At 49.2% G+C, this 57,671-nt stretch carries 46 protein-coding genes and 1 tRNA gene (1 of these 47 running past the window's edge); 17 read left to right on the top strand and 30 right to left on the bottom strand.

Going from position 1 to position 57,671, the window contains the following annotated elements:
* Nucleotides 1–234: the 3' portion of a hypothetical protein gene (locus EKK48_16535; GenBank protein RTL40354.1), read on the top strand. Its footprint begins 555 nt before the window's first position; only the last 234 of its 789 coding nucleotides appear in the window; its start codon lies beyond the left edge, outside the window; the stop codon is at nucleotides 232–234.
* A gap of 11 nt (nucleotides 235–245) precedes the next feature.
* On the opposite strand, the gene EKK48_16530 is transcribed toward EKK48_16535, so the two are convergent.
* From EKK48_16530 to EKK48_16520, 3 genes are all read right to left on the bottom strand, one after another.
* Nucleotides 246–1,703, bottom strand: coding sequence for an RNB domain-containing ribonuclease (locus tag EKK48_16530; protein RTL40353.1), 1,458 nt, complete (start codon nucleotides 1,701–1,703; stop codon nucleotides 246–248).
* A gap of 63 nt (nucleotides 1,704–1,766) precedes the next feature.
* Nucleotides 1,767–2,963, bottom strand: coding sequence for a hypothetical protein (locus EKK48_16525; protein RTL40352.1), 1,197 nt, complete (start codon nucleotides 2,961–2,963; stop codon nucleotides 1,767–1,769).
* A gap of 41 nt (nucleotides 2,964–3,004) precedes the next feature.
* Nucleotides 3,005–3,781, bottom strand: a complete 777-nt coding sequence (locus EKK48_16520; GenBank protein RTL40351.1) for an SDR family oxidoreductase — start codon at nucleotides 3,779–3,781, stop codon at nucleotides 3,005–3,007.
* Nucleotides 3,782–3,859: 78 nt separating this feature from the next.
* On the opposite strand from EKK48_16520, the gene EKK48_16515 reads away from it, so the two are divergent.
* A complete protein-coding gene (locus EKK48_16515) occupies nucleotides 3,860–4,366 on the top strand; it encodes a cupin domain-containing protein (GenBank protein ID RTL40350.1) in 507 nt (168 codons plus the stop codon).
* On the opposite strand, the gene EKK48_16510 is transcribed toward EKK48_16515, so the two are convergent.
* Nucleotides 4,338–5,177 carry a class I SAM-dependent methyltransferase gene (locus EKK48_16510; GenBank protein ID RTL40349.1) on the bottom strand — a complete coding sequence of 280 codons (840 nt, stop codon included), beginning with the start codon at nucleotides 5,175–5,177 and terminating at the stop codon, nucleotides 4,338–4,340. The genes EKK48_16515 and EKK48_16510 overlap by 29 nt on opposite strands.
* Before the next feature lie 158 nt (nucleotides 5,178–5,335).
* Here EKK48_16510 and EKK48_16505 point away from each other — a divergent pair, with 158 nt between their 5' ends.
* From EKK48_16505 to EKK48_16495, 3 genes are all read left to right on the top strand, one after another.
* Nucleotides 5,336–6,460, top strand: coding sequence for a tetratricopeptide repeat protein (locus tag EKK48_16505; protein ID RTL40348.1), 1,125 nt, complete (start codon nucleotides 5,336–5,338; stop codon nucleotides 6,458–6,460).
* 118 nt (nucleotides 6,461–6,578) lie between these two features.
* Entirely contained in the window at nucleotides 6,579–7,148 is a 570-nt protein-coding gene (locus EKK48_16500) for a septal ring lytic transglycosylase RlpA family protein (protein ID RTL40347.1), read from the top strand.
* Between the two features lie 35 nt (nucleotides 7,149–7,183).
* A complete protein-coding gene (locus tag EKK48_16495) occupies nucleotides 7,184–8,188 on the top strand; it encodes a hypothetical protein (protein RTL40346.1) in 1,005 nt (334 codons plus the stop codon).
* A 57-nt stretch (nucleotides 8,189–8,245) separates the two neighbouring features.
* Here EKK48_16495 and EKK48_16490 read toward each other — a convergent pair whose 3' ends face one another.
* The 10 genes from EKK48_16490 to EKK48_16445 all read right to left on the bottom strand — a co-directional run bounded on the left by EKK48_16490 (nucleotide 8,246) and on the right by EKK48_16445 (nucleotide 26,194).
* Nucleotides 8,246–8,773, bottom strand: a complete 528-nt coding sequence (locus EKK48_16490) for a prolyl-tRNA synthetase associated domain-containing protein (GenBank protein ID RTL40345.1) — start codon at nucleotides 8,771–8,773, stop codon at nucleotides 8,246–8,248.
* A gap of 37 nt (nucleotides 8,774–8,810) precedes the next feature.
* A complete protein-coding gene (gene glk / locus EKK48_16485; protein RTL40400.1) occupies nucleotides 8,811–9,815 on the bottom strand; it encodes a glucokinase in 1,005 nt (334 codons plus the stop codon).
* Nucleotides 9,816–9,831: 16 nt separating this feature from the next.
* Nucleotides 9,832–10,824: a decarboxylating 6-phosphogluconate dehydrogenase gene (gene gnd, locus EKK48_16480; GenBank protein RTL40344.1), complete on the bottom strand. Its 993-nt coding sequence runs from the start codon at nucleotides 10,822–10,824 to the stop codon at nucleotides 9,832–9,834.
* A gap of 39 nt (nucleotides 10,825–10,863) precedes the next feature.
* Nucleotides 10,864–13,737: a bifunctional transaldolase/phosoglucose isomerase gene (locus tag EKK48_16475; GenBank protein ID RTL40343.1), complete on the bottom strand. Its 2,874-nt coding sequence runs from the start codon at nucleotides 13,735–13,737 to the stop codon at nucleotides 10,864–10,866.
* Between the two features lie 241 nt (nucleotides 13,738–13,978).
* Complete coding sequence (locus EKK48_16470; protein ID RTL40342.1) at nucleotides 13,979–14,827, bottom strand: DUF4239 domain-containing protein; 849 nt, start codon at nucleotides 14,825–14,827, stop codon at nucleotides 13,979–13,981.
* 37 nt (nucleotides 14,828–14,864) lie between these two features.
* Nucleotides 14,865–17,021: an RNA-binding transcriptional accessory protein gene (locus EKK48_16465; GenBank protein ID RTL40399.1), complete on the bottom strand. Its 2,157-nt coding sequence runs from the start codon at nucleotides 17,019–17,021 to the stop codon at nucleotides 14,865–14,867.
* A 54-nt stretch (nucleotides 17,022–17,075) separates the two neighbouring features.
* Nucleotides 17,076–17,789, bottom strand: a complete 714-nt coding sequence (locus EKK48_16460) for a hypothetical protein (protein RTL40341.1) — start codon at nucleotides 17,787–17,789, stop codon at nucleotides 17,076–17,078.
* Nucleotides 17,790–17,907: 118 nt separating this feature from the next.
* A complete protein-coding gene (locus EKK48_16455; GenBank protein ID RTL40340.1) occupies nucleotides 17,908–18,693 on the bottom strand; it encodes a hypothetical protein in 786 nt (261 codons plus the stop codon).
* A gap of 233 nt (nucleotides 18,694–18,926) precedes the next feature.
* Nucleotides 18,927–22,172 (bottom strand): hypothetical protein, encoded by a 3,246-nt coding sequence (locus EKK48_16450; GenBank protein ID RTL40339.1) that lies wholly within the window; start codon nucleotides 22,170–22,172, stop codon nucleotides 18,927–18,929.
* A gap of 83 nt (nucleotides 22,173–22,255) precedes the next feature.
* On the bottom strand, nucleotides 22,256–26,194 hold the full coding sequence (locus EKK48_16445; GenBank protein RTL40338.1) for a hypothetical protein: 3,939 nt from the start codon (nucleotides 26,192–26,194) through the stop codon (nucleotides 22,256–22,258).
* 208 nt (nucleotides 26,195–26,402) lie between these two features.
* On the opposite strand from EKK48_16445, the gene EKK48_16440 reads away from it, so the two are divergent.
* Both EKK48_16440 and EKK48_16435 read left to right on the top strand, forming a co-directional pair.
* Nucleotides 26,403–26,804: a hypothetical protein gene (locus tag EKK48_16440; protein RTL40337.1), complete on the top strand. Its 402-nt coding sequence runs from the start codon at nucleotides 26,403–26,405 to the stop codon at nucleotides 26,802–26,804.
* 94 nt (nucleotides 26,805–26,898) lie between these two features.
* Nucleotides 26,899–27,342: a PaaI family thioesterase gene (locus tag EKK48_16435; GenBank protein ID RTL40336.1), complete on the top strand. Its 444-nt coding sequence runs from the start codon at nucleotides 26,899–26,901 to the stop codon at nucleotides 27,340–27,342.
* A gap of 9 nt (nucleotides 27,343–27,351) precedes the next feature.
* Here the strand turns inward: EKK48_16435 and EKK48_16430 are convergent, their stop codons facing one another.
* Both EKK48_16430 and EKK48_16425 read right to left on the bottom strand, forming a co-directional pair.
* Nucleotides 27,352–28,533, bottom strand: coding sequence for a phosphodiester glycosidase family protein (locus EKK48_16430; GenBank protein RTL40335.1), 1,182 nt, complete (start codon nucleotides 28,531–28,533; stop codon nucleotides 27,352–27,354).
* A gap of 93 nt (nucleotides 28,534–28,626) precedes the next feature.
* Nucleotides 28,627–30,723, bottom strand: a complete 2,097-nt coding sequence (locus EKK48_16425; protein ID RTL40334.1) for a PBP1A family penicillin-binding protein — start codon at nucleotides 30,721–30,723, stop codon at nucleotides 28,627–28,629.
* Between the two features lie 207 nt (nucleotides 30,724–30,930).
* Between EKK48_16425 and EKK48_16420 the strand changes: the two genes are divergently transcribed.
* Nucleotides 30,931–33,735, top strand: a complete 2,805-nt coding sequence (locus tag EKK48_16420; protein ID RTL40333.1) for a phosphoenolpyruvate carboxylase — start codon at nucleotides 30,931–30,933, stop codon at nucleotides 33,733–33,735.
* A gap of 60 nt (nucleotides 33,736–33,795) precedes the next feature.
* Nucleotides 33,796–34,407, top strand: a complete 612-nt coding sequence (locus EKK48_16415) for a hypothetical protein (GenBank protein RTL40332.1) — start codon at nucleotides 33,796–33,798, stop codon at nucleotides 34,405–34,407.
* 95 nt (nucleotides 34,408–34,502) lie between these two features.
* Here EKK48_16415 and EKK48_16410 read toward each other — a convergent pair whose 3' ends face one another.
* The 9 genes from EKK48_16410 to EKK48_16370 form a co-directional block, all read right to left on the bottom strand.
* Nucleotides 34,503–35,291: a tetratricopeptide repeat protein gene (locus EKK48_16410; protein ID RTL40331.1), complete on the bottom strand. Its 789-nt coding sequence runs from the start codon at nucleotides 35,289–35,291 to the stop codon at nucleotides 34,503–34,505.
* 61 nt (nucleotides 35,292–35,352) lie between these two features.
* Nucleotides 35,353–37,011: an alpha/beta fold hydrolase gene (locus tag EKK48_16405; GenBank protein ID RTL40330.1), complete on the bottom strand. Its 1,659-nt coding sequence runs from the start codon at nucleotides 37,009–37,011 to the stop codon at nucleotides 35,353–35,355.
* Entirely contained in the window at nucleotides 36,981–39,284 is a 2,304-nt protein-coding gene (locus EKK48_16400; GenBank protein ID RTL40329.1) for a hypothetical protein, read from the bottom strand. The genes EKK48_16405 and EKK48_16400 overlap by 31 nt, the downstream gene beginning before the upstream one ends.
* The gene (locus EKK48_16395) at nucleotides 39,281–40,102 is read right to left on the bottom strand and encodes a hypothetical protein (GenBank protein RTL40328.1); all 822 of its coding nucleotides are present in this window, start codon (nucleotides 40,100–40,102) and stop codon (nucleotides 39,281–39,283) included. Before EKK48_16395 ends, EKK48_16400 begins: the two co-directional genes overlap by 4 nt.
* Complete coding sequence (locus EKK48_16390; protein RTL40327.1) at nucleotides 40,102–42,777, bottom strand: M1 family peptidase; 2,676 nt, start codon at nucleotides 42,775–42,777, stop codon at nucleotides 40,102–40,104. Before EKK48_16390 ends, EKK48_16395 begins: the two co-directional genes overlap by 1 nt.
* A gap of 9 nt (nucleotides 42,778–42,786) precedes the next feature.
* The gene (locus EKK48_16385) at nucleotides 42,787–43,557 is read right to left on the bottom strand and encodes a hypothetical protein (protein RTL40326.1); all 771 of its coding nucleotides are present in this window, start codon (nucleotides 43,555–43,557) and stop codon (nucleotides 42,787–42,789) included.
* Between the two features lie 87 nt (nucleotides 43,558–43,644).
* Nucleotides 43,645–44,040 (bottom strand): hypothetical protein, encoded by a 396-nt coding sequence (locus EKK48_16380; protein ID RTL40325.1) that lies wholly within the window; start codon nucleotides 44,038–44,040, stop codon nucleotides 43,645–43,647.
* A 177-nt stretch (nucleotides 44,041–44,217) separates the two neighbouring features.
* The gene (locus EKK48_16375; GenBank protein RTL40324.1) at nucleotides 44,218–44,433 is read right to left on the bottom strand and encodes a hypothetical protein; all 216 of its coding nucleotides are present in this window, start codon (nucleotides 44,431–44,433) and stop codon (nucleotides 44,218–44,220) included.
* A 1-nt stretch (nucleotide 44,434) separates the two neighbouring features.
* The gene (locus EKK48_16370) at nucleotides 44,435–44,803 is read right to left on the bottom strand and encodes a sulfurtransferase (GenBank protein RTL40323.1); all 369 of its coding nucleotides are present in this window, start codon (nucleotides 44,801–44,803) and stop codon (nucleotides 44,435–44,437) included.
* Between the two features lie 153 nt (nucleotides 44,804–44,956).
* On the opposite strand from EKK48_16370, the gene EKK48_16365 reads away from it, so the two are divergent.
* The gene (locus EKK48_16365) at nucleotides 44,957–45,802 is read left to right on the top strand and encodes a fumarylacetoacetate hydrolase family protein (protein ID RTL40322.1); all 846 of its coding nucleotides are present in this window, start codon (nucleotides 44,957–44,959) and stop codon (nucleotides 45,800–45,802) included.
* A 37-nt stretch (nucleotides 45,803–45,839) separates the two neighbouring features.
* On the opposite strand, the gene EKK48_16360 is transcribed toward EKK48_16365, so the two are convergent.
* The 3 genes from EKK48_16360 to EKK48_16350 form a co-directional block, all read right to left on the bottom strand.
* A tRNA-Leu gene (locus tag EKK48_16360) sits at nucleotides 45,840–45,923 on the bottom strand.
* 54 nt (nucleotides 45,924–45,977) lie between these two features.
* The gene (locus EKK48_16355; protein ID RTL40321.1) at nucleotides 45,978–47,390 is read right to left on the bottom strand and encodes a sensor histidine kinase; all 1,413 of its coding nucleotides are present in this window, start codon (nucleotides 47,388–47,390) and stop codon (nucleotides 45,978–45,980) included.
* The gene (locus EKK48_16350) at nucleotides 47,374–48,051 is read right to left on the bottom strand and encodes a response regulator transcription factor (protein RTL40320.1); all 678 of its coding nucleotides are present in this window, start codon (nucleotides 48,049–48,051) and stop codon (nucleotides 47,374–47,376) included. Before EKK48_16350 ends, EKK48_16355 begins: the two co-directional genes overlap by 17 nt.
* Nucleotides 48,052–48,418: 367 nt before the next feature.
* On the opposite strand from EKK48_16350, the gene EKK48_16345 reads away from it, so the two are divergent.
* Complete coding sequence (locus EKK48_16345) at nucleotides 48,419–50,062, top strand: SulP family inorganic anion transporter (GenBank protein ID RTL40398.1); 1,644 nt, start codon at nucleotides 48,419–48,421, stop codon at nucleotides 50,060–50,062.
* A 114-nt stretch (nucleotides 50,063–50,176) separates the two neighbouring features.
* Nucleotides 50,177–50,596 (top strand): GNAT family N-acetyltransferase, encoded by a 420-nt coding sequence (locus EKK48_16340; GenBank protein ID RTL40397.1) that lies wholly within the window; start codon nucleotides 50,177–50,179, stop codon nucleotides 50,594–50,596.
* Here the strand turns inward: EKK48_16340 and EKK48_16335 are convergent, their stop codons facing one another.
* Nucleotides 50,597–51,742 (bottom strand): hypothetical protein, encoded by a 1,146-nt coding sequence (locus tag EKK48_16335; protein RTL40319.1) that lies wholly within the window; start codon nucleotides 51,740–51,742, stop codon nucleotides 50,597–50,599.
* Nucleotides 51,743–51,967: 225 nt separating this feature from the next.
* On the opposite strand from EKK48_16335, the gene EKK48_16330 reads away from it, so the two are divergent.
* The 4 genes from EKK48_16330 (at nucleotide 51,968) to EKK48_16315 (ending at nucleotide 55,567) form a co-directional block, all read left to right on the top strand.
* A complete protein-coding gene (locus EKK48_16330) occupies nucleotides 51,968–52,957 on the top strand; it encodes an ABC transporter substrate-binding protein (GenBank protein ID RTL40318.1) in 990 nt (329 codons plus the stop codon).
* A gap of 9 nt (nucleotides 52,958–52,966) precedes the next feature.
* Nucleotides 52,967–53,761 carry an ABC transporter ATP-binding protein gene (locus tag EKK48_16325; protein RTL40317.1) on the top strand — a complete coding sequence of 265 codons (795 nt, stop codon included), beginning with the start codon at nucleotides 52,967–52,969 and terminating at the stop codon, nucleotides 53,759–53,761.
* Nucleotides 53,761–54,546 carry an ABC transporter permease gene (locus EKK48_16320; GenBank protein RTL40316.1) on the top strand — a complete coding sequence of 262 codons (786 nt, stop codon included), beginning with the start codon at nucleotides 53,761–53,763 and terminating at the stop codon, nucleotides 54,544–54,546. The genes EKK48_16325 and EKK48_16320 overlap by 1 nt, the downstream gene beginning before the upstream one ends.
* Nucleotides 54,547–54,964: 418 nt before the next feature.
* Complete coding sequence (locus EKK48_16315) at nucleotides 54,965–55,567, top strand: hypothetical protein (protein RTL40315.1); 603 nt, start codon at nucleotides 54,965–54,967, stop codon at nucleotides 55,565–55,567.
* A 61-nt stretch (nucleotides 55,568–55,628) separates the two neighbouring features.
* Here EKK48_16315 and EKK48_16310 read toward each other — a convergent pair whose 3' ends face one another.
* Complete coding sequence (locus tag EKK48_16310) at nucleotides 55,629–56,012, bottom strand: hypothetical protein (protein RTL40314.1); 384 nt, start codon at nucleotides 56,010–56,012, stop codon at nucleotides 55,629–55,631.
* 896 nt (nucleotides 56,013–56,908) lie between these two features.
* On the opposite strand from EKK48_16310, the gene EKK48_16305 reads away from it, so the two are divergent.
* Nucleotides 56,909–57,508: a diguanylate cyclase gene (locus EKK48_16305; GenBank protein ID RTL40313.1), complete on the top strand. Its 600-nt coding sequence runs from the start codon at nucleotides 56,909–56,911 to the stop codon at nucleotides 57,506–57,508.
* Nucleotides 57,509–57,671: the final 163 nt, after the last annotated feature.

The following is a 57,671-nucleotide window of genomic DNA, read 5'->3' as shown; positions in this document are numbered from 1 at the left end:
TTGAAGACGCAAAGACCTGCAGGCGGTGGCGCCCGCACTTCTTATAGCGGCGGTGGTGGAGCTTCGGCTGCTGGTGCCCCCGGCCATCGCAATACTGATGCAATCATAAATGAGTTGCGGCAGAAGTACGGCGACAAAATTCCAGCCGGTTTAGATAATAATGAGCTCAAGGAAAAGCTGATGAAAAGCGACCTGGCGAGAGAATACTTGAAGAAATTTACCTCTGGTCAGTAGTGGCTCCTCAATCAAATCTTCTGAAAATCTATAAATCCCTTGAGCGGATCTGTAGACAGCAGACGCACTTTAACTTTGTCGCCCACGTCAACGCCGCGTTGTCCTTTGATGATTCGACCTTCTGCTGAGGGTTTCGATATTCGAACATAGGTTGCATCTTCTTTGACACCGGTGACGATGCCTTTGAAGGTTTGTCCAATTTTGTCGCTCAACAGTACTGCAGCGGCGGCTTTACGCATGAAACGTTCGACTCTGTTGGCCGCGCTCGCCATTTGCGTGCAGTGGGCGGCGATATCTTCCAGTTCACTCTGGCTATAAATCTCAGGCTTCTTATCAATCACACTCTTCAAAAGACGCTGGGTGACGATGTCTGGGTAGCGGCGATTTGGTGCCGTTGAATGCGTGTAGTCTTGCACCGCCAGACCGAAGTGTCCTTCGTGTGCTTCGCCTGACTTGACTACGACGTATTCTCCTGGTCCCAGCAGTTTCACGATAGTCAGTGACAAGTCAGGAAAGTGATCGGGGTCGACGGACTTTCTCTGGTCCAGAAATTCTGAGAGTGCTTTGGAGTCAGGAGTTTCTGGCAATGTGTAGCCTAGTGCTCGGGCTGTTTCGACAATTTTCGGCCAGCGTTTGGGCTCTCGGACAATTCTGCGAATCGAAAAAGTTCCTTTCTTGTCCAATTCTTGAGCCATGGCTGTGTTGGCTGCGACCATGAGGTTCTCTATCAGATCGCGTCCGGCATTGTGCTCTGTTGTCGTAATGTCTACGACTTTTCCATTTTGTGCGACTGGTGTTGCTTCGACTGTGGCAAGATTGAGCGCACCATTTCTGATGCGCACTTCTTTTAAGCGATCTGCTGCCAGATCTTGCATGTGGAGTTGATCTGCCAGTCCTGGTTGGTCTAGTCTGTCAGGCAAATCATCTTTGCTGTCGAGCCAGGGTCCGATGTCGGCATACGCGAGTTTAGCGTGGTTTCTGACCAGCGCACGATAAAAATCAGTAAAGATGACCGCACCGTTTTTATCTACAATCAATTCAGTAACGATTGCCAGTCGGTCGACATGAGGAAGTAACGAACTGATGTCGAAGGATAGCTTTTCAGGCAGCATTGGATAAGTCATGATGCCCATATAGACGGACGTGGTATTGACTCTTGCATATAGGTCGATCGGTGAGTCTTTAGGTACATATGCATCCACATCAGCAATTCCGATTAAAAGGCGCATATTGCCATCGGGTAATGATTCTGACCATTCAATTTGATCTAGATCTTGTGATTCTCTATTGTCGATGGAAGACCAGAGCAGCTCTCTGAGATCCCTCGTTTTCTCGTTTCCTTTTGGTGGCGTGGACTTCAGGTTCTTCAGCTGCTCTTTTATTTCAGGGGTAAGATCTGGCTGAAAACCTGCTTCGAGCATGTTGTCGTGAGCCATTGAAGCAAGGTTCACATGGTTTGATTTTGACATGGTGCCTTATTAGTACGATTAGAATATTTGTGACTGAATCACCAAATGATATCGCACTTCAAATTATTCTTCCTCTGGATTCAATAGTTTCATCAGCGAACTGTTGAGCAATTCTGAATCAATCACAGTTTCATCCACAATCGTAATTACGTTTTCGCCGCGCTCGTTGTCTGATCTGGTTCTATAAAATCTTTCGATCTCTTCACGCAACGGAAGTTCTATCTGCTGGCGCGACTTAACTTCTACGATGCGCTTGCCATCCATAAAACTCTCTTTAGTAATTTTCTGGTTCAGATCTGCAATCAGCCAGGCAACGTTCGGGTCATAGAAGAATGCTTCGGCAATGCTGATCAAAGTGTCAGTGGATGCGATTATTGTCTTTGGCCTGGCGGATTGTTTTTTTCCCCGAGGATGCGCAGTCGAATTATTTCGTTCGGTATTTATATCTCCTGATCTCCCTGAGAGGAAATATTGTTCGCCTGCTGTTGCATCACCTGCGGGTAAGTCTCCTGCGTTTCTATCTTGCGCGTCTCTGTCTTGCGAGTTTTCATTACCTGAGTTGAGGTCCTGAGAGTTTCGGTCTCCTGGAATCAGTTGGGTCCGCGGTCCACTCTTTCCCGTTCCGCCTCTGATTCTTGTTGCACCGGCTGCGGCAATGATCAGCGCCAGGGCGATTTCACTGCCCAGAACATAGCGCTTCGCCGGCGTGCCGACGATTCTCTCTGCTGAAATAATTTTTCGAATTCGTTCTATCTCGCAATTCGTTTCGGAGTTGGCTGACCCGGAAGATGCTGTTAAGCGGAGAATATAGTTCAGTCCGACGTTGTGTTCTCGATCGTATGCATCTGAATCTTTATCTTCATTCCGCTCGCGATAGTCTTCGTTTTGCGCTTTATGTTTTTCCCTTCTTCGCCTTATGGAAGTGCACCATCGCAGACTTGCAATTCCATGTTGGTGCAAGAGATCAGTCAATTTTTCGACTGTCAAAATCTTTCGCGAATTTGAGTCACTGATTCCAGCGCTGCCATTCTCTACTACATGTTCCCAGGTAATTGGCGGCTCTGCTGCGCTTGCCATGTCGATGTTCAAGACGTCTGACCTGGCAGTGGCTTTTTCTGCGGGTTGAAGTTCGCGGTTGGCGATGCGCGACGAAGCAACCATGTTGTCGGCAGAAGTAGAGTCTCCACCCTCTTCGGACTGCGGCCTTTCTTTGGGGTTCGACATTTCACCGCCTCGGTTGTGCACTGTAATTGTGCCCATTAGCCCGAGTATCCAGCGTTGTTGTCTTTTGATTTTGCTGTTTAGCGGGCCGCCTGAATGCGCTTCACCATATGCGTGCACACGCTCCTCGGGAGCAATCGTGTTGCCAATCCCATAAACTTATTGGAGGTTCCCGTGATCACTATAACGTCACCGTTCATCATGCCTCGATAACCGATCTCAGACACAGTAGTGGCATCCATTGGTTTGAATTTGGAGAAGAGCTTGGAGCGACCCAGTCCGGCTCGTTCTTGAAACTCAGTTGCGGTAGCTCCGGGGCATACTGCGGTCACCGTAACTCCCGTTCCTTCCAGCTCACAAGCGAGAGCTTCTGAGAATGAAAGAACATAAGCTTTGCTCGCATAATAGACAGCCATTTGTGGTCCCGCCACAAATGCTGCCATAGAGGCCAGGTTCATTATTTTTCCGTCTTTGTTTTTCAGCATTGATGGCAATAGCAGTTTAGTCAGCTTAGTCAAAGCGACGATATTGACTTGCAGCAGTGCCACTTCCTTCTCTAAAGAGTTGCTTGAGAAATAGCCGTAATTGGCGAATCCCGCATTGTTTATCAAAATGTCTATTTGCAGGTTTTTTGCAGTCAGTTCTTCCACTATTTTTTCGCACGCATCGGGCAAAGAAAGATCCTGGACAATGATGTGAGTTTCGATTTTATGCTCTTTTAATTGCTCAACTCGTTTCTCAAGTTGCTGTTGATTGCGAGCCGTAAGTACGATGGAATAGCCATCTTTAGCCAGCAGTTTGCAGAGTTCAAAACCAATTCCTTCGGATGCTCCGGTTACGAGGGCTCGTTTTGCCAATTTTTTGCTCCTGAAACTTGAGAATGGAAGTGTATTCTTTATCTGCGGTATTTGCAGACAAACAACTCGAGGTTCAGTATGACAGCTGACGAACTAAAGGCAATGCTTGACCTAAAACCATTACCTGGAGAAGGGGGCTTCTTCAAGGAGATTTTTCGCGCTCCTGAGATGTTGGCGAAATCTTCTTTGCCGCTGCGATACGAAGATGAAAGAGCAACGATGACCTCTATCTTCTACATGTTGGACTCTTCTACTTTCTCAGCTTTCCATCGACTAAAGTCTGACGAAATTTATCACTTCTATCTTGGCGACCCAGTTGTGCTGTCTTTGATTGATCAGTCCGGCAGATTGACCGAAGTCACCCTCGGTAAAGACATCGCCTCTGGTCACCAACTGCAGTATGTCGTCCCCAAACGGGTCTGGCAGGGCTCGAGGTTGGCTCCCGGCGGTAATTTTGCTTTGATGGGATGCACCGTTGCACCAGGATTCGAATTTGCCGACTATGAACATGGCGAGCGAAGAGTACTTCTTGGCGATCATCCACTGCACGAAGAAATTATTGTTGCTTTGACGCGTTCTGACTGAGCAAACCGTCTTTTTTCTTCAGAACATAGACGAGCCGCCCGGCCTCAGCTGGATTGAATGGCTGATCTGGGTCGAGTGAACTGAGTTTAGCTGCAATCTCAAAGAACCCGCTCTCTGCAACTGTTTCTTCGAAGCAATCTGCCGACCATGAGCGAATCATCAGATGGTCGGCTAGGTCTACTGAGTTGCCCATCACCGAACCGTAAATGTGCAATTTGAGACTGCGAACCCTGGTGTCGACATCGAATTCATCGTCAGTGGCACCGAAGTCGACGTGTAGTTGAATGCCCTCTAACTCGACTGGCCAAGACGACTGTTTGATTGACTCGCGACCACTCCAGTGAGGGTAATGAGCCTCGACCACGTATAACCCGTCTCGACTCAGATGTCTTGAGACTGCAGCCAGGTGTCTGGTGAGATCTGTTGCCGTGTGTACGTGCCCGATTGAATTAAGCAGGATAAAAGCCAGATCAAAATTCTCTGAGATATTGAAATCGAGCATGTCCTCGTTGTTAACATTCAAGGGGACAGATAGGTCGCCGGCAAGTTTCGTGGCATAGAAACACATCGACGGCGAGTTGTCGATTGCAGTTGCGAGGTAGCCTCTGCTCGCGAATTCCAGGGCATGGCGGCTTGGTCCCGCCGCCAACTCAAGGACATTTTTCAGTTCGTGCTCGCTGCCGAAGCGCTCGTGACAAGCCAGAAGCCCGTCCACGTTGTTAGTAATAGCCATGCGCCTGAAGGCAAGGTCGTAAAGCAATGGTATTTCATAGAGTCTTGTCATTTTCTTTGGCGAATCGTCACTGCCCATCTAACATAACACCGCGTCGAACCGCGAGCTTCCATCTGAACTCCTTCCCCGTCACAGAGGATAAGCGTTACTCCGCTTAATGGGTTGCCAAAGTCAAGCAGTTTTGTTTTACAGTATGTGGGAGGATAATAATTCCGGGCTTGCTGGGCGGATACAAGATGCAGGATGTCAAATTGGACTGGGAAGAACTGCGGCAGGCAGGTCAGTTGGCCTTCGTCGAGCAACGATACGAAGACTGCGAGAAAGCCTGGTTTGAGGCTCTGGAGTTCGCCAGGCAAAATTACCGCGATTTGCAGATCGCCACTAGCTGCTTAGATTTGGCAACCCTCTACAATTCAGTCGGTCAATATCAGCAGGCCGAGCCGCGCATAACCGAGGCACTTGAGCTTAGAGCACGTAATCTTGGCGACCAGAGCATAGAAGTGGCTGAATGCTTGACAGCGCTGGCCAAGAATCAGGGTTTTCAGGGCAAATTGCACGAGTGCGAACAGCTTTATCGTCAGGCGCTGCAGATTAAAGAGAGCATGCTTGGTGCTGAACATCTTGATGTAGCTGATAGTTTACAAGAGCTTGCTAATTTCTACGCTTCGGTTGGCAATTTCAACGAATGCGAACCTCTGATGCTGCGCGCCCTGGCTGTTAAAGAAGCAAATGCAGGTCTGGTCAGCAAGGAAGTAGCGAACGGATTGAAGACTCTGGCTCGAATTTATCGAAAACAGGGACGATTTGCGGATGCTGATGCCTACTACCTGAAGACACTGTCGGTGAAAGAAGAGTTGCTGGGAATGGACCACGCCGAAGTGGCTGAAACACTTCGCAGCCTGGCCAACAACTATTCGTATCAGGGTAAGTACGCCGAGGCGGAGCCTCTGTACAAGCGCTCTCTTGAGATATACGAAAAAAATCCGGAGCCTGATCACTCTGAGATTGCCACCAACTTGCATAATCTTGCGGTCTTGTACTACAAAATGAGCAGAGATGGTGAGGCCGCGATGTTGTATCGCCGCGCTCTGGAACTTTTTTCGACGGTGCTGGGCACCGAACATCCCGAAGTGGCAACGACCTTGTTGTCGATGGCCAAATTCTACGAGGAGCGCAAGAAGTACGATAAAGCTGCTGCTCTAACAAATCTCGCTGTGCAAATATACGAAAAGAACTATGGACCAGATCACAAAGCGGTCGGTAATGCGCTGAAGGACCTGGCGGAGTTGTACAGCGCTCAGGGGCGTACTTTCGAAGCCGAAGACCTGCGTAAGCGATCCAGAGCAATCCTCGCTGGTTAGAGCCATTGTCGGCGTATGGCGCAGCGCGGGAACTTAAAAGTGAAGAGCTTCGTCGAGACCAGCACGAAAGCTAAACAGCTGCTTTCTGCACAGCGATAGACTTTAAGAGACTTTGATCATGATTAACATCGTGCGCTATTTTTGCGCTGTTGTCTTTGTGTTGCTCATTTTCACGACACCGGCACTATCTTCGCCGATTCGCAAAATAGAGTCAAAAATTGGGAAGGTTTTTCATGGTGTGGCTTCGTTCTATGCCGACAAATTCAACGGGCGTAAAACCGCATCCGGAGAGATTTTCGATAATTCGAAGTTGACTTGTGCGCACCGATCATTGCCATTTGGCACCAAAATTCTAGTGAAGAATCCGGATACAGGCTCTTGTTGCGAGGTGATCGTCAACGATCGTGGTCCCTACGCTCACAACAGAGTAGTGGACCTCTCAAAAGCAGCGGCGCGCAAACTAGGTATCACCGGGCTGGGTAGAGTGGTCTGCTATGCCGGAAAGAGCGTGGTCAATGCAATTGACATAGAGGGTCCTACAAAGTCAGGAAAAACTGCGGTAGACGGTGTCAACCAGAGTAAGGTAATTGCCTCTGCTGAGAATGCTTCTGAGCCTCTTAAAGTTAATGCGGCTCAGTCAGGTAACGACGCTTCCGAGTCCCAGGCATCCAAACCAAAAGCCGACTAGTTGACGCTCGGATAAGATGCTAAAATCCTGGCATCATGACTGCTGGCGAAACAAAAGGCTATCGTCCTGGACAGAGCGTCCTGTGCCGTGTTGAGGCACCGGAAACCGGTGGCTATCTGGTAACAGTTGCACCGGCCGGCATTAAGGGTTTTCTGCCTAGTCAAGACCCTCTGGATATTGGTCGTCAGGTGCCTGCTACTTTCGTTTGTATGCACGGTGACAGAGCTCTGCTCACTTTTGCTTACATGATAGGCACCACTGAACGCGTTCAATTGAGCACCAGTAGCGACTCCATTAATGCATTTTCTGTCTGGGCTGACTCTTACCCTACCAACATGAAATTACGACGCGCTATCGACGTCGTAATGCCCTCTCTTGATGGAAATATTCGCACCATGACGAGCAACGAGCATACGCTCGCTGAGTTGATGGAGCACATTGAGAATACTAAGTTTACCGGTTGCTTGAAGGCGCAAAACGAAGAAAAGCTCTCACGTTCTGCAGCCTTGCTCTTCGAAGGACGAGTTGTTGGTTGCATATATGGTACTAAAAGTCCAAAGCCGCAACCATACACGACCGAAACTGCAATGTATCTGATGATTGGAGATCTTCAGTCGAGCGGCACAGACGTGCAGCTCTATTCCTTGCCTGAAGAGATAATCTTGTCTATGTCTTCTTTGTTCCTTGGTTGTCCGATCGAGGGTCTTCCTGTCTCGAATACGCCGACTGTAGCGCTCGGGTTATTGGATGAATTCTCCAAGCGTGGTCAAACTGCTTGTCTGACATTGTCTACTGATGGCAGCGGCACGATTTCGGTCAGTTTTGTTTTCGACGGTAATTACATCGGTTCATTTCTCGTCGAGAAACAGCAGTTCTTGCCATCGGCGGAACTACCTCTGCAACTTCCTGCGGAATATGCCAACGCAAGACTGGACGCTTTATTTCTGCCTCAAGAGATGATTTCCGAGTCAATTCAATATGGCTACATCTTTCACAAAGTCGTCGAAAATTATCCAAACGTGCCGCACTTACGCCAATAGTGCCGGCATAGCTCTAATCAGCCAGCCGCTTTCCGTGCGGCGTCACTAGCTGTTCCCTCAAACAGCAGTTGCTTCATTATCTGCTTCCGCTTGCTGCGCTATATTGATGACTTGAGGTGTGTGTTCAACGTCTTTCAGGAACGCTAAAAAGTCCGGCGTAGAGATGGCAATCGTCATGTCATTGCGTAAGGGATGGAAGTTCAAAGGCGAAGTGCTCATCATGCGCTGATCGAGTACTACTGCAACCTTCTTCTCGGAGTCATTGATTAGAGCCAGGGGTGAAACCGCACCAGGAGTTATTCCCAGGTACTCGTACAGTTCATCCGCTGAAGCAAAGGAGAATTTACCGGCACCAAGTATTGAGGCCAGTTGTTTTAAGTTGATGCTTGTATCTTCCTGGGCAACAACCAGCCAGAAACGTTTGAATTTATCCTTTAGAAACAGGTTCTTCACGTGAGCACCGGGCAACTCCCCACGCAGCTGTTTGGATTCTTCTACGGTTCGCAGTGGCGGATGTTCGACGGTATTTGTTTTGAATCCCAGTTGTTCAAGCCTGTTCAGAAGGTATTGGGTATCGACTGGCATAGTGAAAAATTCCTCTTCAAAAAGACTATGTTGAAAGCTAGACCGCACCGATATGATGGAAAATCCCGGCATGCATCAGAGCACATCTGGCTGCGCCCAGCAGTGCTGTTTTGTCATTCATGATAACTTTGATTTGTATCGTTTCAAGCACATTGCGCAACCGACCCTTCTCCAGAAATGCTTTGAGGAATCTGGGCTCTTTCAACTTCGCAATCATTTTTGGTGCGATGCCACCGCCTATGTATATTCCGCCCGTGGCCATAAGTTTCAGCGCCAGATTTCCTGCTTCAGCACCATAAATATCAGTGAAGATGTTCAGCGCTTCGACGCAGATTTCAGTTTCGCCTTTGAGACCATGCTTGGAAATTATTGATGGTGCATCCCCTGCATTAAGTGACGCTGCTAGCCATTCTGGTTGTGGATACTTATTTTGATCTCGAAGAAAGTCGTAAATGTTTCGCAGTCCCTGTCCCGATAAAACTCGTTCACAACTGACGTGATCGAATTTCTTCTGCAGGTACTGCAGAAGTTCAAACTGGAGCGGACCATTCGGTGCAAAGTCGCAGTGCCCGCCTTCTGATGCAAAAGGGCGCATTTTGCGGTCTTCCCAGATAATTCCAGCTTCTCCAAGCCCGGTGCCGGCAGAAATAACGCCTACATTGCCGTGCTTTTTTATGTCACCTTTGTTGATCGTGACAAAATCGTCGTCTGTCAGTTCATAAATGCCGTGAGCATTGGCTTCGAGGTCGTTCATCAGCTCAACGTTCTTGAGGTTGAGTCGCTTTGCTAGAAGCCCGGCGTCGATGACCCACGGGAGGTTGGTGGCATGGCAACTCCCATCTACAACAGGCCCTGCCACGGCAATGCAAACATGGTCTGCATTCAGCTGAGTCTCCTGGATGAATTCAGCTATCAGCTCGTGCAGATCCGCGTACCCGTTGCTTGGATACTGCTTTTGGACCAGTAAGTGGAGCCTTGTGTTTTTAAGCGAATAAAATGCCAGATTAGCTTTGGTGCCACCAACATCACCAGCTAAAATTATGGTATCGGCCATGACACTATTTCTTCGCTGGAGCCGGCTTCAGTTCGATGTGGCCGCCGAAGCTGTGCCGCATGGCCGAAAGAAGTTTGTCGCTGAACGGACTTACTTCTCTTGAGCGAAAGCGTGTGTATAGAGCTGCAGATAGGACTTCAGCCGGTACAGCCTCCTCGATCGCCGCCTGAACAGTCCATCGACCTTCGCCTGAATCTTCTACGTAGCCGCTGTAGTTGACCAGGTCTGGGTCACCGGCAAGAGCGGAAGCGGTCAGGTCCAGAAGCCAGGAACCCACTACGCTGCCCCTTCTCCATACCTCGGCAATGTCGGCGATGTCGAGATTGTATCGGCGGTTTTCAGGCAAGTGCTCGGAATTTGCTTTCCTGAATATTTCAAATCCTTCCGCATAGGCTTGCATCAAGCCGTATTCTATGCCGTTGTGCACCATTTTTACGAAGTGCCCGGAACCAACCGGTCCGCAGTGTAAGAAGCCTTCTTCGGCTGTACTGTCAATGTGTTCACGTCCGGGAGTACGATCTATCGACCCTACACCTGGTGCCAGCGCTCGCAAAACAGGATACAGTTCCCGCACCACGTCTCTGTCGCCGCCAACCATCAGGCAGTAGCCCCTGTCCAGACCCCACACACCGCCGCTGGTGCCGCAATCAACGAAGTTGATGCGCTTAGGTTTGAGCTCTTCCGCTCTTCTGATGTCGTCTTTGTAATAGGAGTTGCCTCCATCGACGATAACATCGCCTGGATCCATCAAATTAGCCAGATTGGAGATTGCCTCTTCCGTAGGAGCCCCAGCCGGCACCATAACCCATACGTGCCTTGGCTTCGATAGTTTGCTGATGAATGATTCCAGCGAATCAGCCGCATTGGCTCCTTCCTTTTCGAGCTCCTTTCCCGGTCCTGGAAGATGGTCATAGACCACGCAATCATGACCAGCTCTAATCAGTCGCCGCACCATATTGCTGCCCATGCGACCGAGTCCCACCATGCCTAACTGCATATTGTTTCTCTCTCTGTAGTGCTGTTTTATGTGATGGACTTATTTCTGTTGAGACTGCTTAGCAGCAGCTTCCAGAGTTGCCAGACCTTGTTCTACGTCGCTCAAGTGAACGCGCAACATTCTGCGACCCCTCTCTGCAAGCACCTGACCGTCTCCACGGGCTTGTGCTGCTTCTACTACTCCAAAAGTGTATTTCTGATCTGGAACGTCGAGGTCGTTTTTGTGATCACAGGTTACTTGCAAGAAGACACCTGTGTTCGGTCCACCTTTGTAGGCTTGACCGGTCGAATGTTGAAAACGAGGACCGAAGCCAAGGCACGTTGCCGCCTTTTTGAAATCTCTCACTGCAAGGCGAACAGTCTGTAGCTGCTGTTCGTGCTTTTCGTTCATCTCTATATAACCGAGAATGGCGAAGTAGTCACCAGCTTTTACTCTGGACGTGTGAGCTTTCAAATAACCGGCTAACGATTTCGGGTGTGCTCCCAAAGCGGCGTTCAGTTCGTTGACGTTCTTATCGTCTGAAAACAGCTTCACTCCCTCGCCTTCATAGAATGGCTTTTCTTCAGGCAGTGAACCATTCTTTTCGTAAGCTTCAGTAATTTGCTTGGTGGCAATCTTACTTGCTTCGACGTCAGGTTGGTTGAAGGCGTTAATACCAATAATCGAACCGGCGACAGCCGTTGCAATTTCCCAGCGGAAAAATTCTTGGCCGATGCAGTAAATGTCCGGAACGTTGATACGAACCACAGGCTGGTTGGCCTTTTCCAGTGCTTCGACGAGACGATCTTGGTCAGGGTCGGCTGCGTTGTCTAAGCGTAGGTAAGCGAAGAATCTGTCTTTGCCATAAACATTCGGAGCGCCGATAGGTTCTCTGTCGACTGGAACAATGCCTTTTCCAACTTTGCCTGTTGATTCGGCAAGAAGTTGTTCGAGCCAGGCGCCGATGTCGTGAATGCCGGGAGAGGCAATCAGAGTCAACTTGTCTCGACCGGCGTTAGCCATCAAGCCGAGCATCACACCCAGTACCACACCAGGGTTCTCGTCGATTGGTGTCTCTGGTGAACAAGCCCGAACCATCTCTTCGGTTTTGTCCATGAATTTTTGCAAGTCCACGCCCATCACCGCGGACGGTACCAGTCCGAAGTTGGAAAGGGCCGAATAGCGACCACCGATGCCGGGCACTCCGAAGAAGATTTTGCGGAATTTGTCTTGTTCCGCCACCTTCTGCATTTTCGATCCAGGATCAGTGATGGCGATGAATTGCTTTCCTGCTTTGTCCTTACCGACCAGGTCAGCTACCTTTTTGAAGAAATACTGTTTGTAGATATTCGGCTCAAGGGTGCTTCCCGACTTGCTGGAGACGATGAAGAGGGTTTTGGCGAGATCGATTGATTTTTCCAGAGTGGCAATCTGTCCCGGGTCTGTAGAATCGAGAATTTTCAAGTCCGGATAGCCGGCGATGTGTCCAAAAGTGAGACTCATAACTTCGGGACAGAGGCTTGATCCCCCCATACCGAGCAACACTGCATGAGTGAATCCTGCCGCTTTGATCTCAGCTGCGAAATTCTTGATGCTTTCGAGTTCTTTGCGCATGTCGTCTGTGATTGTCAGCCAATCCAGCCAGAGCGCTTCGTCTTCGTTTGTCCACAAGGAGGCGTCTCTCTTCCAAAGTTTTTTAACTTTGCCGCTCTCCTGCCACTCTTTCAAAGTTGCATGCAACACGCGAGTCTGTTCTTCAGGCAGGCGGTAACTGAATTGTTCTTTTCCTATTTTTAACTCTGCTCTCTGTTTCGCCACAGTGTCGGTGAGTTTGTTGAAAGCATCAGCAAATAGCTTTACGCCTTGAACGACAAGATTGTCAGTGACGTCTTTGATGGAGATGTTCAACTTCTCCAGGTTATCCATGACCTGGCGAGCGTCATCCAGATTTTCAGTAAGAGTCAGTTGCGCCTTGCCGTTCTTCTTGAAAGCTTCAAAGGTTGCCGGTGGAATCGTGTTGACAGTGTCTGGTCCAATTAACTCGTCGACATACATTGTTTCCGGGTACTTTGGATTTTTCGTGGAAGTGCTTGCCCAGAGTACTCTCTGAGTTTGTGCTCCCTTAGCTTTCAATTTCTCCCAGCGGCTGCCGGAGAAGATTTGTGTGTAGCGTTCGTAGGTCAATTTAGCGTTAGCTACGGCCACCTTTCCAAGCACGCTGTTTAACAACTGCTTTTGAGTGTCATCTTTGGTCTGCGCAAGACGGGCGCTGACGATGGTGTCGACATCCGTGTCGATGCGGCTGATGAAGAAGCTCGCAACGCTGGCGACACTGTTTATGTCACCACCTTTAGAGGCAAGTGATTCCAGACCGGCGATATAAGCGTCTGCAACCCGCTCGTATGTCTGCTCGGAGAACAAAAGGGTTACATTCACGTTGACGCCGTCTGATATCAGCTCTCTGATGGCAGGTATGCCGGCTTCAGTTGCTGGCACTTTGATCATCACGTTTGGTCTGGCTACTTCTCTCCATAACTTCTTCGCTTCTGCCAGAGTGGCTTTGGTGTCATTGGCGATGAGCGGCGAAACTTCGAGACTTACATAGCCGTCGCGCTTGTTTGTTTCGTTATAAACCGGAAGAAGGATATCAGCGGCTTCTTGAATATCGCGGATGGCCAGCTTCTCAAAAATCCCTGCTGCGTCAAGGTTGGAGTCGCGAATCGAGGCAATGAAATCGTTGTAGTCGGTGCTTCCGCCGATTGCTTTTTCGAAAATCGATGGGTTAGAGGTGATGCCGCGCAGACCATCTTCATCGATGAACCGCTTCAGTTCGCCCGATTTGATCAAACTCCGTTGAATATAGTCGAGCCAGACGGATTGACCGAACTTTTGCAAATCTTTCAAAGGGTTGACCAAGGCTTTGACGGTACTCATCCTGACTCTCCTGCTACATTCGTGAATTGTGGGATGCCTGCTCAGAGAACCTGAGCCACGACTGACTTGCCGGAAGCACTACGAGGAGGCTCAACAACGGCATTTATGGCAGTCTGAGCCTTCAAGATAGCAGATCTAAATATGCAATCTCGAAAAATTAATGACATTGCTATTTTGCTATTGCAAGCTGTTTACCTTACCAGCGCTGCTGACCGGCACAGCCGCTCTTAAATGGTTGATGTCATGGGGAGGACGGGACCGTTTCGCCGGGTTGACTGGTTGGCTTTGGTTCAACAAGTGGAAATTTTCCATCTTTCCGCTCTTTCAGCAAGGTCTGCATCATTCTCTGGTCATGTCTAAAACCTTCCGGTTGAATTCTCATATCTCCGCGATACGGATTACTGAACAGTACAACCAGCATGACATTTAGAGACAAGCAAAGCGAGACGAGTGTGGTCATAGCGATGTGGGCAACAGCATTTTCAACGCCGAAAAAATAGGTGAAGAGAACCGTACATATTCCGCCCGCTATAAGCACGCCCCATAGGATTTCCGACGTTCCTCCGCGTGTGCTGACGACACGGTATCGACGGGCATCAGCCATTTCACCAAGCGTGGTCAACATTGTGCTGTAGCAAGCTTGTTCACGGTTTGTGACCGGTTCATATGATGCCATCGTCTGCCAGACCTTTCTCAGCGGCACCACGCTGCCCTCAGTGAGGATGTCTCTGTGCACCTCTTTGCCCCACTCTTCATCGAGTACGACATTGACATACTCGGCAATGCCATCTTGTATTCTTTGCCTTGTAGGATCGGAGAATGCTTGACTGATTAAAAACATATCTGCCGCTGCATTTGCTTCAGTTTCTGTCATCAACTGTGCTTGCTGATACTTGCTCTGACCATCTACGACAATCAGTCCTAATAGCACCGCATATAGTGTGCCTATGACAGACAGTAAGTACCCAGCGACCTCATGGTGCGATTCCAGCTTGGCAAGATTGAAATATTTCCTCACCCACAACATGCCGGCAACGGAGCCGAGCGTGCCGCCCACTACTACTAGAATTCCTAATGTCCAAGCGCCCATCGCGTTACTCCCGGTCGTCCCTTGCCAAGATCTCTGGTTACTTTGAGTTGAGATTTTTCATGCTCAAAGAAATTCTTTTCCGTTCTGCGTCAACACTGAGTACCTTCACTTTCACCTTCTGTTGAACTTTTACTACATCAGCAGGCACCTTTACAAATTTGTCAGCTAATTCGCTGATGTGTACCAGTCCGTCCTGATGCACGCCGATGTCGACAAATGCACCAAAAGCGGTGACGTTTGTGACAACGCCGTCCATGGTCATGCCAGGCTTCAAGTCGTTGATGGTATTGATGCCCTCGGCAAACTCCACCTGCTCGAACTTATCTCTGGGATCTCTTCCTGGTTTAGCCAGTTCGGACATGATGTCTTTGAGCGTCGGCAGCCCAACCTTGTCGGTAACATACTTGTTTATGTCGATTCTCTTGCGAAGGTCTTCTTTCTGCAGCAATTCTGCTACTTTGCATCCAAGATCTGCCGACATGGCATCGACTACGGTGTAGCTCTCAGGATGAACAGCGCTGGCATCCAGAGGATTCTTGCCTTCATGAATACGAAGAAAACCGGCCGCTTGTTCAAATGCTTTGGCACCCAGTCGTGGCACCTTTTTAAGTTCGCTGCGACTCTTGAAGGCGCCGTTTTCTTCTCGATGCTTGACGATATTTCCCGCTAGTTGTGGTCCGAGCCCGGAGACATAAGTAAGAAGCTGTTTGCTCGCCGTATTCAGTTCTACTCCGACGTTGTTGACGCAACTTGTTACGGCATCATCCAGGCTGTGCTGCAGGGCCGCCTGATCGACGTCGTGCTGATACTGCCCGACACCGATCGACTTTGGCTCAATCTTTACCAGTTCTGCAAGCGGGTCCATTAGTCGACGACCAATCGACACAGCTCCTCTGACAGTAAGATCGAGGTCTGGAAACTCCTGACGGGCTACCTCCGATGCCGAATAAATAGAGGCTCCGCTTTCATTTACCATGACGATGGTGATCTTGCTGCCATCACTTTTCTTGAGAGCAAGCTTCTTGACGAATGTTTCGGTCTCTCGCCCGGCCGTGCCGTTTCCGATTGCTATGGCGCCAATACTAAATTTGGTGCAGATGTCGAAAATCTTTTTTGCTGCTGCTGAATTGACGGGGTCTTTTTCCGCTTCGTGCAAATAGATCACATCGTGTTTCAGGAGCTTGCCCTGAGCATCGAGAACTGCCAGCTTGCACCCGGTGCGGAAACCCGGGTCTATAGCCAGAGTCGCTATCTGCCCGAGCGGTGGTGCCATCAAAAGTTGCTTGATGTTGTCGGAAAATACTTTGATTGCTTCTGCGTCTGCCCTGGTTTTGAAGAGCTGACGTATCTCTGTCTCCATAGATGGTGCCAGTAGTCGTTTATAACAATCGGCAAGGGCCAGTTTGATCTGTTCTGCGCATTGATTACGACGCTTGATCAGCAGGTTCTCCAATTGTTTGATCAAGTCATCTGCATAGGGCCCTACTTCTACTTTCAGAAGTCCTTCGTTCTCGCCTCGGAACAGAGCCAGCACCCGATGGGAAGGCGCTGATTCAAGTGGTTCAGACCAATCGAAATAGTCCTTGAATTTGGCTGCATCAGCCTCCTTGCCGGCTACTACGACCGATTTTATGTCGCTTTTGCGTGTCCAATAGTGGCGCGCTTGATTTCGTACTTGTTGATTCTCGTTGATCCATTCGGCGATGATATCTCTTGCACCGCTGAGCGCCTCGTCGCTGCTGGCGACGCCTTTCTCATCACTAATAAAGCCTTCCGCCGTTTTCTTGGGATTGTCGAGCACGCAATCGAAAATTTGCTGCGCCAGTGGTTCCAGTCCTTTCTCTTTCGCTGCCATTGCTTTTGTGCGCCGTTTGGGGCGGAATGGAAGATAGATGTCTTCCAACTCCACCATGTTCTTCGCCGCGGCTACAGACTTTTTCAGCTCTTCGGTGAGGAGAGAGCGTTCTTCGAGCGACTTCAAAATGGCATCGCGGCGCTTGTCCAGATCAGCTAACTGAGCCAGTCGATCGCGAATCGCAAGGACCTGCACTTCGTCTAGTGAATTTGTCGCTTCCTTGCGGTATCTGGCGATGAAAGGCACGGTGCCGCCTTCGTTGAGCAAATCGGCTGTGGCTTGCACTTGCCTGGCAGTCAGTTTTAATTCATCTGCAACTATTGAAATGTTGTCGGTTATGGTTAGCAAAGTCTGGTTCCTTTTAGAATCGTTCACTGTCTGGGTTTGGTCGCGCTAAAGATTGCCGCCCTCCGGCCAGTTTGACCAGTGCGTATTTGGTGGCAGAGATGGTGCGTACAAAGCACTGTCAAGATTGTGGAGAACTCTTGCAATTTGTTGAAATGTCTCATTGACGCTGGGCAATTCGTCACCGGCAAGATCAGGATGATGCCATTCGCTGAGAGACAACAGACAGGGTAGATCAAAAGGGATGCGTCTTCTCAACTCGCGCTCAGTTGCAAAAAAAAGATTTCGGTAGCGAGGCACGAGACTCCGCAACAGCTGGGTGCCACTTGCCTGGGTGTCTTGCAGCGGAATTGCAAGTTGTTCGAGCTTTTCTCGGGTACAGTCATAACTGACAAGTTCATCGCGAATGGTGATCTGACCAATCGGCTTGCGAAGATACCAGTTTGTCTCGTCTTCAAAAGTTTTTCCGTCTGGTCCGTCACCGGTAACTACCAGAAAGTCTTCATTGGCACTGCCTGGCTTGCGCGTCAGGCAGTTTCCATAGTAACTAATGCAGTCAGTCATTCCATCGTGATCGCCAGTACGAGTGTGATATCCCAGGTCTTCGATAATAATTGCCCAGCGCAGCTCATCAGCAAAAGCATGCAATTTCACGTCAGCAGGCGCTATATAGCCGTTATCCAGCATGGGAAAGTCGAAATTTAAAGCGCAATCGTCGAGCTGCCCCAGTATTTCTGATTCAGTGAAGGTCGTTTGCACCATAAAACAAACCAAGACACAGATGCCGGCTCATATTGTTGCACACCAGCTGTCGAAAAATGTGCAGAAAAAAACGCAGTTCCAGCCATAACTGGAACTGCGTCGAAAAGTGGAAAACAAATCAGTTGTTGTCTTTTCCTGCGTACTTTTCTAATTCAGAGGCTACTTTGTCCATCTCTTTGTAGAATTTGCGGCTGGAAACAGGATCAAGCTCCCCTGTTGCCGAATAGATGGCTTGTGTAGCGCCGATAGCATCTAGTTCGGCGCGCAACTTGGAGGCGCGATCATCGCTCAATCTACCTTCGAGGTAATCTTTGATGATTCTTGCCTCCAGGTCTACGCGACGTACCGACAGATCATCCAGAACGTAGATTTGTCCATTGACAACAGTGAAATGAGAGCCGGCAATAATTGGTTGATAAAGAGGAACTCCCTCGACCACTACACCACCCATCCTCGTTCCGATAAAGTCGAGGTCACGAGCAAATGCCACAGCTCGTTCGTATGAGATTGTGTTACTGCCGGTTTCCCGCTCAATTCGTTTGAGCTCAGACTTCATTGCTTTCGCTTCTTTTTCGGTGATTTTGCCTTTCGAATGAGCTGCGTCGATCATCTTATCGAGATCTCTTCGTCGTGCTGTGATTGTCATCAAAAGCACTTCCGGCTTGGCAGTGCGGAAATAAACAGTGCTGCCGGTGGTGCCGGTAATGGGGATCGGGGCGACGGTAGTTGTCGTTGTCGTCACGCCTGCAGGTGTTGCGACAACAGTTGCAGGGGCTCCGCCCACTGTGATTTCAGTGGTAGTCGTTTGTGTGGTTGTGGTTTGAGCGTTTGCTGGTGCCACCAGACCGAAAGCTGTCAGCATCGCCGCGACCACTGCCGGTGTTTTGTATGTCCTGTAATGCATGGAAAATCTCCTCCGATAAACAAATGATCCGCTGGCGATCGAATCGATCCCACTCGTAAGTACTCGCGGACGAGCGTCCCTTGACGGAGCCGATTTCTCGAAAGTTCCTGGCGAAATTTTCATTTCGACACAATCCGCAATGCAGAGATTCTACAGCCAAAGTGGCAGGCTCCGGGCTGTCAAGAGTGCTTGAACCTCGTAGCCGATTGTTTATCCGGCGCTTCGTCAGCTGGCTACTTTTTCAAATCTAGAACGATCTGGTCGTCTGAGTCATTTGCAAAATCGAAAAGAACAGGTGATTGGTGAGCCTGGGGCTGCGTAGGTTGATCGAAATGGATGTCTCGCGGTTTAACCTGATCTAGTTTCCCTTGCCAACTCAACTGATCCAACTTTGGCACTTCTTGCTGTGCGAAATGCAACAGTTCTTCCATTGAGACTTTTCCATCCTTAATCAGACAATCTGATCGACCATCATTTGCCAACCCTTCCTTAATGAGCGCGTAAGTAAGGAAGCCGTGACCGATGACACTATTTTCTTGAGCACCGGTGGCAGCAGTACTTGCAGCAAGTATGCGCATCTTCTTGTAATAGGCCAGTTGGGCCAATCCTGGATTATCCATTGGCCCGCCTCGCGCGTCTTTGCCGCTAGCCGCTCCCGAGTGGCATGAATCAATGATCATAGTGATGTTGCTTGCATCAATGTTCTTTACGGCATCTTCCAACTCACTTGTACTGATGGCATGTTTGATCAGGTCTGGTGTGAGCCCGGAACTTTGTCTTTTCCCAATATCACACGGAAACAGGTAGAACATACCTGAGCTTTTATCGACAGCACCGTGCGTAGAGAATGCTATCAATACTGTGTCTTCTGGTTGAACGAGTTTAACGCCTAGATTCCTAAGTAGCGTCTCGGTTCTAGTATTGCTTGCCTTTTGTCCAGACAGCACTGAGAGTGTGTCCAAAAATGATTGTTTATTCGCAAGTAGCGTGTTCGAATCACGAGTATGATTGTCGGAAGTCAGCTGAATCGACACGACTTTACTGTACTGACCAGTTTTCCTCAGCGCCGGTACCAGGTCCGAGTCAAACGCTTTTGCGTCGGCTACGGCCCATTCCAAATTCCATTCCGGATCCTCAAACTGGTTCACACCAAATGCGATCACATACGCGTTTCCCTTACGTTCAGCCAGTGGTGTCGATAGGGCATAGTTATAGCTGTCTGTGGCGCTCTTCACTTTGTCGGAGTTGAATGCATAAGCAGTGAACTGATAACTCTTTTTCTGGTTATGAGGTAAACGCACGACAAAGGTTCTTTCAAATTTTTCCTTTGTTGCGCAGAGATCCGTGCTATCACCTGCGGTGAATGTGTTCCGATCTGGCAGAGAACCTACTAGTTGCCCATCTCGAAATAGTCTCAGATCGAAGACACCGCTGCGACTATACTTGGTATTATCGAAATGCTCATTGATGCTTTCGCAGACTACGCTTACATCGACCTGGTCTTTTGTCGAACCGTGCGGTTTCACGCTGATGATTTTTACTCGCGGTTGAACACGATTTAACTCAGACATTTGAGGAACCGGCGGCAAACCTTCGGACGAAAAAATGCGGCTCAACAGCCCGGGCGTATAGTATTGGCGAAAGAAAATTTCTACCGGTAACCCTCTTGTTGGTTGGTCGGGCACTACCCAGGCCACGGCGGCAATGTTGTCGAGATTACTGGCGTCAAAATTGCCATTCGCTGCGACGATTGACCAGTCATCGTCTCCTGAAGTTGCAATTGTTGCAATCAGCTTGTGATCGCCAGCGTTGCGCAAAGTGACGATGTCGTGGTCTGCCAGGGCAATTATCTTGCCGTCCTTACTGAAACTTACGGAATTACCGGGCAGAGAGGACAGATATTTACCGTCGGCAACGCGCCAGAAATCTACTCGATCGTTGTCGACTGTGGCAACCTGGGCGTCATCATTGGAGAAGACAACAGAAGTGATCTCCGGTTTTTCAAGTGACCCACTCTCTTCATAGGCCCGAACAAGGTCAGCGTAGGATTGCAACGATTTCTCATGCTTGTAGACTTTAATACGCAGATCTTGATCGTGGGAACCACTTTTAGAAAGAGTCAAATATGCCCCGGATGCCACGGCAACAGTCTTACCGTCGTGACTTGTAGCTGACGTTGCAGCATTAATGTCTCTTTTAGTGTCCGTCTTGTCAGCGGACTGAGAAGTGTATGGTCGTTCTGTATCGGCTAGATTCCAAAGTCTCAGGCGTGCATTCTCGCCTTCTGTGACGAGATATTTGCCATCGTTTGAGAAAGCAACAGATTTGATTGAACTATCTTGCCCGCTTAATTGTCCGAAGTTTTTGCCTCTCTGGAGGTCAAAGAGATTTATGCAGTCGCTCCAAATTTTGGTCGGATGTTGCTTGTCCGTATCTGTCCGGATTGTGTAGCGCTGTTTCTGATTAGCAAGGTAGCGTCCGTCCGGACTGAATGCAATGAGCGGATTTGCATTTGAAATCTCATGGTCGACGATCGCTATGAGTTTGCCATCAGCAGCTGTCCACAGCCTTACTGTTTTGTCGGCTCCGCTCCCGGCTACTAATTTGCCGTCGGGCGAAAATTTTATCGCTCTCAGGGCTCCACAATGTGCGTCAAACGTTTTGATGGTCTTGCCTGATCGACAATCAAGAATGTTGATCGCTCCCTGCTCTGTTCCGCAAGCCAGTCTTTTCCCCTCTGCATCCAGGGCAATTGCCGATACTTCCGTTCCGGAGGGAATTGCTATTTGTCGCAATTCGCTTCCGGCCTGAATGTCGTAGACTTTTATGCTGTCACTTCGTCCAGTGGCGAACACCTTCAAATTCTGGCTGACCGCAAACGATTCTACTTGTTTAACGGGAACTTCAACGCGTCTGAGCATCTTGCCGCGCTCAACGTCCCACAGTTCATACGCACTGAAGAATTCGCAGTCTAGATTTTTGCCGTTTGCTTTTTGTACTGAGAACGCCATCAGAAGTTGCTTTCCGTCGGCACTGAAGCCAGCCCAGTCTACAAAATTGCCTTGATGTCCGCTCAAGCTGAGAAGGGTCTTTCCTGTAGCGACGTCCCAAAAGCGGAGTGAATTGTCCATACTGGCACCGAACAGTGTTGTGCCATCGGGACTGAATGCCAGTGCCAGAACTTCGCGTCTGATACCGCTGAGAGTGCGTATTAGTTTGCCGGAATTGTGATCCCACAAACTAATTTCAGATTCGCCGCCCGTAGCGATAACCCGGTTGTCCGGCGAATATGCGATAGAAAAGTATATGCATCTGTTCGATAAAGGCTGCCTGACAAGTTCCGGGCGATAGTCAGTTTTGATGCTTGAGAGACAATTCCCATTTTGTCCAGGCAAAAAAAGAGATAAAACCGCCCCAAGTGCTACAAGCTGCTCTCTGCGTTTAAAGATCGAAACCACTTTCCAATATCTGAGTCCCATTTTGGGGATTTTAGCTTTTTTGCAGTACGTCAGCTCATTGTCAGCCGGTGCCCGACTCTGAAACGAACCTGGGCTGAGCGCTTTCAGGACTTTTTAGGTTTGTTTTTTAAGATGTTAAACGCCAGCCACCCCAGCCCGCCAACGAAAACTACAGCGGCAAGTCCAACACAGATCATTGAATAGGGAGCCGGCACAAATTTCGCCAGACCTGTCAGAAGCACCATAACCGGTGACCACATCACCCCAAAGGTCGGCACTGAGAACCTTCCGATGCGCCCGCTTCCCTTGTTCAACATAGCCAGAAAGACGAGTGCAAGAATCAAGAAGAAGGCAACAGGCAAGTAGCTCAAGATAATGGTAATAGCTGTAATCGAGCCATCTTTCTTTGATAAACGCATTGGCGCTGGTCCAGGACCTGGTTTCTCATTTTTGAAGTCGGCTGCACCGGGTGTGACGTCGATGCCGTTCTTGTAAATGAGAACGTAAACTTTGCCATCAGCTCGCGTGATCAATTTTCCATCACGGTCACGACCATGAATGTAGAAGACGCTGGCGTCTGGTTGTTTCTGACTGGCTGATGCCGCAGATATGAGACCTGGTTTTGGCGCGGCTTCGCCTTCCCAGAGGTCACCATTTTCCATGCCTGTATCGAAACTGGACTTCATGAGGAGCTGGGTCGCATCGAGGCTGGGAGGCCAGGCGATGCCCGCAGCTGAAATTGAATCAGCGGTCTGCGTAAATGGATTTTTGTAGTCGACCGATTTCGCCAGTGCTGCCAGATCTTTCCCATCTGGATACTTGCCTTTTGATTTAAAGTAAGCTTGAGCTTTATTGCCGAGCTCGTGCATTTTCGCTGTAACTGTCAGTTCTGAGGCATGTGGCTCAAAGAATATCGCTCCGCTGCCGTCCTTTATTCCTTGTGGGATTTCATAAATGAAGTTGTCACCGTTCACCTGCCCGGATATTACTTCGATATCGTCGCTAGGCGTGCCGTTCCAATCACGATATTCGTATACAAAGTGCTTGCCGAAATTGTCTTTTGCAGCTTCGTCTTCGCTGGATATCGTGAATGTGGCGCCTCCGTCAGCGCTCTTATAAACGCGCTTGACGAAGTCTTTTGAATGATCGACGTGATGCGATGTGTAGTCTGTCTTGATATTCAAGGTGACCAGTACAAGCCCGACAATGACGCTGAGGAAAATTCCCAGTCGCACCCACACACCACCAGCGGTGCTGCCGCCGACGGGACCGGTGGTAGCCCTTACCTTATCTGCCCGTTCATCAGATTGTTTGAGTGGGCTTCTAGATTTGCCTGAAGACTGTTCAGAAGCGCCTGTCGGTCCGCCTGAGAGAATGATCGGGGAGGGCTCGGTGCTGCTACGTTCAGAACTCGCACCAAGCGAGTTAAGCATGGCGATTTCTTCCGCCGATAGCGCTGATTGAACTTCGGTGCTGCGTGGCGTTTTTGTCGGTGCTTCTTCGCTCTTTTCACTCGAGCCGGCAGGAGGTTCAGCGCCCTCGCTGCGCATAAGCATTGTGCCGTAACCTTCCAGCACTTTAGCTAACAATGGATCGCCGGGGACGAGCGATTGCTGACCTAATCTAAAAGCGCGTTTGTACATGGAGTCGGCTTCGCTTGTAAGGCTCAGCGCTTCGCAGCATTGCGCAATTTTGTACAGCGTCGAGATCATATCGCGATCTTCTGAGCTGATTTTCGTGTGCAGAACCAATAAGCGACGCAGATATTGAAGTGCTTCGTTGTATTTCTTAAGTTGATACAGATTGTCCGACATCTTGTCCAGGCAATACGGAAGCAGCGGATCTGAATCGTCGCCAGTCTTGTCAAGCTTATCCAGCACATTCGCAAAAATCGGCTCTGCAGCCCGGAACTGCCTCAAGCGGTAGGCGTTATCTGCATCAGTGATCAGGCGCCCGACTTCGTCGGCGCCGATGACAGGAGTGTGCTCGTAAGCACTTTCGTCGACCGGCGCTTCTTCGGAAACGGCGGAAGAGGCGGATAAGTCCATTTCGGGAGGGAGCGCGGAGGCTGCTGATGAAAAATCTTGAGCTGGTTCCGGAGTTAGGCTCTGGCTGGCGCCCAGAGCATCAAGTTCCGATTGATTGACCATAAACCGGCCGGTTTCTTTCTGGTCGAAATTTGGATCTACCGATGGCGGATTAATACCGCCCACTTTGAGCTTGTCACCGCCAGAGGCTTTCGCTTTTTGACCGAACTTGCCACCAAGCAATCCGCCACCCTTCGGGGCTTTGTCTTTCCCTTCTGGCGTTGCCGGGGCAGCTTCGCCGATAGAATCAAGAGCACCTTTATCAAAACCTTTGGTGCCGATGGCATCAAGAGCACCCTTATCGAAATCCTTGGTGCCGATAGAATCAAGTGCGCTTTTATCAAAACCTTTGGTGCCGATAGAATCAAGAGCACCTTTATCGAAATCCTTGGTGCCGATAGCATCAAGAGCACCTTTATCGAAATCCTTGGTGCCGATAGAATCAAGGGCGCTCTTATCAAAACCTTTGGTGCCGATAGAATCAAGGGCGCTCTTATCAAAACCTTTGGTGCCGATGGCATCAAGAGCACCCTTATCGAAATCCTTGGTGCCGATAGAATCAAGGGCGCTCTTATCGAAATCTTTGGTGCCAATTGAGTCTAACGCTGCAGGATCATACGGTTTTTCTGTCGCCGGTTCCGAGCTTTCCAATTTGGCGCCGTCGCCAAACAAGGGCTTCTGCGTTGACTCCTTCTTGCCTGCGAATTTACCCAGGAGTCCCTTCTTCTCAGGAACAGCCGGTGGTGTTTCGCTCTCAGCAGAAACTTTGTTGTTCGCATCCCCAGAGCCAATCTGATCAAGAACGTTCTTGTCAAAAGTTGTTTCTTTTGAGATTCCTATCGAGTCAAGTTCGGAAAGATCATAAGCGGGTGTCGGAGCATAGTTGTCAGATGGAGCTGAATTCTCAGCTTCATTCGTTTCAGCAGTTACTGAATGGCTCGCCTCCTGATCAGCATGATAGGTATTGTCAGCAGCAGCAAGGCCCTGATCGCTCGACTCATGAAAGGCTGATTCGTCGTGAGAGGCTTCTTCGTACTGAACTGGTTCGGCTTCAGAAACCGCTTCTTCTTCGTACTGAACTGGCTCGGCTTGAGAAACCGCTTCTTCTTCGTACTGAACTGGCTCGGTTTGAGCGACTGATTCCTCTTCGTACTGGACTGCTTCTGTTTGAGCGACTGATTCCTCTTCGTACTGGACTGCTTCTGTTTGCGCGACTGATTCTTCTTCGTACTGGACTGGCTCGGTTTGAGCGACTGATTCTTCTTCGTACTGAACTGGCTCGGTTTGAGCGACTGATTCTTCTTCGTACTGAACTGGTTCGGCTTCAGAAACCGCTTCTTCTTCGTACTGGACTGGCTCGGTTTGAGCGAAAGCTTCTTCTTCGTACTGAACTGCTTCTGCTTGAGAAACTGCCTCTTCTTGGTTCTGGACCGGCTCGGTGTATGAACTGTCTGTCTGGGCAGACTCTTCATATCCGCCGAAGTCTGCTTCACCTCCAGCGAGTTCGATGTCGTGCGCATGCTCATCAGCGACCCCGGAGCCGAAGCTGATAACAGGTTGCTCTCCAGCGTCAATGTCGTAAATAACGTCTGCAGGCGCCGAACCCTCTTCTGACCTGTCAAAAGACTGTTCAGGCTCGTCGAAACCAGACATGTCATCAAGTCCGATATCGGCGTAAAGCGATTCGGTAAGCGGCACTTCCATGCCATGGATGCTGCCTTCTCTTATTTCTTCGTATTCGTCGTCTACAGGATTTAAATTACGCACTTTTGGATCTGGTGTCGGTGTCTGGTCCGGTGGGACTAATGCCTCAAATTCGCCGGTGATAGAACCAGGGGAGCTTTTGCCCTTCTGTAGGAAGCGTGCGGCCAGTATGCCGAAGGATTTCTTCGGTGCCTCGTTTTCATCCTCTCCACCGGTCTGGGCTGATTCTTCGTCAACCTTATCGTCGGCCAATTTTCCCCCGTACGTGTATGCAGTGCATGGCGGCCGCTGAGTACAGTGTCAGCGGTACACAGTTTACTAATACCACCATTCGTTGTGTACAAACCGGTCCAACTTGGCTTCTTGATTTATCAGAGACTTGCTATTGGCAACGGCAATGATTTGCAACTTTTATCAAGCATTTCGCGTCCGAACGGCTGTAGTTTAGGAGGAGCGGGTGATGGAGTTTCTTGTACGACTGGCTTTGAAAGCCCTGGCTTTTGTTTTTCTTCTGCCGATGCTTGGTGGTATTGATTTTCATGGCAACTTCGTCGCTGCGATTTGTCTCGCAATAGTTTTCAGTTTAATGTTGTGGGGAGTCGAGGTCGGAGCTATGGCATTAAGCGCGTACCTGACAGTGACTACCTTTGGTCTGGCGCTGCTGGTGCTGATTCCAATGTGGCTGCTTGGTTTCTGGTTACTGCCGGCTTTCGCGCTCAGGCTGGTGGCCGATCTTTTACCGCAATATCTGACGGTAGCAGGTTGGGGACCGGCAATTCTGGGCGGACTTCTGATGATGGTTGTTAGCCTCGTCACAGGCGGAGTTGCCGATTCGATGCGAGCGCGAGAGCGTACGGCCTAATCCGGCTCGTTGAAATGTTGCAATCAAACGATCGATCTGTGGCGGAAGCTGCGATCGATTTGTTTTAGTATATGATTTGCGTCCCTGGCGAGAGATGACTATGCCCGCTAAGAAAGTAACTGTCGAACTGTTGAACGAGAGAAGCAAGGGACGTTTGCCGGGGATCATTGGCTTGGAAGTAACTTCTCTTTCTCCGGGCAAACTGAACAGCGTACTTAAGTTGCGCGACGAGCTCTTGGCGCCAAATGGATATTTGCATGCCGCGACTGTTGTGGCGCTGGCTGATACTAGTTGCGGTTATGGATCAGTCGCAAATTTGCCGCCGGGTGCAACCGGTTTTACTACCATAGAACTAAAGAGTAATTTCATTGGAACCGCCCGCAGTGGCTCAATTAGTTGTGAGGCAACTCTCGTACATGGCGGAAAAGGAACACAGGTTTGGGATGCTGTTGTAACCAGCGAGGAGACTGGAAAAGCCATTTGTTATTTTCGCTGCACACAAATGATTTTGTACCCGATCGTGAACAAGCGAAAGTAGCTTTTGCTGCTAACGTTCGATTTGCTGAAATGTTTCCCAGGAGTTGATAAGCGACTGTGGCGCCCTATTTTTTGAATCGTAGACCAGCAACACATTTGTCAGCGGACGCCCTGCCGGCACCACTATGGAACCGTTGTGAGCAAGCGACCTTGATGCACCGCCATCCAGGTTCATAGCTTCGCTGCAGCCCAATTCTTTCATGAGGCGTGCTTCCTCTGAAAGCGAGAGTCCATTCATGAATGTGCAAAGGATAAGCTTATCGCCAGTCGGATTAAACCCCAGCGCACACCGCGGACCAACGCCCAGCACGTGCGAGTCTGCAAAGCCTTCTTTCTCAGGATAAATCCACACCTCACCGTCCTTCAAGAGTCGTGGTCCACACGTCAGTGAAAACCAGTGTTCGCTCCAGTTCGGAAGTTCTCCGGCTCTGGCAGTCATCATCACCGGACGGTTGTTCCTGGTCAGACCAAATGTGGTGCCATAATTTTCCCATGGACTGTATTTGAGAAATCGCCCGCCTGACACCATATTTCCCATGACACGCTTTTGATCGTCCTTGCTGAAAAAGGTGCCGTTCATGACTACGCTGGCGTGGGATTTTTTGACAAGCGAATCGAATCCTTCATCGCCATGAGTCATATCTTTGTCGTTGGCTAGAAATGCATTGTTAGCTAATCCGATGCTTATAAACGTCTCGGGGTCGTGCAAATCGATAATGGTTTCATAGACAGGAACATGAGATACAGTCTTTCTGACGAACTGAACAGGTTTCCCATGGCGCACTACCTTCTCTTTTTTTGGCAATGACGGCGAGGCAAAGGGTGGAGCGGGCATGGAAGCGAGCTTGGCTTTTTCAGCCTGGTCAGGCTCGGTGCTCTCTTTGTGTAAGACTCGTGTCGATTTGCTCTTAGAGCCGGTGTTATCTGTAGTTGCGCTGTCGCCCTCCCAGTTCTCTTGCGCTGACTGGCTTATGACGGTATGTTCTTGCCCTGAGTCCTTTTTAGCAAAAGGATGCGCAACGAAATCCAGGGTTTTGCTAAGCATGGTTGCTACCGCGGTAAAGCAGTCTTGCTTAAAGGTCTGTGACGAGTAATTCCAGAATCCAACTGCCACAACGACAATGATCACTGAGAGTACAAACGTAGTGATGTTGTTAGCGATCTGTTCTATCTTTTTGTTAGAGCCATTCATTATTAGCCAGACATCAGTATGAAGGAGAACTCTTGTCCTCACTCTATCATCGAAGGTAAATGGGTGCTCGAACGGCGGACTGCCGCGCAGACTTTAGAATAGGTTGATTATCTTGTTGAACAACTTCTTGAATCTGAATTTTTTCTTCGCTTTGTCCGGATGATGCAGACTCGGATACGAGTTGTGGTCGCTGACTGTGCCGAAATCCTTATGAATCGGCGGCGCTAACGGCGGCATCTCAACCTGGTTCTTCAGTGCCGGTTCTGCTAGCGCCGGCGGGGGTGCGTCGCCAGTTACGAAACTGGTAATTTTGTCGAAAATACCGGCTGGCTGCGGCAGGAAATGAATTTGATCGATCTCCTCGGCCAGCGGGTTTTCGGGTGCCTTGAACAGACCTGGTGGAGTAGCATGCGATTTGTAGAATGCCGTCATGTAGTTCTGCCAGATGCCTGCCATGATGGTGCCGCCTGTTACTTGATTGCCGGCAATGGCTGTATTTTTGTCGTTACCTCCCCAGACTGCTGTAACAGTGTCTGGCGTGAATCCAATAAACCAGATGTCTCGGGCACCGTCAGCGGTGCCTGTTTTTCCGGCTACAGGTCGATTGAACAATTTCGCCTTCTGCCCGGTTCCTTTCTGAACGACATCTTGCATGGCGTCGACTATTTCCGCTACCGGTTCAGGGTCAAAGACCTGGATTGATTCTGGTGCGTAATTGCGCAACACCTTTTTGTCTTTTGATTCCACACGTCTGATGAAGCTTGGAGTGATGCGAACGCCGCCTCTAGCGAGAGTTGCATAACTGTTCGCTATATCCAGGGGCGACACGGCTGAAGCTCCCAAACCTAGCGCCAGTGTGGGTGCCAATTTTGATGTGATACCTGCTTTTGTAGCAGTTTCCGCCACTGTTTGAGGGGTGACGGCTTGCGTCACTCTTACAGCGCAAGTGTTGCGTGAGAGCGCCAGGGCTTTCCTTATGGTAATTGGTCCCAGGTATTTTCCATCGAAGTTTTTAGGTGAATATGCTTCCTGCCCGGGTATATCGATTGCCAGCGGAGCATCATATATGGTGGTATCAGGCTTGAGTACTCCCGTCTGCAAACCGCTCAGATAGACAAACGGCTTAAAAGCCGAACCTGCAGTATGTACACTGGTGGCTCGATTCCATGGGCTTTTATCGTAGCTGCCTACTCCACCAACCATAGCCAGAACAGCACCATCTTTTACCGATAGCGAGACCAGCGCTCCCTGAGATACACCGGGCGGAGCTTTCTTAATTCCCTGAGTCAAAGTCTGTGCCGCAAGCATTTGTGCTGAGGTATCGAGGTTAGTAAAGACACGAGTACCCTTGTTCCAGAGGTCATCATCTGAAAAATTCTCTCGTTTCAGAAGTTCGACAACATAATTGAGGTAATAGGCATTGTGCTCAAAGCGGGTCTGTGCACCTTTGAACACCAATTTTTCAGCTTTAGCTTTTGATGCCGCATCTTTAGTGATGTAGTGCTCTTCAACCATGTTATCCAGCACTTCGTGCTGGCGCGAGATGGCATCGGCTTTGTGGGTGCTCAATCTGGTTGGAGCGTTGACTATTCCTGCTAGATAAGCAGACTGTGCCAGGTCCAGGTCAGAGGCATGTCGGGCGAAATACCTCTCGGCAGCAGATTCTATGCCCCATGTTCCACGCCCGAAATAGACAAAATTCAAATATGATTCGAGGATCTTGTTTTTCTGATATCGCCTGTCGAGTTCAATTGCCTGAACTGCTTCCCTCAGCTTGAGTAAGACTGTACGTTTGCTGTCACCTGAATAAAGATTCTTAACTAGCTGTTGAGTTATTGTTGAACCGCCCTGAACTACATGACCGGCGCGAGCATTGGCGAGAAGAGCCCTGATGATACTTTCAGGGTTTACGCCCGGATGGTGATAAAAACTGCGGTCTTCGGTCGCGATTAATGCTTGTTGGAAGCTCTTCGCAACTCTTCCAAGTGGTACCGGCACGTATTCTTTATCAGGCAGAAGGGTGCATATCAATCGGTCATGGTTGTCGAAGAATTTCAAGCCTACGTTTTCATCAGGCAGGCTGACTGAATTCCAGTCGTGGAAGTAATTCCAGGCAAGAGTCATGGCTACGAGCACAAGTATGCAAGCGACACCTGCGGCTATTAATCGCCTGTCTGGTCGACCTGGCATGCGGGTCGCGTGAAGGCTCTGTTGTGATGGTAATTTGGTTTGCAAAGTTCGTACCGGTATGGTTCAGTCCGATGGACGTCTCAGACTGCGGCTTGGTTCCAACTCAACAAAGCACATGTCAGGTGGCACATTTGTCCACAATCAATTGTTTAGCCCGGCGGCATTCAATAAGATTGCTCCTGTAACCTTTTGGACCTCGTGCGCAATATGAAAACCAATTTGGAAATTCCTGCCGAATTTATTGAACGCAGCAAGCCTCTTCGCGATGACGTTCGCTTGCTCGGCAATATTTTAGGCGACACGATTATCCGTTTTGATGGGCAGGAAGTTTTTTCCACGGTAGAAAAGTTTCGCAGTCTTTTCAAACGTATTCATGATTCGGACGACAGCGACGCGAAGCGTGAACTGCAGCATTTAATTGCCAGTCTTGATGCTGATACCGCCAATAAAGTAATCAAAGCGTTTTTGACATACTTCGATTTGACTAACATTGCGGAACAAAATCACAGAAGACGTAGAAGAGCGATAGCCGAATCAAAGGGTGGAGCCAAATCTCAAGATGGTTCTCTGGCTGAATTTTTCGAACACCTGCCGGTTCAGGAAACGGAACGCCTTGCTGAACTGTTAAAAGAAATCGATATTCAAGTCGTTTTTACAGCACATCCTACAGAAATCACAAGGCGCACAGTCTTGTTGCACCAGCTTGAACTGGCCGGTTATCTCAGTAAACGCGACCATCCGCCATTGACCCGCAAAGAGACCGCACAAATCGAGAAGGGATTGCGAGGCGTAGTCGAGTCGCTCTGGCTGACAGACAGCATTGTTTATTTCAAACCAGCTGTAATGGATGAAGTACGTTATGGGCTCTATCATTTCGAGCATGTCGTCATGGATGCTGTGGTTGATGTCCATGAGGACCTGCACGCAAATTCAGGCGATAAGCAAAACGCTTCAGCGCACAGATTCATTACGTTTGGTTCCTGGATAGGCGGTGATCGCGACGGCAATCCGTTTGTAACACCGGAAGTGACAAGGCAGACCATGGCCTACCATCGTTCAATGATTTTGAAGCGATATCTGGCTCAGCTGGAGATAATTTTTGGGCATTTGAGTCAGTCAGAAAATTGGGTTCAATTGACAGATGAGATAAAGCAGTCGCTCTCTGAAGATCGTGATGCGATGCCTGAGATTGAGCGAAGAATTGAAGGACGTTATACCTTTGAACCATTTCGTCAGAAATTGCTCTTTATTCAAGAGCGCTTGCGTAACACCGTCAGCGGTGCAAACCCTTCAATCGCCTACAACCATCCTTCTGAGTTGAGACGGGACTTACAGATGCAACTTGATGCACTGCGGGCAGCCGGATGCGACGCGAGCCTGGATAGTCTGCGCAGACTGATCTATAGTGTCGATATTTTTGGTTTTCACCTGGCCAAACTCGATTTACGCCAGCACAGCGCGCGCCATCGCGCCGCTCTGGAGGAAATTGTCGACGTTCTCGAGCTGATACCAGGCGGGTTAAAGAGCCTGACTGAAGAAGAGAAGCAAGCCTGGCTGACAAAGGAAATTTCCAACCGTCGTCCGATACTTCCAGCCGATTCGCGTTTCTCAGAAGCTACTAATGAAACCATCGAAGTCTTTCGGACAATGACAGAGTGTCAGGATAAGTATGGCAAGGAGGCACTTGATACCTATATCGTCAGCATGACTCAGGATGTCAGCGATCTGCTCACTGTGCTGCTGTTTGCGAAAGAGGCTGGACTCTACGACCTGAAGTTTCACCCCGAGCGAAAAATCAGCGTGGTGCCTTTGTTTGAGACCATTGATGATTTGCGTCGAGCACCTAAAATGCTTGGCTCGCTTTTAGCGAATCAAGCCTATCGCGAATATCTGCAAAACATGGATAACCTGCAAGAAATCATGATTGGTTACTCGGACAGCGGTAAGGACGGTGGCATTGTTACATCAAACTGGGAGCTGTATAAGGCTCAGAAACAGCTGGTCGAGATGGGCAGCAAGCTTGGCATAAAATTGAGACTGTTTCACGGTCGGGGCGGCACAATCGGTCGCGGTGGAGGACCAACCCATGCCGCAATTCTCGCGCAGCCACCAGGAACGGTGGCAGGCAGAATTAAGATCACCGAGCAAGGCGAGGTGATTGCGTCTAAGTACGCTCTGCACGACATTGCAGTCAGAAATTTTGACAGACTGGCTGCCGCTGTTGTGGAGACCAGCGTCCACAATGTAGATCACCAGCGGAAAGAGTTTGACCGTGAGGAATGGCTTGCTTTCATGGAGGAATTTTCGGTGCTGGCTTTTCATGCCTACCGAGACCTGGTTTACGGTGACTCGTCTTTCGTCGATTTCTTCCAGCAAACCACGCCAATCAACGAGCTCGCGCAATTGCGCCTGGGCTCGCGCCCAACACGACGAACTCAGGGTAGTAACTCTATCAGTGACTTGCGGGCTATTCCATGGGTATTCGCCTGGACCCAGAGTCGTTATATGTTGCCGGCATGGTTTGGATTTGGAACCGCATTCGAGAAAATCACGAGAGAGCCTGAGAAATTGGCTCTGATGCAAGAGATGTATCTTAAGTGGCCTTTCTTCAAAGGCTTGGTATCAAAAATCGAAAATGCTCTCGCTGTTGCCGACTTCAACATCGCAAAATATTATGCAGATGAACTTGTAGAGAAGTCGCTGTGCGAGCGCTATTTCCCGCGCATCGAATCCGCTTACGAACTTTCTAAACGAGCTGTACTGCAGATCTCACAGAAGAAGGTTTTAAACGAAGACACTCCTTATCTCAGACATTCAATTGAATTGCGCAATCCCTATGTGGATCCGCTCAGCTATCTACAAGTGCGTTTTCTCAAAGAGTTGCGATCGCGAGGAACTGCAAATGAGTCAGCCGACAGAACTGAAAGTTCTACAGGTAAGCGCGACATGCTTCTTGAGACCGTGTTGATGACTATTAATGGTGTCGCAGAAGGACTTCAGAATACGGGCTAGGGCGTCTGAAAATAGCTCGACCAGTGATATACTTTCGCTGGTTTTAAAAGGAGCAGGAACGTGAAATTGATCAAAAATGTAAACCTTACAAAAGGAATGCTAGCGTTGGTAGCCATGTCGACCTTCACTTCTAGCTATGCTGCTCAAGCAGCTCCTGCTAATAGCACCCAGCTTTACCGTTGCAGCGGTGGCGCCAGCAACATATTTTTCCAGCAAGTGACGGGACAGAGCAAGCAGTTTGCTTACGGCACCAGCAGAAATATCGCAGCGGTTTCTCCTAACGCTGCAGGTGGCACGCTGGGCGTTGTCTTGACTCCGCCAAGCAACACTTTCAGCAACATTCTCTGGTATGTCAGTCCAGTGGGCGGCTCGAGCGCTCTGCAGAATCTGAACGTCATACTTTGTTTCAACAATCCGAATGGTTCCTTCTTTAGTTCTGTATTTGTGCCCAATAGCGGAACTGTTGTCCATTCGGCCGGACAGGGATGGTACCAGGTCAGTCCCTCCCTCCCGAGCAATACCGTTGGTAAGGTGCTAACCCAGATAACTTTTCAATACAGTGGATCGACTACACAGTCGATTTATCTTGGAAAAGTTTCGCTGAATGGCAACAGCATCGGATCTGTATTGAATACGGCACTGCTTGGTTGCCAGGCTGAAAGCTGCCCATAAGCATCTGGAACTTAGATATCTGAACAAGCGATAGTCGTGATTGACACGACTATCGCTTGGTTTTGACTTTACAACAGGTTCGCTTTAAGGGCGCATTAAGCTCGCAGCAAAGTTGACGGGAAGATATCCGGCGAATGATGCCAATCGCGACTGTTCTCGCTGGCTGTTTTCGCTCTTTGAAGAAATGGCTCTGCTTCGCTGCCGCGATTGTTTGCTTTCAAAAACTCGGCGTAACTTGTCAGACATTCTGCCAGTCTCGGCAGGTTGGTGCGATACTCGAGCCCTTCGATTGCTTCTTTGTATGCTTTCTCAGCTTCGGCAGTTTTCCCTTGAGCCTGGAATAACATGGCGAGCTCATATTTGAATTCTTCAAGTGGTCCGAGCGGAGAATCGATATGCTTCAGCGCTTTTGTCAGTGTTTTCTCGGCGTCGGCTTGTTTGTCTAATTTGCTCTGCACCAGGCCCAGACGTTGAATGTTGAGCAAAGTGGTTCGATGTTCACCACTCAAAGTTTTTTCACTGATTTCCAGAGCTCTGGCAGCGAACGGTTCTGCCTCTGCATATTTCTTTTGCAGAATATGCAAATCGGCAAGATGCTGACAGAAAGGAACGAGCAATCCATGACCCGCATAAAGCAACTTTTCTGCCATCGCCAGTGCGCCGGTCAAAGTCTTTTCAGCCTCATCAAATTTACCGAGAGCAATCTGAACTGCGCCGAGTTCGTCGAGAATTTGGGCAACGCTGACGTCTTCTCCGAGAGCCTTTTCTCTGCGTTTCGCAGCTTGATCGAACAAGTTTGCTGCCGCCGAGAATTGTCGTTTGTTAGCTGCTTTGCGCGCTTGATCGAGAAGCGCTTCAGATTCGTATAAGTCAGTAGTTGTCATTGTCCACCGTTCTCATTATGTGCCCACACTATGATACATGAGCCCGTACGCATCTCCAGTCTCAGCGTGGCAAGATAGTTGTTATGTTCTTAGCAAAATCGATAAAGCTTGACATGCCGATTCGAGTTTTTGCTATATCGCCACTGCCTGTCAAGAACACGAAAGTAGGTATTGGACCAATATTGAGCTGGCTGGCAAGACTTTTTCCGTCCGGGGTATCGATGTCAACTTGAATCAGGCGCAGACGTGGTCCGTATCGCTGTTGCGCTTGCATGAACATGGGAACTATCTCACGACACTGGGCAACCCAGGGGGCGTAGAAGGCAAGCACCGTAGGCACGCCCTGGGAAATTTCGGGATGACTGATTGGAGTCGCTGTTCCGGTTGAGTCAGTTGGAATGACAGGCGGCAAATCTACATCTTTGCCTTTGATTGCCAGCAAATAATTCGAAGCATCTTTCAAATGAACCGGATCATTTCCAAGGCTGACGCAAGTCTCGAATTCTTTCTGTGCCGCACTGACATTGCGTGATTTGTAGAGGGTGATGCCGAGCCAATAGTGCGCCTCTGCATTGAGGGGCTCGCGCTCTAAAATTTGCTGTAATTCAGTTTTTGCGTCTGCATAATTTCCTGACGCGATTAAGTTTATCGGTTCGGAAAGTGAGTTGTTGTGGGCTTGAGCCACTGCTGCTGTTCTGACAGTATCTGCGGTGTGACACATAATCCAGGCGGCGGTCATTTGATCGATACGGCGGTCGAAAATACGCTCCTTGTCCTGCTGTTCTTCGAAAATTAAATGCTCACTGGGCACGGCAAGAAAAGATTTTTGTTCAGATGCGATTTCGTTGAACAAATCCCACGTACCTTCGGGCTTAACGAGTTTATCGTTGTTGCCCTGCACCATAAGTACGGGAGTGGTAATGATCTTTTTTGCTGAGTCATGATTGTCATTCATAAATGATTGAAACTGAATCAATTCCTTCGGTGACAGATTCATGCGATCAAGCGGATTACTTGCCCAGTCGTCGCGAAGCTTGGGATTTGCAGTAGCCTGATCCACTATCGCAGACCCGACATCGAACTGTTTATCGGCACCTTTTAAGAACTGCAGAGCGACTTTCAAGTCAGTCTTTTTCTGCTTGAACCGATCACCTGATGGTACTGCAGAAATTAAGCCGTCAATCAGATCCGGATACATCGAAGCCGCTCTCAAAGCGATCGCACCACCCATGGATTCACCGAGCAGGAAGACCGGCATACCAGGATTAGCACTGCGAATCGATAGAAGTGTTGTTTTCACGTCGTTCAGACAACCGTTGAAATCTACCTGATCGTGCCCTCCATTACGCATCCACGATCCGAAACCCCGCACGTCGATTGCGTAGACATTAATCCCGAGCCGGGCCAGTCTCTTACCGAAATTCGCATAGCTGCCGCTGTACAGTCCAAGCCCATGTACGCACAAGAGCAAAGCTCTCGGTTTCAATACCGGACTGATCCAACTCAAGCAGGGTGGAGTGTCGAGCTGGTTTGTCTGGGTACCTGACTGCGCGCCATTCTGACCCGGCGACCCGCCTTGCTTTGAATTGGCGTGATTGTGTGTGCCTTTATTCGAGTGTGCAGAAACCGATTCCACGCAAATCAATGTGGAAACGAGGGCGGCAACTAAAAGCTTACAAAACACGAATCTTAGTACCAATACTGTGTTTTCGCTGTCCATGGATCATGAGGATATTGTTTATGCATCAGTTGAAATGCTGTCTTCGATAGAGCGGAAGTGTTTTTGTCCGTACAGGCGAATTTTGGCGATCTGATTGCGTGGTAAAGCGCTTCCGGCAAACGCTTATCCTTCGTTCCAGGCTTCTTTGCGTAGGCTAGCAGTTCCGTCAGCAGGTATGTGGAACCAGATCCGGCAGCCTTCAATTTTTTGTCCTCGGCAGCAGCCTGAGCGAGTTGAGCTGGCGTTAGAAAATCAGCTTTGACTTTCACCGGTTTCTGAGGTGTGTCTCCGTCGTCGCTTGTAGAAGGACCGGTAGAGCACCACCAGTTGTCCTGAAAGTCGTCAATCTTATTAAAAGCGGCTTGTCGCGCCGTTCCTGGCGTGACATAGGGGCGCATAGCCGGGTCTATCAGAAGAATGTACGTGCTTAGAAATCTTTTCTGGTCTGGATTGGTCGCGGCTTTATATTCATTGAGCAACTTTGCCAGAAGCGGATTCTGGGCGGCTAGAAGGGGAGTGATTTGAGCGATCACTTTGTCATCGTTGAGCAGAATAGCTCGAGTCCAGACGGCTTGTAGAAAATCCCGTTTCTGAGCTACTGCCCAGTTCGACCAGACTGCATTAGCCAGTATGCTGAGCGGCATCGATTGATTAATCACGTTTGCTGCGCTCGGGCTGAAAGCTGAAGGTCCGACGTACCAACTATTTCTTGCTTCTGCTTTATCCAGATCGTCTGGAGTTTCCAGTCCCATAGAATCGTTCATTGCTCCAGCGCTGAAGCGAACGGCATCGGGCCAGAACTCGGCGATCGATTTTGCCAGTTTGATTTTCTGGTCGAGGAATAAGTTAACGGTTGAAGGAGGATTGTCTTTGAGCGCCAGAGCCTCGTCGATCGTCTTCTTTGCTCGGGCATAATCTTTTGATTCGACAAGCAATTTGACTGCATAGTATCGCACCGTCAAATAGGCTGAGGAACTGGCTGGCACAGCAAGGGCAGACTCGATTAAAGCGGCGCTGTTTTTGCCACCTGCTTTCGCATGCATAATCGCTGGAATCAGCCAGAGAGGCGTCTTGGAATTATTCCATTTCTTGAACGCAGCTTCTTCAGCCTGAGCATCTGTGGTTTGTACGAGAGTGATCCATTCAGTCAGATCGGATTGTGCGGCGGCAGGTATTTGGGACAGCTTGGGCGATTCGTTCGATTCGTTGTCAACGCTCCAGTCAAAGTATTTATCGAGCATGCATGTGTAGTCGATCACATCTTGACCGAAAGCTTCATTGGCTCCACCATTGGCGATTTTGTGGGCAAGGGCTTTTAGCGTTGCTTCGGGTGTCTCTCGTATGGCAATAAAAGTCAAAAGTTTGTTTGCGGCTTCGCGAATATTGGCTGATGATTTCGAGTCGTCAATAATATTTTTCAGACGTTGTTGCGCGTGTTGAAGGGCGCCAATGTCATATTTCGGAGCCAGGGTTCCTTTTCGGAGCATACAGCGAGCCGCCAGATACGGTGCAATGTCGCGATAAGGTGATGATTCGTCCTTTGCTATGGCATCAAATTCCTGAGCGGCCTGATCGAATTTCTGTGCGTAAAAGTGTGCTGCGGCGATTTGATAGGCGCGATCAGCTCGGGTAGTCGCATCAGCGGAGGCAATGGCCGGTGAGGGGAATGGTGGCTCAGCCTCGTATTTTTTCGTTTCCCATTTATAGCTGGGACCAGCGCAATGGCTGAATACCTGGTCTTGTGCTCCCACCCAATCTTTTACTGCCGCCGAATTAGCGCCAAACTTGCTGATTTTTTGTTGCAAGATTGTGGTGGCATTTTTGAATGCATCATCCGGGCAGTTTAAATACGTGTTGGCTGTGTCGCCATCGGTTTGAGATACCGGTCTGTCAGACGAGATCATATCGATCTTCTTGATGCCGGGCAGTTTGTTTCTCTCTTTCAACCAGTTTTCCATGCCCGCGCCGGCATAACCGACAACCGCATCGGCGTTGGTCATGCGAGTTTCCCAGACTTTTATAATGGACTTCTGCTCAGCATCGGTGAGAGGCTTACCGGACAAATCGCGGTAGGCAGCAAATAAATAGGAGCGGGCAAAACTGGGTTCTATGACACCAAGCTTGCCATCGGCGAAAAATTTGAGCGGCAGGTCGGGATGGTACTGGTAACTGAAAACCGTTTCGTCGAAGAATGGTCCGCACGAGTAAGCTCTCATCGGGTTTAAACAGAACGAGAGAGCAGCAATCATCACTCCGACTTTTGCGATATTCATTTCCAGTTATTGACCTCTTGCACCAGCGTTTGCACTTTCTGTTGGTTCCACGGCTTGCGCGAAAACATATAAAGCCGTGGAGTCGGCTTTAGTATACCTGTTACGAACTTGCCAAGACGTTTGTTTATCGCCATGTCCTTGTCTGAAATTCCAATTGACTGAAAGGTGTGTCCGAATGTGTTGCCATTGTCGAGAAGAACGCCTATCTGTCTTGTGTCTGCGCCCATCTCGAAAAACATTGGGACGACTTCATCAACAGGCAATTTATTGCCGTTGATCCAGTCGTCACCCAGGCACCAGGAAGCGATTGACGTCATCGACAGGTAAAGATCGGCTGGAAGCGTCTCACGCATCTTCAGCAAGAAATTTTTATACCAGCCCCTTTCGCTTTTACGGGCGTCGAAGTCAAATTGAAAACCACGCACACGTGGGGTCAAGAAGCGCGGAATTATCGCGGCTATCTTCTCGATTTCTGTTGTCCTTGAACTGTCCAGGGTTCCGTCAGACTCGATTCTGACGACTGGCATCATGTAAGTGCCAGGTGGAACGCGCAGCGGTTGGTGGCGGTTTATGCAAATTACGGCACCACCTCTAAGTTTTATAGTGGCGACTAGATAGGCTACGCCGGTCGTTTTCGCATCGATAAAACGCAGATCCTCAGGACGTTCCCAGGCCCACAACATCCGGGCTGGAGGCGAAGCTACCTGTCTGCCAAGTGCATGCTCTGTTGCTGCCTGCATGATGAGGGCGCAACCAAGTAAGGCGATAATCGCTTTAATGGCGGGTTTCGCAGCTGCTCTTCGACCAGCAACAGCCATTATTTTTTCGTCAGAGAGTTATTCAACTCAATGGCAGCATTGCGGCGGAAGATGACGTTGCCATGTATCCACTCAAGTGCTTTCCTGATCGTACGTTTTCCTGCCGCCATCGGGTGTGTAGATACAAACACTCTTGCCTTTGACTCTTGCTCGGCTGTGGTGAAAGAAGCGGCAGCGGCTGAAACGATCTGCGGCATCGAATTTGGTGGGAACCGCTTGTTGAGCACAGCCCAGTTGCTCTGGACAAACGCAAATGCTCTGGCACTGGTATCAACTTGACCCAGTAAGCGACCCAATAGTCGGGGCGCATCTTGTGTACGAACCTTATCGGTGATTGACATGGCCAGAGTCTGATCGGCAAGCTCCGGTTGTTTGAAAAGCGCTAAAGAAAACAGTGCGCGCTTTTCGATTTCAGGAGTTTGAGCGGTCTGCCAGAGTTTGGACAATTGCTTGTAGTCTGATGCATTGCCGTTATAAGCCACAATCACCGTGACTGCCTCGGCAATGTTTGGGTCGAGCGATGCTGTGTTTTTCGCGTATTGAGCGAAAAGTTGTCGCGCCTTATCGATGACGCTCTGATCCTGACCGATGGTGCCCAGTGTTCTCAAGACATCTACTCTTGCCAATGCCGTCAGATCCGACTCACCGGAGTGAGGCTGCCATCCGAATTCTTCTTTCTGTCGGGAGAGCGTGTTTCTTACGAACGTGGCGAAGGCAGGACGCGCAGGAGGCGTAATGAACTTGTATAGACCATTGATTTTTTCGATCAACGCACCAATTACGGTTGGATCCTTTTCATCAGCGTAAGCTTTCGTCAAATTCAGAAATGACTCAATCGAAACTTTGTTGTTGTAACAGAGTGCCCATTGATCTGTTATCAGACCAAGACGCTCCTGAACATCAAAGTTTTGAATCGCCGACGCCAGTTTCTTGAGTTGCTCATCGGTATATTTGACGCGAAAGTAACCGTCACCATGTGCATTGGCGGTGAACGGCGCTTCCATCGGTTTAGTCAGCGTCGCATTTTGATCTTCAAACAAAAACTTCTCAGGAGATTGCTCGTTGGAATGGCGGAAGGAAACGGGAGTGTGCCAGATCGTTTTGGCCGGAGTCTGATCGGTAGCGGGCGGAATCAGGATGAATCGATACTGAACGAGATCGAGTCCACGTGCTGATTTCTGAATATCAACAAGAGGGTAACCGGGTTTCATCACCCAATTTTTCATCAGGGCTGAAACATCTAACTTCGAAGCCGTACCAATTGCGCTCCACAAATCTTCGGTCGTGGCATTACTGAACTGGTGCGCTTTGATATAGTCCTGAATACCAATCTGGAATGTATCTTCGCCAACAAATCGCTCGAGCATTCTGAGAATCGACGCACCCTTCGTGTAGGTGATCTCGTCGAACATCTCCAGCGCTTGCAGCGGGTTGTCGACATTGAAGTGAATCGGACGTGTCGACATCAAAGAATCACTTTCCAGAGCACGAGCGCGGTCGGCAGCAAAGTGATCCCACTCATGCCAGTCGGGACGCAAGAAATCGCAAGCTTTTGTGGCCATCCAGGTGGCGAACGCTTCGTTGAGCCAGAGGTCATCCCACCATTTCATGGTGACAAGATCACCGAACCACATGTGCGCCATCTCGTGGGCGACTATGGATGAGACTTCCATGCGAGAACTTGTTGATGCCGTTTTTTCATGAATGAGCAGTGCACTCTCGCGGAATGTGATCGCGCCAAGGTTCTCCATAGCGCCTGCTTCAAAGTCTGGAATGGCAATTAAATCGAGCTTTTTGCCTGGATACGGAACGCCGAAATACTTGTTGTAAAAAGGCAATAACTTGGTCGCTACTTGCTGTGCATACGTGCCCAATGAAGTTCGATCGGCAACACACCAGACTTTCACTGGAACACCTTCAGAAACGGCCAGGGGTGTGCTCCTAAAGGGACCGACAATAAGTGCAAGAAGATAACTCGACATAACGGGAGTTTCTTCGAACTTCATGACTCGCTTATGAGTTTTCGCATCGACTTTGTCTTCGGCAACGGCACTGTTTGATATCGCGACAAGGGCGGGATCGATGGATGCGGTCACTTTGTAGGTGGCTTTGTAACTCGGCTCGTCGAAGCAGGGGAACATTCGCCTGGCATCTGTAGGCTCCATTTGAGTCGTAGCGATGAAGTGCGTGACGCCCTTCTTGTCTTTGAAATCAGAACGATAGAAGCCCCGCAATTTGTCATTGAGCGTGCCTGTAAAGTTGATCGAAAGCTGATAGTTGCCTGGCTGAATCGTCGAGCCGTTTTGCAGGTGAATTCTCTCAAATTTGGCTTCCGGAGTCACTTTCAGTTTGGTTGTCTTGCCGGAGCTATCTTTTAGTGTGGCGCTCAGTATGTTCAATTCGATGCCATTCAAGACGATGGAAGGCTTAGCCGATGCCACTACGATTGATATCGTCTCCTTGCCGGCAAAACTGCGTTTGCCCAGCTCGGGTTGAAAAAATAAATCATAGCTTTTGGGACAGATGCCTTCCGGGAGGCGATATTCTGCAGGCACGGCTGATTTGCCTGCCGACTTGTTTTTCAACGGCTTGTCTGAGCCGAGGGAGGCGTTAGAGGTGGTTAAAAGTAGACTGAGCGAAATCAGCCCGAGTCGCTCGGACAGTTTTTTAAACATTCTTCTCCCCTATGGTGTAGCCGAGGCAGTTTCACTATTCGATTGTAGGAACTCCTGAAACAGCTTTTTCATATCCTTACCCTTGTAAGAATCTTGAGGCGTGAATCCACTGACACGGTTCTCATAAGCAAATGATTTACCAAGCAGTATCGGCTGGCCCTGCGTGTCGAAAACTTTGGCAGAAGTTTCACGCTTAATCAGCCCATCGCCTTCTGGTCGATAAGTGGTGAGTTGTTCACCGGACTCTACCGATTTGATCACTCCGTTCATTTTAGAGACGCGAATCTGAGTGTCGATGCTTCGTCTGACAAACTTGCGATCTGAAACATCGATAGGCTCACTAGACCTGACCATTTGCACAACGAAGTCGTCACCGCTGTCGACGGTCGCAGTGAAAGGAGCCGGATCGAATTGCCAGATCGTCCCCTTGTCGTCCTGTTGGGTGCCCCAGGTGCCGGTTGCCTTGGCAGGTTCGGTGCGAGTGGTCGTGTCGGTTTTATCGGTTTTGTAGTTGTATCTGTAGTAGTCAGTTTGGCTCTCTTTGTGCCAGGTGCCAGCCAACCAGGCTGGAATCCGGTACCACTTGTTAGCCGGTTGACTGTCTAGTGTGGGCAGTTTCGATGGTTCGAAGATCTCGCCCACAGCAATCGATGGATCTAAAGGTTGTAAAGTCTCACTGTGGTCGATTTCACCAACCAATGTCTTCGCCTGTCCGGAAGGCGCAAACATCGCCACGGACAAACTGATGCCGAGTAAAGCGGAACACAATCTCTTATTCATAGGCGAATTAGCATACCATCTTCGCCAGTGAAAAGCGTGCCCCGCCTTGCGCCGAGCACGCTTATAGAAGCAGAAATAAGTCGAATTCTATTTCACCCAGAAGAGTAATTTTCTGGACAGGGGCTGTCTGTGGTGTTCCAGTTCCGCATTTGCAGCCGCCAGCTGGTTTTCGAGAGAGGCTGCCCGGGCTGCTTGAATCTGGTAGTGATCGAGCAGTTCCATTTGCTTGGCCTGGGTGGTGACCAGTGTGGAAAGCTGGTTGAGACGCTGGTGGGCGCTCGCAAGCCTTTCACTTGTGTCCTTCACCAGATCAGTTACCCGCACCAACTGTTCTAGTAAATTTTGCACTAGTTTGGTTTCGGAAACCGGTGCTACTGGCACCTGAGGGATTTCCAGATGGGCATGATCTAACAGTAACTCCAATCCCTCGAGGTCGAGATGGTCCTCGTGAGATTGATAGTTTCTTTTCGGATTCGTGTTCATCAAAGGCTCTTTCTAGACGAGCTTGCTTCGGCGACATTATGAGTGGTATCACTTACGATGGCAATACTTGGCTACCTCCTGCCGCCAATTGTACACAGTCAGAAGGCGTTTACAAGATCCAATTTGCTTGAATTATCGGGGATCTGATAATTCATGCTTGGTATTAGTTACGGTGCGCTATTTCCTGGGCTTCTTCATTCCGTACATGACTGTCGCTACAATCAAGCTCGTGGCGACCAGGAAAAGCAGACCGATGCAGACTATCATCCATTTGAATCCGTTTGGATCGGTATCTGAAACGGACTGCATGTCTTGCATGGCCTGTGCGGGGTCCTTCGCCAGGGCCGGGCAAAACGTCAAAAGCAGGCATGCTGCCGGAACCAGTTTGTTCAATTTACCTTTCCTCGGGCAAACTTTTCTCGCGCCACCCCCGCATTCCGCCTGCCATCGAAAAGACGTTGGTGTAGCCCATTTTTTGAATGTTGTCGGCAGCCATGGCTGATCTGTAACCGCCGCCACAATAAAGAACAATCTCTTCGTTGTAGTCGGGAATATGTTTTTCAATATCTCGTTCGAGAATGCCCCGCCCGATGTGCTCCGCGCCGACTGCATGACCTTCTGCCCACTCATGATCTTCGCGAACATCGACGAATCTGAAGTGATGTTTGCCGGCTTGCTTTTTCAGCACCTCATCAATTGAAATTTCTCGAATACGCGGTTTTATCTCCGCCACAAGCTTTTCAAAAGCTTCAGTGTGTTTCATGCAATCTCCTCCCGAGGCAACCAAATTGTAACTGCAAGCTCGGCGATTCTCTGCAATTTATAAGGGCAACATTGAGAATATTTCTTCGACTCGTCATACATGGGATAATGCCTGCTCTGTAACCGACATTGTTTGCAAGCGAGGCGTGACTGAATGCTCTACTCTCGAACTGTTCCCACAACCGTCAATCTTCTTGGTACGAATGTGCCCGAACCAAGAGCATTCATAGATTTCCTCGGTTTCGAAAAACATGTCGTGCAAATTCGTGACAAGCGGGGCGCAACGATCTGGCCGGGCTGGTATGACCACGCCGCCTATTACATTGTTGACTTGCAACCCGAAAAGCTGTTCGGTACGGGAGATGAGGTGGTTATACCTTCTTGCGTGCGAGCCGGGGACTATGAGTTTGAGATAGGATGCTACGTGACGGAGACAGCGCTTCTCACCACAAAGCAAGAGGCGCTGGACTTCTTCAAGGAAAAGTGCCTACTGACCATCGTCAACGACTGGTCGGCTCGAGACATTCAAAAACGTGATATCGAGGGGCTCGGACCTGCCAACAGCAAGTTTGTGATTGGCAAGAGCATCGGTCCGAAATTTGTGCCTGTGTCGCACTTCCAGTTGGATGACGAAGGCGTCATGGACATGGAGATGGTGCTTCGCGTCAACGGTGAAGAGAGAAGCCATTCCAATTACAACACTATCTATCACACGCATCCTGCCACAGGCATGCGTCATGCCTGGAGTTTTCCCCGTGTCTTGACCTTTCTGGGGCAACAAAACATTCCCGTGCAGCCGGGTTACTTGATCGGCTCAGGTACTGTTGGAAATGGCTGCATAGCTGAGTTCAGCGCCAAAGTCGATCCAAAAACGGGTAGCGAGATTCAGCCGGCTAAGTACACTTGGTTGAAAGACGGAGACGTTGTTTCGATGGAAGCTGCTGGAATCGGTCTTCTTGAGAATAAGGTGCGCGTTAAGGAATACGCTCCAGTCAATTAGTTTGCGTACAATCAGGCGCAGGCGAAGAAGAAGAGATTGCCCTTGGAGGGATTCGGACCCTCAATCCCTTACGGGCAACGCATTTTAAGTGCGTCTCGTATACCAGTTCCGACACAAGGGCATGCAGTTATTTTACACGTTTGCCCTGATCAGCCTAGTCGATGGTACGAAAAGTTTAGACGGTTTGTACATTGACAACTGGTGCGGTGCTTCGCTTGAAATTCACGATAAATCGCGTGCCCTGAGGTTTGACACTTTCGATGGAAATCGTTGCGTCGTGCATGATTGCTATTTCTTTCACAATGGCTAATCCGAGCCCGCTTCCTTCTACTCCAGTACCTAAAACACGATAGAAACGCTCGAACACCCTGTCTCGATCCTCGGGAGGAATGCCGGGGCCATTGTCTTCGATGACAAGTTTCACCTGATGCTCCAGAGCGTCCACAGTGACCTTTACTGCGCCGCCTTTCTGTGTGTACAAAATCGCGTTGTCTATGAGGTTGGAAACCAGGTCCTGAAGCCGATTTGGATCACCGTGAATGGTGGCAGATTCGCTGTTTTTCATGAATTCGATAGAAAGTTCTTTGCTCTCAGCTTTCGCCCGCAAAGCATTTGTGATATCGCCTGTAATACTGTTCAGATCGGTCATGATCATATCCGTCGAGCGATTTGCGCTGGGCTCGGCTTTGGCTAACGCCAGCAGTCCGCCAACCAACTTATTCAACCGGTCCATCCCAACATCCAATTGGTCGAGAAGTTCGGTCGTCTCCGGCTGTTTCTTTCGCTTCAGCAAGGCTACGTAAGTTTTCAGTCCAGCCAGCGGTGTGCGAAGTTGATGAGCCGCGTTGCCAACGAATCTTCTCTGTGCTTCCAGATCTTCAGCCAGTTTGATCATCAATTCGTTAATTGCCACTACCAACGGTTTCACCTCGTTTGGCGTGTCTTCTTCTATGATTGGCGTGAGGTCATGCTGCGATCTGTTACGCAGGGAATCTCGAAGGATTTTTAGTGGCACAAGTGCCCGAGAAACTCCCACCGAGACTGCGATGGCGCTAAGAAGGATGAAAAAGAGTTGCGGCACGATAATGCTGAGTGTTATTTCAGTAGCGAAGTGATTTCGTGCTTTCAATGTCTCAGCAACAATCACGACAACTTCATCGGCGGGTGATCCCTTTACGGGTACTTTGAGAACGCAGAGCCGCGTTTTTAGCCCCTTTACTCGGGCGTCGGTAAATTTTGGTTTCCAAAGAGGCAAGTTCGCAGCCTCAGGAGGCATCGGCAGGTCTGCATCGGCCGAAAGCGTTTTTCCCTCGAGCGTGACGACTCGATAGAAAAATGTATCCATGTCATTGTGTTCGAGAATGTCTCTGGCTGCGGGTGGAAGATCGACCATCAGTCCATGATCTGTTTCTAGAATTCTGGCAACGATCGAATCTGCCGAATTCAACATGATCTCGTCGTACGCGTCATTGGCAAATCGCGCCGCAAACGAATAGGCGGAAAATGTAGTCACCAACCAGAGCGTGCAAATTGGCACAAGTAGCCAACCAAGCAGCTCTTGTTGAATCGATCTATACGGCCTTTTCAACCAAGTATCCCAGCCCGCGAATTGTGCGAACTTCGAAGCCTGACGTTTCCAGTTTTTTGCGTAACCTGTGCATCAGAATCTCGATTGCATTGTCGGTCAGAACAGATTCCCAATTGGATAGATGGTCGGCCAGCTGCCGCTTTGTCACAACTCTTCCTCTTCTCTGCAGCATAATTTCCAGAAGAGCAAGTTCGCGGGCCGATAGCTCCAGAGGCTCTCCATTCACCCGAACTCTTCGTGAAACTGTATCGAAGACTATGGAACCATGCGTGATTTCGGTATTGTTGTTCCAGTATTGTTTGCGCAGTAAGGAGCGAATACGCGCTTCCAGCTCGGAGAGGTCGAACGGTTTGGTAATGTAATCGTTTCCACCGAGATCAAGCCCCTGAACCCGATCTTGAATGCTGTCTCGTGCGGTCAAAATCAGCACCGGCACAGTTTGCTGACGCGAGCGCAAACGCTTCAAAACCTCCAACCCATCCAGTACCGGCAAACCAAGATCTAACACCAGCAAGTCATAGACATCTGTGGCAATGGCTACATCGGCGTCACTGCCGGATTTCACATGGTCGAGAAAATATCCGCTTTCCTCGAGCGCAAGAAGCAACCCACGCGCAATAAATTCGTCATCTTCAGCTAACAGAATACGCATAAAAATCACTCATGACTCCTGACTGATCTGCATTGTACCAAGCCCATTAAATTGAGCCAATGTTGAAAGTGAAGTGAAAGGTTGGCAAGATAAGGTATAAGTACGAATCCTAATACTATTTGCAGCCCGGCGGCTGATTCTTTGGAATTGGCTGTCAGAGCCAAAAAACAGGACTATTGAAGCGCGTCCCAATTCATTGGGACTTTTTCTGCACATGGCCCACTTTGATTTTATGCGCATCGAGCGCAATTACAGGAGTTAGATATCTATGGAGAAGCCCTCTACAGATAATGTGAACGCTGTCACGCAAGATAGCCAGAGCCTTGAGAGCAATTCGACCAAGCCGGTATCTTCGCGAATACTTCCTGATTCCTTAATGCATGACCTACTGGCCTCTTTTGTCGTATTTCTTGTCGCATTGCCCTTGTGCATGGGTATCGCGATCGCTTGCGGTGTTTCACCGGCTGTCGGTATCGTCACCGGTATCATCGGCGGCATGGTCGTAGGTTTTTTAGGCGGCTGCCCACTGCAGGTAAGCGGGCCTGCGGCTGGCCTGGTGGTCATCCTGACCGACATTTTGCACCAGCATGGTCCTGAAAAACTTGGTGCGATAGTTCTTGTAGCAGGCACTCTGCAAATGGTCGGTGGCTTGTTCGGGCTGGCACACTGGTTTCGTGCAGTCACGCCTGCCATCATCAATGGGATGCTTGCGGGAATTGGAGCTCTATTGTTTGCCGGACAATTTCACTTGATGGTTGATGACACCTCAAAAGGTAGCGGCATCAATAATCTGCTTTCGATTCCCGGTGCGATTATTAAAGCCGTCAGTCCCGATGCCACTAAGAGCCATGAAGAAGCGGCATTCTTAGGCGTTGCCACCATTCTCATCATTTTGTTCTGGACCAGGTTCGCTCCGAAGAAACTAAAGGTGGTGCCGAGTTTTCTGGTTGCAATTGCCATCGTCAGCACTATAGCTGCTGTATTCCACTTTCCTGTCCGCTACGTCGATCTGCCTGCCAATATTTTCTCTTGCTTACAGTTTCCTGATGCAAATACCCTCATCTATTTGATGGATAAGAATGTCATTCTCTCCGGCTGTGAAGTGGCATTCATCGCTTCCGCCGAGACTCTTTTGACAGCCGCAGCGCTCGACAAACTGCATCGCGGCCAGCGCACCAACTATGACAGGGAACTGACCGGTCAAGGTGTCGGCAATTTCGTGTGTGGAATTCTAGGAGTTTTGCCGATGACCGGCGTGATGGTGCGCAGCGGTGTCAACGTAGCTGCCGGTGCCAGAACGCGCATGTCTAACATCATGCACGGAGTCTGGCTTCTTCTTTTTGTTTCGTTTCTTCCTTTTGTTTTGAAACTGATTCCAGTCTCCAGCCTTGCTGCGCTTCTCGTCTTTACCGGCTATAAGTTGATGGATGTCAAAACAATCAAGAATCTGAGCAAATTCGGCAAGAGCGAAGTGATCATTTATGCAACGACAGTAATTTTGATTGTGTCGGTTGATTTGCTCACAGGTGTTCTTGCCGGAGTAGCGCTGTCAATTTGCAAGCTGGTCTACACATTCACAAGATTGGACATGAAGGTAAGTTATGACGAAAAGACGAATCGAACTCAGTTGCACCTGACGGGCGCGGCGACCTTCTTGAACATGCCTAAATTGGCCGATTGTCTGGAAAAAATTCGTCAGGATACTGAGTTGCATGTGCATCTGGAAGCGCTTGATTACATCGATCATGCCTGTCTCGACCTGTTAATGAACCTCGATAAACAGATGAAGTTGAGCGGTGGCAGTCTTGTTATCGATTGGAGCACGCTTGGCACTGTTTTTCGAGACAGGCGTAAGACATATCGAGAAGGAAGCGTCAAGGAATTCAGAACTGCCACTGAATCCAACAATTCCGATACTCAGACGCTTCAGCCTGACCCATCCACGAATCAATCCGGCTCCCCCAACAATGACAGTGAGAAGAGTCAAAGCGCTCAAACCGAAGTGGTGAACATCAAATAGTAGCTGCTCAGTGAGCCGTAAAGTGTCGTCATGAGTATTTGATAGCGCTTGTCAAAATGTGCTAAGTTTTGCAGTCTGGTAGGGCAAATTAGCAGGCAAAGTGTGAGCAAACAAATTTCGACTGAAGTGATTATTCGTCCGGCAAAGGATAGCGATCTCGATGCAATAGCGAAGTGCATCGAGCCTTTTGTTGCGGAAAAGAAGATTTTGCGCAGAACCTTCAGCGAACTTCAGAGCCTGATTCCTTCCTACGTGGTTGCTGAGGCTGACGGAGAAATAATCGGCTGCGTGGTGCTTGAAGTATACTCGCCTAAACTCGCCGAAGTGCGCAGTTTGGTGGTAGCACGTGAATACGGCGGCAGGGGCATTGGCAAAAGACTGGTCAATGCTTGTGTCGAAAAGGCGAAAGAAGAGGGCGTTTTTGAGGTGATGGCGATTACTTCAGAAGACTTGTTCTTTCAGTCGTGCGGCTTTGATTTCACGCTGCCTGGAGAAAAGAAGGCATTGTTCTATCTGACCAGACAGGACATGTAATCAAGGAAGTGCTTCTTCTTTGGGTGTTACTTGATTGAGAGAGGCAAGCTCTTGTTCGACTTCTGCTGCCGGTGCTCGAACAGTTACTTCTCTGAAGACCCACAGTGAAACAAGAATCCAGGCTACGCCAACAGCCTGTGAAATGGCTCGCTTAGCGCTTGTAGGGTCATAGAGAAAATTACCCGTGAAGCATGAAATCAGCAGTGAGACTGGATCTGGATTCATTAGCGAACCAGTTTTTATCCATGTCAGGATCTGAATAGCGATCAAGCTAAATGTGGCCCAATAACCGAGTGCTATTACAGAGCGGCTTGGTGTGAGAACTTTGAATGACAGCCCTTTGTCTTCGCCCAGTTCGATCGTGACGGGGCGCCGGATGTATATGCCTATCCATCCAAGTACCCAGGCCGAAATCAGGAACACCATTTGGTTTTGTGACCAGGCTGAACACAAGTAATAGATTGCCATGATCACGTAGAAGTAAGCCAGAATTCGCTGCAGACGAGTGGTGCGAACGCCCGGTTTAGAGCGCAATGCCAGAATCGATCCGACAACAAATACGATAATCCAGAACCCGGCAGTGAGAAGAACATCAACAGAAGCTTTTGCTTTGTCTGACTGATAGCGCGCTAAAAGCAGTGCGGACTCCATCTCAAGCCCGAACGAATCAAAGAAATCTGATCTGAATTTTTCAAAGGCGGGAGTGTTGTGAAATTCAGCGACCTGGTCGCGCACGAAATTGAGAGCAGCCTCGCGAAGAGCCGCGCTTGGCGCTGCAAACAAGCTGTAGCAGAGACTTTCTACAATGGTTGTGTGCTTGTTCACCGGCTCGGGTAAGTCGTTGTGAAGGAAGCCGGCGTCTCTAAGATAATTCTGGCGAGCCCATGATCTCAGTGAATCGAGAGCGAGGGCGTTCCTTTGAGTGAATTCGCTAATAACGAGAACCAGAGCCAATCCGTGAGACCTGGAAATTCTCTCGGATAATCCTGTATCAAGGGGATAGTTTCTTGATGGATCGGGAAGCTCTTGCAGAGCATTTACTATCTCTACGTTCGGCTCGTGAGGACGGCTGAAATAGGACATTGTGAAGGCGATGGTAATCACCAGCACAAGGCATCCGGTCAGAATTTTTTGCAGTTTTGTCACGGCGAAATCCAACAATCATGCAAGTATAGATGGCGCGGTCAGCCGACAACCGTTGTTTTGCAAGTATTGCAATGGAATTATCAATAAATTATCTTGACTGCTTTGTTTTCTAAGCCCTGTAAGCCCGAAAAGTTTTATGAACTAGCAAGAAGGTACGTGCACTCAGCTCTACATTTACGCTGATTAGTGTGTATTCTGAACACTAATTTCAAGTGGAGTGTAGAAATGAAAGTCGGAACTGCAGCCGTAGTAACTTGCTTAATGGCTACATTGTCGCTTTCAGGATGTTCGGAAACTCCAAAATCCAGTAACACTGAACAAACACAAGCAAACAAAATCACGATTGCTCAATTCGGGCATGTTTTCCTCTACATGCCTCTTTATGTCGCTCTGGATAAGGGCTTTTTTAAGGCTCACGGGCTGGATGTGAACCTTGTCAGCACTGGTGGTGATGAGAAAACATTCACGGCCGTTACGACCGGTAATGCGCAGTTCGGAGTGGCCGACCCCACTTTCACTGCGATTGCCAGGGAACATGGGCAAGGCGGCAAAGTGGTCGCCGGAATAGTCCGGGGCGTACCATTCTGGATCGTTGCCTTAAAGCCAGGTGTTGGTCCTTTCACAAAAGCGGAGCAGTTCAATGGACTTCGGTGCGCAGCATTCACAGCTCCATCTACGAGCTATGCCGTGATGAAGAACTTACTTGATACTGGACACGCGAACAATGCAAAGATCGTGCAGGGCGCGTTCGGAACCCTGCCGGCCCTCCTGCATTCGGCACAGGCAGACGTGGCAATCGAGATCGAGCCGACAGTGTCCATAGTTTTAGGTGAGGGCGGTCACCTTGTGTATGCTCCACAAAAAGAACTTGGAGATTTTGCGTTCACCGGTCTGGAAGTCTCTGACAAGTTTGCAAAAGAGCATCCGGAGCAGATCAGAGCATGCGGGGCTGCGATAGATGACGCGATGAAATATATCCGGTCCGATTTCGACGGCGCCGTCGCTGTGGCGCAAAAGGAATTTCCTGAAGTTAAACCGGCGATCGTTAAGGATGCCTTGATTCGCTTGCGCGATTCGGGCACTATTCCGGCAAGTCCTGACCTGCCAAGGTCTGCCTGGGATTCGGCGATAAAATTGCGCCATCAATTAGGTGATCTGAAAAGCGCCGGCAGCTACGAAGAGAACGTGGACATGCAGTACATTCCGAGCAAGTGATAAACGAAATTGGACGAAGTTCCATCACAATTTCTCAGTGCCTCGAATCGGCCTACTTTGCTTGCAATCAGCGAACTTAGCTTCGCATTCGAAAATCATAGCAAGTCAGTTATTGAACGTCTTTCGCTAGCTGTGAACGAGGGTGAAATAGTCTCTATCCTGGGACGCAGCGGATGCGGCAAGAGCACATTGCTCAATCTCATAGCGGGACTGATGGCTCCACAACGGGGGCAAATTAAGATCGCGGCAGATTCCTCGGTCAAAACAAAAATCGGCTACATTTTTCAGCAGGACGCATTGTTGCCGTGGCGCACCGTCGCCGCTAATTTGAACCTTGCCCGGGAAATCGGCGGTATCGACAAGGCTACTTTTGATCAAAGACGAGCCGAGTTTTTTAGCAGTTTTCATCTCGAAGAAAGCATTATGAAAAACTACCCGTCACAGTTGTCCGGCGGTATGAAGCAGCGTGTCAGCATTATCCAAACACTGCTTTTTAACCCCGATTTGCTTTTACTTGATGAGCCCTTTTCTGCTCTGGATTTCTACACCCGACTTTCTCTCGAGACTGAGTTTTACAACCTCGCTAGAACTAAAGGCATTACTGTCTTACTTGTCACCCATGATATCGAGGAGGCGATTGCTCTCTCAGATCGAATTATCTTGCTTGGAAATGGTGGCGAGATTCGCTCAGAAATTCAGATCGATTTTGGAGATTGCAGAGAACCAGAATTGGTGCGAGCTTTACCTTCGTTCGGGAACTACTTCCGTATCATTTGGGATCGATTTAAGGAGGTTTCTGCCTGATGACAGAATCACCTGATGCGTCGGATCGAACTAATCTGTGGGTATACGGGCTCTATCCTGTGCCACTACTGGTAGTGCTGCTGGTTTGGCAGCTTTACAGCGCTTCCAGTGCCAACAATCAGTTTATTTTTTCCAGTCCCGCACAAGTCTGGGAAAAACTTGTCACTCTTATCATGAATGGTGAACTATTCAAAAATTCTCTCGTTACTATTTGCGAGGCCCTTGTTGGTTTTATATTTGGAACCTTATTTGGTGCGCTAACCGGACTCTCTCTCTGGTATTCAAAAATCGTCGCACGAGTCTCCAAGCCGTATATCGCTGCACTTGGCTCAATTCCGATATTTGCATTGACGCCGATGATTATCGCCTGGTTTGGAATTGGCATAATGTCCAAGATTATGCTTGCTTTCATTTCCACTGTTGTAGTAGCCATCGTTCAGTCGTATCAAGGTGCTACCTCAGTTGAGCCTCGGTTTCTCAGACTGATGAAAGTTATCGGTGCGAGCCGCTTTCAGACTTTCCGAACTGTGGTTATGCCATCGTCTTGGATCTGGGTACTTAATGCGGCGAAGCTAAACATCGGACTTGCATTGCTGGGAGCCTTCATCGGTGAATTCATATCGGCCGAAGAAGGGCTTGGACACATGATCGTGCGAGCCTCCGGACTCTACGACATGGCCACGGTTTTAGTTGGTGTCTTTGCTCTGGTCGTTATTGCCCTCTTTTTCACGATAGTAGTTGAGCAGCTTGAACGAAGAATGTTGCCATGGCGAGAGTTTACTTAGCTTGGGATAGATTCGTTTTAAATTCTGGATGTCTATATAACAAGACGAAGATATTACTATTTGACTGATAGACTCGTTTAGTTTAATACTGTTTATCCTGTCGACAATACGACTATTTGTACTGTTCTAAACTCGAACTAATTAAGAATCGATGTTTAGACTGGAGTAACTGTTGACCTGTTGAAAATTGTTATGCGGGAGGAGAATTATTTGTACTCTGGCACCAAGTTTTGAATGCTAACGATGCTTCCGTCCCAATAAGGAATTCATGGGTGGGCCGACTAAATGGCGCACGAAGCACCACCTATGATGGCAATAGTTGCGTATTTTCTCTTCCGATCATTGCACCCGATGGGGTGGATGATGACGAGCACAATCATGTATGCTTTGTACTGTAGTTGTGCTTACAGGTGCCTAGTTGATCAGCCTATACGCAGTGCTTGGTCTCGAAGAATCGGCCTCAACCACCCAGGTGGAGGCTGCTTACGAGCACCTTTTGCAGGCTCTTTCTCCTGACAAATTCAAGTCGGACCGCGCCAGGAGCCAGGCTGACAAGGCCCGTGTTGCCATCGACAAGGCGCATGCCACGCTGATTCGTCCAGAACTGCGACAGTTATATGAGAAGCAGCGGTCTGAGTATTTGAAAGGTGAAAAGCAGGGCGACAGTCGGCCCCGGCTCGGTCAGCTCTGCGTAGCTTCTGGAATGATATCGATGGAGCAACTGAGAGAAGCAGTCGATACTCAGGTGAAGACAGGCATGCCTCTAGGAGAGGTTTTACAAGACAAGCAATTCATTTCGCAGGCCGAGTTAGACGGTTTGCTGCTCGGGCAAGAAATGATTGATGCACCGAGCGCGGTTACAGATCCACTTGGCATGCGACTGGTTTCTTTAGGTCTGGTTTCCGAAGATATGGTTTTGATTGTGCAGATGGAACAGCGCACCCAGAGCAAGTCTTCAGGCGAATTATTTGTTCGTCACGGTTGGGTGGATGCGGAACTTTTAAAGGCGATCTCCGCCTGAAGTCCCCGGGCAGAGATCGGTATTTGTTTCAGGCAATGTCCCAGTGCGCGGAAATTCGATCCTAAATCCTGTCAGTAAATGAATTGAATTCGGATCTCGTCAGCTGATGATCGTGATCGCTGTCCATCTTGTTAAACAGACTGACTCCTTCCTTGACTGACACGGCTCCGTCAGCGTCTTCGTCGGCTGACCGGAATATTCTCTCGGTTTGGGGTCCGGCACCCATGAGGAACTTAAGTTCTTCCTCGTTCACTTGCTTATCAGTTCCACCTATAAGCTCTAGCTTGGAAAGCCATTTTTCAGCCGACAAACTATCTTGATGAGCACCGAAGACTTTGTCGACAGCTGGTTTTCCAGCTCCTAGTAGGGAGTTGTACACCAGCTCACTAAGGGGAGCGACATGTCCCTCAGAATCTTCTTCGTGCTTATGAAAAACGTCGGCCATTTATTCAACTCCACAATCTGCTGGTATTCGTCCATCCTGATTTTATGCGTCCTATAGTGTCCGAACAGTGGCAGACTTTCCGAGCAAAGTTATCCGTCGGCTGACTTCTCGTATCACCGACCGCAAGCCACCTCTACAAGGTGCGTAGCTGAATTTCCTAAGTTGTGAACCAGCAGCGGTGGCCAAAAACTGTCGCATTTGTATCGCGGAACCAGACCATCGCTAATGCGAATAAGCTCATGTCTAACCAGACCCACAGCGGAGCAACTATAGGGTGAAAGAAATGATCAAGTGTAAATGTATGTCCTAGTACGAATAGCAAACTGCTTACCGCCGCACCTATACCAATTTTTGTTCCGAAGAATTCGTAATGCCTACCTGTAGCCTGATCCCAGATTGTAAGCAGCAGTCCACGGTATAGAGCATGAACAGAATCAGGGTGATTGAAGCCGCGTGCGCAACTGGTTTTGAACGTTTGACTGCTGCAACCGCGTATGCCGGTAATATCACCAGTCCTGCGTTAATTGCAGAAGCACTGATGAATTGAATCGGCTCGATCACTCTTTTGTCTCCTTACAATCAAGTTCAGTGCCCAATTGTGCCACCGCTTGCAGTATCTATTCAAGGTCCTTGAAAGAGACTGTCTGTGCTTGCGGTTAGCAACCCATGTGGCGCCAGAAAAGTATCCTAAAATTGAACAAGGTCGAATCCTACCACCCTATGGTGCAAAAGCCCCTCAAAACACCGTATAACGGCTCCTCGTTCAAAACCCGCATGAAATCAGAGGATTAGAGCTTGTGGTCAGCCAAAATAACAGGTAACCTTGTCAATAGCTGGCATGATCGGTTCAAACAATATCAAAGTGATGATCGAGCTCACTAAAGAGGAGCGAAACCGTGAAGATAGATATTCCGGATTCTCTATACGACCAGTACAAAAGATTGATAGAGGAAAGATACCTCTCGGACGACGTCTCAGAATACGTTCAACAGCTAATTGAAATTGAACTCCAAAAGTCCTGCGCACCAGGACGAGAAACCGATGCAATGACAAAGTGCAAAACGCGTTATCAGCTTGAACAAGACATTAATAGGGCAACTTTTGGAAGCAGCTGGCAGGACCATTCTGCTTACACAAACAAGTACGTCTGTATCGACATCGATAACTTCAAAAAATTTCTTGATGTCTACAGTTTGAGCACTGGTGATGAAGTTCTCCAGGAAATTGGGAGCCTATTGCGCGCAGATTATGGGGACGCGAACGTTTACCGATTTGGTGGCGATGAGTTCGTTGTACAACTTGGGGAAGGAGACTATCGACCGTTGCAGCTAGCCTGGGATGTTACTTTGAAGCATTCAGTAGTCAAAGTTTCCGCCCAAAGGAATCAACACAGAAATCACTACATAAACCGGGTCATTATGTTTCATCTGGATAAAGGAATCGTGGAGTCAACTTCCGCCGGTCACGAGATCATTTGTCAGATCGGCGCGACGTGATTGTAGTTCCGCGTCTTTTGAACGAGCCTGAAGACCAGGCGTCGTTGGGCGTTTTCCGAATCAGTAACTAGAAATGAAACATAATATACAATTACAGATGGCTGTAATTGGCTCTAGCTGCGGACTCTCGCTGGACAGACCCGTTTTGGATGAAGCCTTTTGG

This window comes from Candidatus Melainabacteria bacterium, assembly GCA_003963305.1.
GTDB lineage: Bacteria > Cyanobacteriota > Vampirovibrionia > Obscuribacterales > Obscuribacteraceae > PALSA-1081.
This window is presented reverse-complemented; position numbering and strand designations above follow the sequence as displayed.

Bases quoted from the DNA above. Each gene is read 5' to 3' on its own strand.
- EKK48_16370 (RTL40323.1), bottom strand. From the start codon at position 44,803: ATGAAACACACTGAAGCTTTTGAAAAGCTTGTGGCGGAGATAAAACCG.
- EKK48_16405 (RTL40330.1), bottom strand. From the start codon at position 37,011: ATGGACAGCGAAAACACAGTATTGGTACTAAGATTCGTGTTTTGTAAG.
- EKK48_16425 (RTL40334.1), bottom strand. From the start codon at position 30,723: ATGCCAGGTCGACCAGACAGGCGATTAATAGCCGCAGGTGTCGCTTGC.
- EKK48_16495 (RTL40346.1), top strand. From the start codon at position 7,184: ATGACTGCTGGCGAAACAAAAGGCTATCGTCCTGGACAGAGCGTCCTG.
- EKK48_16490 (RTL40345.1), bottom strand. From the start codon at position 8,773: ATGCCAGTCGATACCCAATACCTTCTGAACAGGCTTGAACAACTGGGA.
- EKK48_16475 (RTL40343.1), bottom strand. From the start codon at position 13,737: ATGAGTACCGTCAAAGCCTTGGTCAACCCTTTGAAAGATTTGCAAAAG.
- EKK48_16345 (RTL40398.1), top strand. From the start codon at position 48,419: ATGCATGACCTACTGGCCTCTTTTGTCGTATTTCTTGTCGCATTGCCC.
- EKK48_16470 (RTL40342.1), bottom strand. From the start codon at position 14,827: ATGGGCGCTTGGACATTAGGAATTCTAGTAGTAGTGGGCGGCACGCTC.
- EKK48_16380 (RTL40325.1), bottom strand. From the start codon at position 44,040: ATGAACACGAATCCGAAAAGAAACTATCAATCTCACGAGGACCATCTC.
- EKK48_16500 (RTL40347.1), top strand. From the start codon at position 6,579: ATGATTAACATCGTGCGCTATTTTTGCGCTGTTGTCTTTGTGTTGCTC.
- EKK48_16420 (RTL40333.1), top strand. From the start codon at position 30,931: ATGAAAACCAATTTGGAAATTCCTGCCGAATTTATTGAACGCAGCAAG.
- EKK48_16410 (RTL40331.1), bottom strand. From the start codon at position 35,291: ATGACAACTACTGACTTATACGAATCTGAAGCGCTTCTCGATCAAGCG.
- EKK48_16450 (RTL40339.1), bottom strand. From the start codon at position 22,172: ATGGGACTCAGATATTGGAAAGTGGTTTCGATCTTTAAACGCAGAGAG.
- EKK48_16505 (RTL40348.1), top strand. From the start codon at position 5,336: ATGCAGGATGTCAAATTGGACTGGGAAGAACTGCGGCAGGCAGGTCAG.
- EKK48_16440 (RTL40337.1), top strand. From the start codon at position 26,403: ATGGAGTTTCTTGTACGACTGGCTTTGAAAGCCCTGGCTTTTGTTTTT.
- EKK48_16455 (RTL40340.1), bottom strand. From the start codon at position 18,693: ATGCATTACAGGACATACAAAACACCGGCAGTGGTCGCGGCGATGCTG.
- EKK48_16310 (RTL40314.1), bottom strand. From the start codon at position 56,012: ATGGCCGACGTTTTTCATAAGCACGAAGAAGATTCTGAGGGACATGTC.
- EKK48_16395 (RTL40328.1), bottom strand. From the start codon at position 40,102: ATGGCTGTTGCTGGTCGAAGAGCAGCTGCGAAACCCGCCATTAAAGCG.
- EKK48_16430 (RTL40335.1), bottom strand. From the start codon at position 28,533: ATGAATGGCTCTAACAAAAAGATAGAACAGATCGCTAACAACATCACT.
- EKK48_16435 (RTL40336.1), top strand. From the start codon at position 26,899: ATGACTATGCCCGCTAAGAAAGTAACTGTCGAACTGTTGAACGAGAGA.
- EKK48_16320 (RTL40316.1), top strand. From the start codon at position 53,761: ATGACAGAATCACCTGATGCGTCGGATCGAACTAATCTGTGGGTATAC.
- EKK48_16400 (RTL40329.1), bottom strand. From the start codon at position 39,284: ATGAATATCGCAAAAGTCGGAGTGATGATTGCTGCTCTCTCGTTCTGT.
- EKK48_16525 (RTL40352.1), bottom strand. From the start codon at position 2,963: ATGGGCACAATTACAGTGCACAACCGAGGCGGTGAAATGTCGAACCCC.
- gnd (RTL40344.1), bottom strand. From the start codon at position 10,824: ATGCAGTTAGGCATGGTGGGACTCGGTCGCATGGGCAGCAATATGGTG.
- EKK48_16515 (RTL40350.1), top strand. From the start codon at position 3,860: ATGACAGCTGACGAACTAAAGGCAATGCTTGACCTAAAACCATTACCT.
- EKK48_16530 (RTL40353.1), bottom strand. From the start codon at position 1,703: ATGTCAAAATCAAACCATGTGAACCTTGCTTCAATGGCTCACGACAAC.
- EKK48_16390 (RTL40327.1), bottom strand. From the start codon at position 42,777: ATGTTTAAAAAACTGTCCGAGCGACTCGGGCTGATTTCGCTCAGTCTA.
- EKK48_16385 (RTL40326.1), bottom strand. From the start codon at position 43,557: ATGAATAAGAGATTGTGTTCCGCTTTACTCGGCATCAGTTTGTCCGTG.
- EKK48_16330 (RTL40318.1), top strand. From the start codon at position 51,968: ATGAAAGTCGGAACTGCAGCCGTAGTAACTTGCTTAATGGCTACATTG.
- EKK48_16460 (RTL40341.1), bottom strand. From the start codon at position 17,789: ATGGTGCAAACGACCTTCACTGAATCAGAAATACTGGGGCAGCTCGAC.
- EKK48_16510 (RTL40349.1), bottom strand. From the start codon at position 5,177: ATGGGCAGTGACGATTCGCCAAAGAAAATGACAAGACTCTATGAAATA.
- EKK48_16365 (RTL40322.1), top strand. From the start codon at position 44,957: ATGCTCTACTCTCGAACTGTTCCCACAACCGTCAATCTTCTTGGTACG.